The following is a 57,046-nucleotide window of genomic DNA, read 5'->3' as shown; positions in this document are numbered from 1 at the left end:
CACCGCTGTCGTTCAACTGGTGCTCCAATTCACGCGGGGTATACAATGGATTAACGTTAACCACCACCATCCCCGCCCGCAGGATACCGAACAGGGCGATCGGGTATTGCAACAGGTTGGGCATCATCAGCGCCACGCGATCGCCCTTCTTCAGCCCTAATTCATTTTGCAGGTAGGCGGCAAACGCTCGGCTGCGCTCTTCCAGTTTGCGGAAGGTCATCACCTCACCCATGTTGATAAAGGCGGGTTGATCCGCGTAACGGGCGACCGCATTCTCGAACATTTCGATCAGGGATGAGTATTGATCGGCATCGATTTCTGCCGGTACATCCGCCGGGTAACGTTTTAACCAGACCTTATCCAAGCTATTACTCCTGAAATCATTACTAATTATCATCGTAGCCCCCAAAATTGCAGCCAAACTTTAACAATATTTTAACTCAGCGTACCAGTTTGGGTTTTAAACAATATTCAGGTTGCGATGTACGTCACTAATTGCCGACGTAACCGCACAACAAAAAAAGTTAAGGCGGCCATTAAGCCGCCCTACGTTACTCACATTGCCTATTCGCCGCGCCTTACTCCGTGACGAAGGTTTGTACCTGCGCCGGACCTGGATTATACCAGCCATAGCCCCCGCCCCAACCTGGGCCCCACGGGCCATTTCGCCAGCCCCACGGCCCCATCGGCTGCGGTGGCATCACGATCTGCTGGGCAATGCGCCAACGCTTGAAGCCGGTCGCATCCATAGTGACAAAACGGTACGGTGTCATGCCAATCTTGCCATCGCGCAGGCCAGTGATCGGCCCGACCACGGTGACCAGTTGGCCTCTGAAGTCGACCGGATCGAGGAAGCCGTTAACCGAGGCCAGCAAACGGCCTTGCGAAGGTTCCCCCAGGATCGGACGAGCTCCCGAATCCAGCGGCACCGCCGCAATCTCCAGAATGGTACGCCCGCGTTCGTTAGCCACGCCCACCACGGTACCACCGAAGCGCGCTTCCGCACCGGTAAACTGTTTCGGTGCATTTTGCACCTGCGACAGTTGCCCAACCGGCGTGGGACTGGTGCCTTGAATGGCATCCGGAATGGTCACACAGCCAGAGAGCGCCAACACGCTGCCTGCGATTGCCAGCGTTAACAGCTTTTTATTCAAACTACGGGTTAACATCATCGCAATCTCCTGAATTAGCTGTAACTTCGACAACGATCCTCAGCGCAAGTTGCAGACGGCCCGGTTTTCTAATCAGGCGGCAACCTTAAAATAACTATAGGAAACTATTCGCGTCCCGGTAGCTTCTTCCAGGTAACTTCATTACGCAAATAGGTTGGCTCAGCGTTTTCTACGCTCACCGCCAAACCTTGTTGCCAGGCCAGCAGTGCCAGAGGCAGCATATCTTCAGCCTGCGGCAGCAGCATTTGCCCGTCGGTCACGTTAAGCGAGGAGCCGGCAACCAAATCAGGATAGGTTTGCCAACCGGTGCCAACATGCGCCCAGTCGCCCTGCAACTGCTGTGCACGTTCCAGCGCCTGTTGTGGGGACAAGACCGCTTCCCCGGCGCTTTCCAGCCACTGGCCATCTTGCTGACGTTCAAACTGGCCCCAATAGACCTCGCCCATCCGGGCATCGATCGCCGCCAAAACCCGTTGTGCACCGGCCATACGCCAGGCCCCTTGCGCCATGGTTTGCAGCGTGGAAATGCCGAGCATCGGCAGTTCGGCACCGAGCGCCAGCCCTTGGGCAATACCAATGCCGATCCGCACGCCGGTAAAGCTACCGGGGCCACGGCCAAAGGCCAGGGCATCGAGTTGTGAAAGGGATAATCCGGATTCGGCCAGCACCTGCTGTACCAGCGGTAAAATGCGCTGGGTGTGCTCACGTGGGCACAGTTCAAACAGGGCGTGGACTTCGCCTTGATTCCAGATGGCAACGGAACAGGCTTCCGTCGCCGTATCGATCGCTAAAATTCGCGTGGACATGCCAAACCTCAGGCGGGAAATATCAGTGGTTTCATACAGGGTGCGCATTGTAGCACACCCCCGAAGTCGCGCCTATTCGCCCTTAAGGAAGGCAATCGCCTGGGCCAGATCGCGAGTACGCGGCGTTGGCGGCAGGCTGTTGAGGAACACTTCCCCATAAGGGCGCATTACCAGGCGGTTATCACAAATGACCAGCACGCCGCGATCGTCGGTATCGCGGATCAACCGGCCAACGCCCTGTTTGAGGGTGATCACCGCATCAGGAAGTTGTACATCGTTGAACGGGTCACCGCCGCGCAACCGGCAATCTTCAATACGCGCCTTGAGTAAGGGATCGTCAGGCGAGGTAAACGGCAGCTTATCGATAATCACGCACGAGAGCGCATCACCGCGCACATCCACACCTTCCCAGAAGCTGCTGGTGGCGACCAATAGCGCATTGCCTGCCTCGACAAACTGCGCCAATAGCTGGCCCTTACTGGTTTCCCCTTGTAGCAATACCGGTAATGTCAACGTCGCGCGGAACTCTTCGGCCAGTTCACGCATCATCTGATGTGAGGTGCAAAGGAAGAAACAGCGCCCCTGGTTGGCTTCGATCATCGGCCGCAGCATACGGGCCAGTTGGCGTGCACCTCCAGGTTGATTCGGCGAAGGTAGAAAACGCGGAACGCACAGCAGCGCCTGATTGGCATAATCAAACGGGCTGGGTAGCAATAAGGTTTTGGCCTTATTCAGCCCGAGGCGATCGGTAAAGTGGCCCATTTGCTCATTCACCGACAGCGTGGCCGAGGTGAAAATCCAGCTGCCCGGCTTTTCATCGAGCATCTCGCGGAAACGATCTGAGACCGTCAGCGGCGTCAGCGCCAACACAAAATTGCGAGAGTTGCATTCATACCAATAGCTGAAGCCCGGTTCATTGACCTCTTTGAGCCGCTTAAGACGCGCACGGAATTGCGTCGCACGCTCGAAGGCAGCATCGAGCAGCGCCGAACGGCCAAGGGAGAGCTTGACCACGTCGTAGCACAACTCCAACGCATCATCGAGCAGCAGCAAGGCGCGCTGGACGTTAGGTTGGGCAAGCACTTCACGCAGATTGCCGCGAAAACCGGGCTCCCCCAACGCCAGACGAAAATCCTGCGTACTCTGGCTGAGGCGGTCGGCACTTTTTTGCAATTGCGCGCTATCACGCACCTCGGTGCGGTAGGCAATGGTGATGTCTTTGGCCAGATCCATCAGTTGCCGGCTGGTCAACTGCTTGCCGAAGTATTGGCTGGCGATATCCGGGATCTGATGCGCTTCGTCGAAGATCATCACCTCCGCTTCCGGGATCAGTTCGGCAAATCCGCCCTCCTTGACCACCATATCCGCCAGAAACAGATGATGGTTCACCACCACCACGTCGGCATCCATCGCACGGCGGCGGGCCTTGACCACGAAGCACTCTTTATACAGCGGGCAGTCACTGCCCAGGCAGTTATCGTTGGTGCTGGTCACCAGCGGCCAGACGAAGCTGTCTTCCGCCACGTCGCCACAGGCGCTGATGTCCCCTTCTTCCGTCAGGGTCGACCAGGTGCGCAGACGCACCATATCGATCAGCGTCTGACCGGCCAGTTCGCCACCGGCCATGGATTGCTGCTCCAGGCGTTCCAGGCACAGGTAGTTGGAACGCCCTTTCAGCAGCGCCAGCTTGCCTTTATATTTTAATGCCTTGGCCACGGTGGGCAGATCGCGGGCGTAGAGCTGATCCTGCAACGCCTTGGATCCGGTAGAAATAATCACCTTGCGCTTGGAACGCAGCGCCGGTGCCAGATAGGCATAGGTTTTCCCGGTGCCAGTGCCGGCCTCGACGACCAGTTCCTGTTTAAAATTGATGGCTTCGGTCACCGCCTCTGCCATCAATCTTTGCGGTTCACGGGGTTTGAACCCTTTAATTGCCTGCGCCAATGCGCCTTCTGGTGCGAAATCGTCTGCCACGCTATCTCTCTGCCGGTATCATTCAGCGGTGATTATGCCAAGCCTGCCACCTCGCTACCACCGACTTTATCCACGCGCACATCCGTTCTCGGCTGTGATACCCTTATGACGTTGATGATTAGGAGATAAATGAATGAATATCGAACGAATTGATCCGGCACAGCGCTGGTCAGAAGCGGTGATCCACAACGATACCGTGTATTACACCAGCGTACCGGAGAATCTGGATGAGGACGCTACGGCGCAAACCGCCAATACCCTGGCCGCTATCGATGTGCTGCTGGCCCGTGTGGGTTCAGACAAAAGCCGCATTCTGGACGCCACCATTTTTCTGGCCAACGGTGACGACTTTGCCGCCATGAATGCCGCCTGGGATGCCTGGGTCGTTGCAGGCAGTGCGCCGGTACGCTGTACCGTAGAAGCTCGCCTGATGAATCCTAAATTCAAAGTTGAAATCAAGATCATCGCGGCGCTGTAAAACAAAAATCCCCCTCACCCCAGCCCTCTCCCCAAAAAGGAGAGGGAGTTGGCCGGTGTCTGTAGGTTAGGCTGTGCGGCTTCGGAAAATGTAGGAGGTTTCAGCTAGCTCGATCGGTCCCCTCTCCCTGTGGGAGAGGGTGAGGGGCGGCATTAAGCCAGTTTGATAATGACCATCCCCGCCAGTAACAGGGCCAGCCCCATCCAGCCTTTGGCATTAAGCCGTTGACCGAACAGGATCCAACCGGCAGCGATGGTAGCGGCAATACCGAAACCACCCCACAGCGCATAAGCGACCGAAAGATCGATCCCTTTGACCGCTTGCGCCAGCGCACTGAACGCCCCTAATACCGACAGCAGCGACAGCAGCCCCAGCCAAACCTTGCTAAAACCGTCCGACATCTTCAGAAAGATGTTGGCCACAATCTCCAGTACGATGGCCAAGGCCAGAAACCCAATGTGGTACAACTCAAGCTGTTGCATGGTTGTCACCTCGTGGGCTGACCTGTTTTCGTGGCTTGCGGGTACCGGATTTCACCAACAGGATCCCGGCAATCAACGCCGCCAGACCCAGCACTTTCAGCGCGGAGATCGGCTCATCAAACAGCATCACGCTGAACAGGGTAATAAACAGGATACCGATCCCTTCCCATAAGGCGTAGGCGACGCCCAAGGCCACGCGTTTAACCGCTAATGACAGCATGATGTAGGACAGGGTGATCATGACGTACATGACGATGTGTCCGGTCATACCGCCGCTGACACTAGCGTATTTCATGGACAGGGTGCCGATAATTTCGGCGGTGATAGCAAAACCTAAAAAGATCCAATAAATCATAAAATTTCTCCCAAACGGCGAATAACGCACGCTAAGGCGTATTTATCCCAATTTATCTCGTCAAACAGGCGCACAGCGGCGCATAAGACAATGAAATCTCTGGGGATAAACCTACCCAAACGCAGTAAAGATGTTTGCCCGGTTACGCCAAACGACGGGAAGTCAGCCCTGTCATCAGCCCCGGTTAAAGGAGAAAGACGCTATAGCTCGCTACACCAGTGATGCTCACTGGCCAGGATGGCAGAAAGGAAAAGTTGGCAACAAGATGTTCTGAGAGGCATTCCGTTAAGTATCATCATAATATTCTCTATCTTCAGCCGCACACCGTGCGATTTGCCCAATATCCTCATGAATGTAAAATTTTCAGCTGCAATAGTTTTACCATAGCGAAAATCAGAAAGCAAACCGCCGTTTTCACATTTAGTGAAAAAAAACAGGTTATAAATAAGAACGTTAATGTTTTTAAAAATTAAAAAAGGCTCGGATTTTCACCTGAGCCTTGTGAGAATTTCGGCAACCTGAAAGTGCGGCAGATTCAGGCGCCACGCAGCTTAGCGCAAGATCCGTTTGATGCCTTCCAGCAGCAATGCGACCTCTTCGGCTTGGGTCTCTCCGCTGTGTGGTTCGATGATGGAACTGTAAACGTGTGGCATCACCTTCTCCACCCCCGCGTCAAGACAGGTTTCCAGTATCGGCAGGAAGTTTTGCGTATCGATCCCGCCGGTGGGTTCGATCATGGACATGCCATTACGTACGCAACTTTCCGCCAATGCACGCAGTTCTGCCAACGAGGCCAATCCGCCCATTGGAAAGAACTTGGCCGCATGACCGCCCAGATCGAGGATCATCCGCACCGCGCTGTCACAGCTCACCACGGCAGGCTCGCCTTGGCTGCTGTGGACTCCGGTGGAAACAATCACCTTCCCTGGCGTGCCGGTCGGCGAGATCAAAGCGTTAATGCAGGTATTGCTGATGCCCCGCGCCGCCAAGGCCCCAGCGGCAAAACCACAGCCGGTGAAGGTCTGGTTGACGTGTGCAGGCGCGGTGGCCGCAGCAATCATCGCCGCCTTATAAAACTGCGCCGCCGAACCGGCCCCCAAACCCACCGAAATCGCCGGGATATGCTCCATCCAACGCTTCACTTCGGTCACGCCCTGCTCGACGCTGCTAAACTGCGCCGAGATCACCCCGATGGCGGCATACCCTTCGGCGGCATGGTGTACCTGTAGCGCATTAGGGATATCTTTTGCCAGCACGTTGATTGCTACGCGCCCCTGGTAAAAATCAAGCTGTTGCATGCTGCCCCCCGGCCTGTTGCACAATTTCCTGCAGGCGCGCCACGATTAGCTCAAAGTCATCATCGCGCAGCGCCCGTGGGTCGAAGCTGAAAATGCCCTGATTCAACCAATAGTGACGGGTATAAATCGCGATCTCGCCGGTACGCAGTTGTTCTTCCACCTGATAGGCGGTTAGCCCCAACCTTGAGGCGTCCACGCTCACCCGCACCCGATAAATCGCCCGCCCGGCCTCATCCTGTTCGATTTCTGCCTGTAAACCGGTCAAGGCGGAGATCTGCTGTGCCAGTTCACGTAATGCCGGTAATTGGCGGCTCCAGTCAGGTTGATGTTGTTGATAATGGTCCAACGCCATCACCAAGCCCACCATGTTCTCTTTTCCGATCTTCATCGCCCGCGCAATGCCGTTATGCTGTGCCTTGCAGCAGGCGATCCATTTCTGGTCTCCGGTGACAAAACCGGAGGTGGGGGCGTCCAGCGCTTTGGCCCCGCTGTACACCACCATATTGGCCCCGGCCGCCACGTAGGCCCGTAAATCCTCCTCTGCGGCCGCATCCACAATCAGCGGCAACCCGGCATCCCGAGCCACGGCGACAAAGTCGCTCAGCGTAACCATGCCTTTTTGCACACAGTGATGCGACTTGACGTAAAACAACGCCGCCGTCTTCACCGTGATGGCCTTTGCCAATTGCCAGCGAGCTGCCAGATTGCTTTGCCCAACCTCAACCACCTTACCTCCCCCCAGGCGGATGGCGGTGGTGATCGGTGCACCATAGTCAATATTGTGGCCACGCAGCATGACGATCTCATTTGCCAGGCCTTCACTACACGGCATCTGCGCCACCCGCTCAGGCTCTCCTTGGGTGATAGCCGCCGCAACCGCGATAGCCACCCCAGCAGAGGCACAGGAAGTCACATAGCTGTCCTGGGCACCGGTATGCTGTGAGATAAGTTCGCCAACGCGATCCACTAACGCATCAATCTCGACGAAGGCTGACGCCGCCTCGGCCGTGGCCGCCATCACCTCATGCGGCACCGAAGAAACGCCAAGGATGGTCATCTTGCCGCTGGCATTGATCACCCGTTTCAGTCCGAGCCGTTGATAAATATTCATCATTGCTCCGTTACAGAATGCCCAACAGGGAACACACCACGCTCAACACCACCACCGAAAGCAGAATGGTGGTATAACGCGGCCCTTTTTTGACCAGGTAGAAGTAGATTGAGAACACGGCAGCCAGGGGTAACAAACCAGGGGCGATAGAGTCCAGGATTTGCTGAACCACCACCTCGGAGCCTTTCAGCGCACTGATTTTCAGCGGCGAGGTGATCTTGACGTAGCTGGCAGACAGCGCCCCCATCATGATCAGCCCGAGCACGTTGGCCCCGTAGATCAGTTCTTTTATCTTGCCCCCTTGCAGCAGGCCGATGATCGATTCCCTCCCCAGCGTGTAGCCTTTGTGGGCCAAGCCATAGCTGATTGCCATAGTGATGGCGGTATACAACACCACCGGCATAATGCCGCCCATGGCGCTGCCATTGGCCGCGAAAGGAATGAAAATGGCGATCAGCAGCGGCATGATCGCCGCCCAGACCACCGAGTCACCGATGCCGGCCAGCGGCCCCATCAGACCGGTTTTAATACCGGTGATGGATGAATCGGAAATCGGCTCGCCGCGGGTTTTCTGCTCTTCCATGGCGATGGCAACGCCCTGGATCACCGCGCCAAAGGTCTGTTCGCTGTTGAAGAAGTTCAGGTGACGTTTCAGCGCCTCAACCTGTTCTTCCTTCTGGGGATAGAGTTTTTTGATAATCGGCGTCATTGAGGCGCAGAAGATCAGGCTCTGTAAACGCTCGTAAGAGTTGGAAACCTCGGCCCCCAGCCAGTAAATAAACCAGGCTTTGGTGATGTCCCGCTTGGTCAGCACGTTGGTTTGCCGCGCTCTTTCCACCAGTTCGTGTTGCATGATGTCGCTGCTCATGATTAAGCTCCCTCGCCTTTAGCCATGTTTTTAACCAGGAATGCCGCGCAGGTACCGAAGATGGCCATCGCCATGATGTCGACCTTGAGGTACAGCACCGCAAAGAATCCGGCAATGAAGTAAGGCAGCAGGCTTTTCTTGCCGATCACCATGATGGTGATGGCGAAGCCCAGCGCAGGTAAAATCCCACCCATGATTTCAAACGAGTGGGTCAGCCAATGTGGCATCAGCGCCAGGAATTTCTCGACCACGCCCTGGCCGAAATAGTTGGCAGCGAACACCACCGGGAAGCGGATCACCAGGCCAAGCAGCGCCGGGTAAAGGAAGGCGCAGCGCATGATCCCGCTGATGTTGGCTTCTTCCGCGTGTTTATCTGCCATGTGCACCCAGACAGCGTTCACGGTGCGGCGTAATTGGTCGACAAATACGCCGATCACCCCAAACGGGATCGCCAGTGCAATCGCCAGGTTGGGATCCATCCCCGCTTTCACCGCGATAGGCAGTGCGATACAGGCCGCCAGCGCTGGATCTGAAGGGACGTTGCCGCCCGGCGTAGACGTGACGCCCAGATACACCAACTGCATGCCGGCACCGATAATCATCGCCGTTTTCATATCCCCCAACAGGAAGCCGACGAATACTGCAATGGCAATCGGTTGAACCAACATGCCGGAGAGGGTGTAACCCAAACGCAGACGGGCAAACCAGTAATACAGCCCCATACAGATGGCAACGGTCAAGTTATCCATGTTTTGCTCCTCATCGATCAGATGCCGAAAATCAGAACTTCTTCAAAATATCTGCCAGCGCCTGCGGCTTGTCTTCCGGGATGGTCTGGAAGAACACCGTCACACCGCGTTGTTGCAGATCGCGCAGGATCGCCACGTCGGCCTCATCCAGCGTGATGTTCTGGAACACCGCTTTACGGTTCGGCCCACCACCTAACCCACCTACCTGGATATTCTTGACGTCAAATCCGTCAACCACCGCCTGCTGCACCGTAGCCAGATTTGGGAACAGCACCAGGACGTTACCCTCACCCAGTTGGTTCTCCTGCCACGCGGCCGCAAAGCTCTGGTTGCCATAGCAATCCACTTTCACATTCGGCGGCGCTGCCATCAGGTAGATGCTTTTCATAAACGGATCGGCTTCCAGCTCATCGCTGACGACTGCGATACGATTGGCCTGCGATTGCCCTACCCACTTGGTGACCACTTGGCCGTGGATCAAACGGCTGTCAATGCGACATAACACGATTTTAGCCATGATTAATTTTCCCCTGATGTTATTGATTTGATTTGTTTAACGACGTCGAGGCAGCTGTTGCGCCCCAATTCAACCAACTCATCGAGATGGCCGAGAAGATTGCCCTGTTCGCGTAAATCGATAGCGGCCAGCAACAAGGTGGCATTGAGACCGGAAATCACGCCGATGGCGTAGTCACGGCTCAGTCTCGCCGCCACGTTGGAGGTGGTGCCGCCGATAAAATCGGTGAGGATCAACGACCCTTCCGGCATGGTTTTCACCTGTTGTTCCACCCGCTCGTGGAACTCAGACAGCGTATCGACCGGCATCAACGCGATATCAAACACCCCGCTGGTTTCGCCAATCACCATGCGCACGCTTTCACGCAGTTGCTGGCCCCAGCCGCCGTGGGTCAGTAGTAAAATTTGAGGTAATGCCGCCAAAATGGCCTCCTGGCAATCTATTGAAAGTCATTGGAAATTTTCTCTTCAATAGAGATATAGCAATGCCTGTGCCAACTTTGTGGCACGCCGGAGGGAGTTCAGGAGAGAGCGGGCCCTCAAGGCCCGCTATGGCAGGGTTTAGCGGTAAAGGAGCTCGTAGATATAAAAATATTCCGCATCAGACAGGCGGATGGAATAGGCACGTTCAATCGGTGAAAACGCGTCTTTGATGACAGAAAACGCCTGTTGGTCGATATCCTGCTGGGCGTCCAGGGCAATCTGTAACGGTTTGTGGCTTAAAACGATACGCTCCACCATGCAGCAGCAGTGGATCAGGAAGCGAAGTGTCACTTGCCTTGAGGGCTGCAGATCCAGCGTGCGGCAAATCTGGTGTAACACCGCCTCGATCTCTTGCAGGATACGCTGAGGATTGAGCACGGAAATGTGGTTGATGATGCTTTCCAACGTCAGCGCACTGATAAAGCGCATCGAACAACGCTCGACCTGCAACTGGCGTTCGGCGCTGCCCAGATCAGGGTTCAGCAGGCTGAGCACCAGTTCCGGTCCCTGTTCGGAGAACAGCTCTTCCAGGGCGATAAACGGAATATCCGGCAAACCGGGCTGGAAAGTACCGACGATCCCCACCAGGCGCTCGTTACCCCCGATGGCCTGACGTAAGCGCTCCAGGCTACGGACTTCGTTGTAATCCACCAGCACCATGCGGGTATCTTCCGCCATCAGTTCACCGAAGCTCTCCTCCAGCACCTTTTTGATCTTCACCGCCGTGCCCATGCCGGTGATACAGGAGATTGCCAACACCTTGCCGGTCTCATCCTCACGCTGGTCGTAAAGCTGATGAGCAATCCCTTTGCTCGCCATCAGCTCCATCAAAGGGGCGAAATCGCTGGTTTCGTAAGTCAGATCCAGGCCAATCTCCAGCAGCGCTCCCATAGTGATGTTCTGGATCAGCAGCACATCAATGTGGAACAGTTTGCTGACGGTGCTGGCAAAATGCACCAGTGAGCCGATATCGACGATCAGGATCAGGCGCTGATAGCGTTTTTCCCGCAGTGTCGCGATCAGCAATTCCAATGTGTCATGCACCGACTGCTCAAACGGCATATCGATGGCGGTGAACAGCTCACATTCCAGCACCCGATTGACATAGTGCGCCATACTGCTGGCAGTGGTAGCCCCGTGGCCGATCAGCATGGCACCACAATCAGGATTAACCGCTTTGCGCTGGCGGAAACTACGGCACTCTTTCAGGAACAGGCACAGATAAACGATTTCCGTCGACGGGCACTGGATGTGGAAGATTTCGTTGATCTTGCGGCACAGTTGGTTGGCATTGTCGTACTCATCCTTGCAGTAATCGAGGATCAGGCTGGAGGAGTACAGATTGGGGATCAGCCCTTTCTGCACATAGGAAAGCAGTGCCAGCAGGTGTTTACGCAGATGGCCCGCCATATTCTGCGGCAGCAGAAAGCCCAAGACCTGTTCAATGCAGCCAATCAACAAGGTAATACGCTGCTCTACCTGGCCGCCATAATAACGCTCCTCACTCTCCGCGCCGCTGCGACTGTAAAGCCCGTACTCAAAAATAGTCCGCAGCTTGTTCTTCAGGATCGACAGGGTTTCCTGCGGTGGCACGTTACTGTTGCGCAGATTGACGTATTCGCGCGTCAGATAGGTGTAGAACAGATCGCTGTCCTGCTCGTTACTTAAGGCGCTCAGATGTTGCTTGAGCTGCTCCATCGGCTGCGAGGTAATATCCAGATACTCTTGCTGGCCAAATAGCGCATCCACCAGCAGACGGCTGCCTGCACTGGCTGAGTGCGGCACATCCATCAGCCGCTTATCCAGCAGCAATCTTGGGCTACTGTGCCCCATACCGCTGGCCCAGGCCTGCGCACAGAGAAACTGGATATCGCTTTTGAGTTGGCCGATGTTGCCACTCAGCGGTTTCTCCAACAGGTAAAGCAGTAGTCCCTTATCCAGCCGGATGGTGCGCGCAATCTTGCGGCTCTCTTGCTGGAGGAAGCCGGTAATGATTTCCACCTGTTCCTCCAGCGAACGCTCCCGTAGCGCCGGTATGGCAATCGACACCTGAATACGCCGCAGGAAGGTGCGTAACAACGTTGAGTCTGGGCTTTCGGTGGTGGCGCAAATCAGCCGCACGCTGATGGGCCGGGCCTTATCGCTGGAACCCAATGGGCGATACTCGCCTTTATCAAGGATCGAAAACAGCTTCTCCTGCCCTTCATAAGGCAAGCGGTGAACTTCATCGAGCAGCAGAAAGCCCCCGTCCGCCTGTTCGATCAGCCCACGTTTGCTTTCAATCGCGCCGGTAAATGCGCCCTGCTTGTGGCCAAACAGATGGGACGAGAGCAGCTCCGGGTTATGGGCATACTCGGCACAGTTGAAATACACCAGCGGGATCTGGCGTTGAGGCTGCTGCACCACGGCAAACTGGTGCATGACTTCAGCGAAGAAGGTTTTACCCACCCCGGAAGGCCCGGTGAGCAGTACATGCAGTCCACCCGGGTAGAGCACCGCCGCTTTCCCCTTCTCTACCGGCAATCGTAGGCTACGATCATAGCCAATCACCGTATGAAAAGGATCATCACTCTGTGGTTGCGGCAACGCTTTAGCAGGTAACAGTTCCTGCAAATCCTTGGCTTCCAGCCTTTCGTCTGGTAACGATTGCTCAATCAACTGCTCGCATACCGCTCGGTGCAGGAACAGCACCGGACGGGATTTAATCTTGATCACCAACCGCTCGCCGTGCAGCTCGTTGAGATCTTTGCTGACGGAGTTACGCGCCAATCCCAGGTTGAAAGCGATGGTCTCCGCGGCGAAACCGCCTTCACTCTGTTCTAGCGTCTCCCGGGTAAATGTCAGGGTAAGGCGTTCCAGTTCCTGGCGAACCGCATCTTTACGTTTCATTTTAACCTGTTGTTATTATTAGTTATAAATAAGAAAAACCAGGTGAGTGGCAAGCTGGCAGCCAATCTGACCTAAAACCATCCTAATACAGGGTCAGGGTTGGCAACCACCGCAAAATGGGATGTTGTGGAATTTGCAGGCAAAAAAAATGCCAACCCCAGAGGGTTGGCATCAGCAGGAGTGAAAGCAGAGTTAAGCGGTAGCACCCTTGACGGCTTGGCGCGCCAATTCGGTGATACGGGCATAGTCACCGCTTTCCAGCGCATCCGCAGGGACCAACCAGGAACCACCAATGCACAGCACGCTTTTCAGCGCCAGATAGTCACGGTAGTTGTTTGGCGTAATACCCCCGGTTGGGCAGAAGCGCACCTGTGAGAACGGCCCGGCAATGGCTTGCAATGCCTTGACGCCACCGTTGGCTTCCGCAGGGAAGAATTTAAACTCGCGCAAACCATAGTCCATCCCCAACATCAGCTCGGAAACGGTGCTGATACCCGGGATCAACGGAATGCTGCCTGCGGTGGCCGCTTTCAGCAGATCGGCGGTCAGGCCAGGGCTGATGGCAAACTGCGCGCCAGCCTCGGTCACTTCTTGCAACTGTTGTGGATTAATCACCGTACCTGCACCGATGATGGCATCAGGCACTTCTTTGGCGATCGCACGAATGGCGTCCATTGCGCAGGCGGTACGCAGCGTCACTTCCAGCACGCGCACCCCACCAGCAACCAGTGCTTTAGCCAGCGGCACGGCGTGTTCCAGTTTGTTAATCACAATCACCGGAACTACGGGGCCTGCCGTCAGGATCTGTTCTGCACTGGTTTTCCAGTTTTTCATCGTCATTATCTCCATTACTTTCGGTTGGTGTATGGCACGCCCCTGCCACAGGGCTCCGCGTACTTGCGGATTCCGATCGCACCGCGAATCTGTTATCTGTTGAGAAATTCCCCTCACCCCCACCCTCTCCCCAAGGAGAGGGAGCTAGACAGTGCTCGCGATAAGCCCTTGCTGCTTCGAGAAGAAAGCCAAGGCAACAGCGACCTCAATCGGTTCCCTCTCCCGTTGGGAGAGGGTTAGGGTGAGGGGTAAGTTAAAACGACTTACTCGAACTCGTTCCAGGAACGGCCATCACGCGTGATCATCGCGACGGAAGCCACCGGCCCCCAAGTGCCAGACTGGTAAGGCTTAGGCGCTTCGTTGTCCGCTTTCCAGGCATCCATGATGGAGTCAACCCATTTCCAGGCTTCCTCCACTTCGTCGCGGCGCACGAACAGCGCCTGGATGCCGCGCATGGTTTCCAGCAGCAGGCGCTCATAGGCGTCGGCCACGTGCTCCTGATTGAAGGTTTCCGAGAAACTCAGATCCAGCTTGGTGGTTTGCAGACGATGTTTGTGATCCAACCCCGGCACCTTGTTCAGTACCTGGATCTCGATCCCTTCGTCCGGCTGCAGACGGATGGTCAGTTTGTTCTGCGGCAACTGCTGATAAGAATCACGGAACAGGTTCAGCGGTGGGTTTTTGAAGTACACCACCACTTCTGAACATTTGGTCGGCAGACGCTTACCGGTACGCAGATAGAACGGCACCCCGGCCCACTGCCAGTTGTCGATATCGACGCGAATGGAAACAAACGTCTCGGTGTTGCTGCTCTTGTTGGCCCCTTCCTCTTCCAGGTAGCCCGGCACTTTCTTACCCTGCACGAAACCTGCGGTGTACTGGCCGCGCACGGTGGTTTCCCGGACATTGGTCTGATCGATACGGCGCAGCGAGCGCAGCACTTTGACTTTCTCGTCACGAATACGGTCGGTGGTCAGATCCGCAGGGGGTGACATGGCAATCATGGTCAGGATCTGCAACAGGTGGTTCTGGATCATGTCGCGCATCTGCCCGGCCTGATCGAAGTAACCCCAGCGCCCTTCAATCCCCACCTCTTCCGCTACGGTGATCTGCACGTGATCGATGGTGCGGTTATCCCAGTTGGAAGCAAACAGTGAGTTGGCAAAGCGCAGCGCCAACAGGTTCAGCACCGTCTCTTTACCCAGATAGTGGTCAATGCGGTAAACCTGGCATTCGTTAAAATACTCGGCTACCTGATCGTTGATCACCCGTGAGGATGCCAGATCGGTACCGAGCGGTTTTTCCATCACCACGCGCGCCGGATCTTTATTCAGCTTGGCCTCGCCCAGACCCTTGCAGATGGCGCCAAAGGTGCTTGGCGGCATGGCGAAATAGTTGATGGTGGTACGATGTTTCTGGTCCAGCATCTTGCCCAGTTCGACGAAATGCTTGCTGTCGTTGACGTCCAGATTGCAAAAATCCAGGCGCGCGCTCAGCGTGGCCCAGAGCTCATCGTCCAGCTCTTCTTTCATAAAGGTGCCCAGGGCTTCCTTGACCACCTTGGTATAAGCTTCTTTATCCCACTCGGCACGGCCTACCCCGATGATACGGGTATCCGGGTGGATGTGACCGGCTTTCTCTAACTGGTACAGGGAAGGCAGCAGTTTACGACGCGCCAGATCGCCTTTTGCGCCGAAAATAACCAGGTCACAGGCCTGGGCTGTAGAGGTTACCGCCATGTTCATCTCCTCGATGCAGGATATTTGTAATTTTCTTACATTACTAATGTACTCTCTTTCGCTACAGCCAGTAAACCCAGATCAAAAGCAGAAACAAAACCTCAGAAATTACGACGTTATCCCTTAAGCAGCGTCAACGCTGCTGGCAACGGGCAAAACTGTAATTTTCTGTCTTTTTTGACGCTCTTTTACCATTATGAAAGTTAGACACAGGTCATGTTCTGGTGAAAAAAGCCAGCTTATCCCTCGTCGACACTGCCAACGGTTACCAGCACGTAGTATATTTTCACTAAACCGGATTGATTTCTCCTTTGATTGAAATCGTCATACCCGATGGATCGGCCGCGACGGCGGTTGTCCTGCAGGGTGAAACCATGAGTGACTCCCGTTATATGAATACGCTGGAAAAAATCCAGAGCCATCTGGAGCTCCTGAGCAAATCGGAAAGGAAAGTCGCCGAGGTGATCCTGGCCTCCCCGCAAACCGCTATTCACTCCAGCATCGCCCGGCTCGCCAAATTGGCCGATGTCAGTGAGCCTACCGTCAACCGTTTTTGCCGCCGCCTTGAAACCAAAGGATTCCCGGACTTCAAGCTGCATCTGGCACAGAGCCTGGCCAACGGTACGCCCTATGTAAACCGCAATGTCGAAGAAGACGACACCGTGGCCGCCTACACCAGCAAGATTTTCGAGTCGGTGATGGCCAACCTGGATACAGTAAAGGCAAATCTCGACATCGCCGCCATCAATCGTGCGGTTGATCTGCTTACCCAGGCAAAAAAAATCTCGTTCTTCGGCCTCGGAGCCTCCGCCGCCGTGGCGCACGACGCCATGAACAAATTCTTCCGCTTCAATATTCCGGTGGTCTATTTTGACGATATCGTCATGCAGCGCATGAGTTGCATGAACTCCACCGAGGGTGATGTCGTGGTACTGATCTCCCATACCGGGCGAACCAAGAATCTGGTCGAGATGGCACACCTGGCTCGAGAGAATGACGCCACGGTCATTGCCATCACCTCCAAGGATACCCCACTGGCACAGGTTGCAACTCTCCCCCTGCTGTTAGACGTGCCGGAAGATACCGATGTTTACATGCCGATGGTGTCGCGAATTGCACAGTTAACCCTCATTGACGTGCTGGCCACCGGATTTACCTTGCGCCGAGGGGCAAAATTCAGAGATAACTTGAAGCGGGTCAAGGAAGCGCTGAAGGAATCACGCTTTGATAAAGGGATCGTCCCCAATAGTTTCGACTGAAAACGGATTTAAAAACCGCCGGGCAGATCACAAGTTGACCCGCGGATTTATAGTTGTACCCTGATAGCTCGTTCATACAGATAACCCAGATGAATTTTTGGCCGGCTAAAACCGCCGGCCGCGATCGAAGGTTTCGTTATCTGACGTTCAGCAACACCAATACTTGCGTCACAAGTCAACGGAGTAATACATGACCAGACGGCTCAGAAGAACCAAAATCGTTACCACCTTGGGTCCGGCTACCGACCGCGACAATAATCTGGAAAAGATTATTGCTGCCGGTGCGAACGTAGTTCGGCTTAACTTTTCCCACGGCAATGCAGAAGACCATCAGGCACGGGCAGACAAAGTGCGTGAGATTGCGGCCAAGCTGGGGCGTCATGTCGCTATCCTGGGCGATCTTCAAGGGCCAAAAATCCGCGTATCCACCTTTAAGGAAGGCAAGATTTTCCTTAACATCGGCGATAAATTCCTGCTGGATGCCAACCTGACCAAGGGCGAAGGCGATAAAGAAAAAGTCGGTATCGACTATAAAGGCCTGCCTGCGGACGTGGTTCCTGGCGATGTGCTGCTGCTGGATGATGGCCGCGTACAGCTGAAAGTGCTGGAAGTTCAGGGCATGAAAGTGTTCACCGAAGTCACCGTGGGTGGCCCGCTGTCGAACAATAAGGGCATCAATAAACTGGGCGGCGGCCTGTCTGCCGAAGCCCTGACCGAGAAAGACAAGGCCGATATCCTGATCGCCGCCAAAATTGGCGTCGATTACCTGGCCGTCTCCTTCCCTCGCACCGGCGAAGACCTGAACTATGCTCGTCGCCTGGCGCGTGATGCAGGCTGTAACGCTAAAATCGTGTCAAAAGTAGAACGTGCCGAAGCCGTCTGCAGTGACGAAGCGATGGATGACATCATCCTGGCATCCGACGTGGTCATGGTGGCCCGTGGCGATCTGGGCGTCGAGATCGGTGACCCGGAACTGGTTGGGATCCAGAAGAAACTGATCCGTCGCGCCCGTACTCTGAACCGTGCGGTGATTACCGCCACGCAGATGATGGAGTCGATGATCACCAACCCGATGCCAACCCGTGCCGAAGTGATGGACGTGGCAAACGCCGTGCTGGATGGTACCGATGCGGTCATGCTGTCTGCTGAAACTGCTGCCGGCCAGTATCCTGCCGAAACGGTAGCCGCCATGGCGCGTGTCTGCCTGGGCGCAGAGAAGATCCCCAGCATCAACGTCTCCAAGCATCGTCTGGACGTGCAGTTCGACAATATCGAAGAAGCCATCGCCATGTCGACCATGTATGCCGCTAACCACCTTAAAGGGGTTACCGCCATCATCGCCATGACCGAATCTGGCCGCACCGCGCTGATGATGTCGCGTATCAGCTCCGGTTTGCCGATCTTCGCCATGTCGCGCCATGAACACACGCTGAACCTGACTGCGCTGTATCGTGGTGTCACTCCAGTCTACTTTGGCAGCCACAGCGATGGCGTAGCCGCCGCTAACGATGCCATTGCCCGCCTGCGTGATAAAGGCTATCTGGTGTCTGGCGATTTGGTGCTGGTTACCCAAGGTGACGTGATGAGCACCGTGGGCACCACCAATACCAGCCGTATCCTGCGCGTAGACTGATTAGCGCGCAAAACGGTTAAAGCCGGTCGGTTTACGCTGACCGGCTTTTTTTATTGCCATCGAGGGAAACATCACCATGCTGCATCAGCATCAACCATCACATTTGTCACAATCCCAAGAGACGCTGGATCTTGATGGCCGACAATTGGACAATCTGGATGACGAATTCCTTAGCGGCACAAACCTGCAAAAAATCAGCCTGTACAATAATCGCCTGACCACCTTCCCCCGCGAAATCTTTAACCATCGCGGCCTCAAGGTGCTGAATATTTCCTGCAATCAACTTGCCCAACTACCGGCCGAAATCGGTTTGCTCAATCAGTTGGCAATGTTGGATTTTGGCCACAATCAGGCAACCTCAATTCCCACAGAGATTGGGGCATTACGGGAGTTAAGATATCTGTATTTGAGCGATAACGGCTTTAGCCAGCTACCCGATTCATTGCGTCAGTTGCAGGCATTGCGCTATCTGAATCTGACGGATAATCAACTGGCAGCGGTCCCTACCGCACTCTGCTCGCTGGCTGCATTACAGGAACTGCGTCTCTACAACAATGCCATCACCGCGTTGCCTGCCGAGATCGGGCTGCTGGGGCAACTGCGGGAATTGCATCTGATGAAAAACCGGCTCACCACGCTGCCTGACGAGATCGCTCAGCTGTCTGAGTTACAGGTGATAGATTTGGAAAACAACGCCATTACGTACTTACCCGATCATTTTTCCCTGCTACCCAAACTGACTACGCTTAATTTGCGCTTTAATCAGCTGACCCAGTTGCCCGAGAATTTTGGTGCATTGAATTCACTGGTCTCACTGGATTTACGTGCCAATCGGTTAAGCACATTACCGGCAAGCATGAGACAGATGAAAAATCTGCGACGGCTAGATCTGCGTTGGAATGACTTCGGCCATTATCCTCCGGTGCTTGAAGCGCTGATCCAGCAGGGCTGCATGGTACATTGGTGATTTAGGGGGCGCTGCGTAGGCTGTGCCTGTACATTCACCCTCAGCCTTTGGCATTGGTTACCAACGGCTGCACTTACAAACTAAAACGACGGGCTTCAGACCCGTCGTTTTAGTTTGCTGGTAACTCTGTTAACGATATAAATCGTCCCGCGAGTAAGGCTCGATCTCGCCTTCCTTGCGCGTTTTCAGCAGCTTCAAAATCCAGGTGTACTGCTCCGGATTAGGGCCAACCAGGTTTTCCACCTCTTCATTCATGCGGCGGGCAATGCGCAGATCGTCAGCTTCCGCCAGATCGTCCATCGGCTCACGGATATAGATGTCCAGCATGCTGGTTTTACCGTCATACACCGGGAACAGCGGCACGATCGCGGCTTTACACACCTTCATCAGGCGACCGACAGCAGGCAACGTCGCTTTATAGGTCGCAAAGAAATCCACGAACTCACTGTGCTCGGCTCCGTGATCCTGATCGGGCAGATAGTAACCCCAATAACCATGTCGCACTGAACTGATAAAGGGTTTGATGCCATCGTTGCGCGCATGCATACGGCCACCAAACTTGCGACGCACGCTGTTCCACAAATAGTCGACCAGCGGATTGCTCTGGTTATGGAACATCGCCGCCATAGGTTGCCCGCGCGCAGCCATCAGCATTGCAGGCACGTCTACGGCCCAGCCGTGTGGCACCAGAAATATCACGTTGCGGCCTTCTGCCCGGATTTTATCCAGCACCGCTTCACCGTGCCAACGCACACGCTTGAGCACCTTCTCCGGTTTTGTACAGGCCAGTTCCGCCATCAGGATCATCGATTGCGGTGCGGTAGCAAACATCTCATCAATAATATGTTCGCGTTGCTGTTCAGGTAGCTCCGGCATGCAGTAGAGCAGATTGATACGGGCGCGGCGTCGTGCCCCTTTGGCAACCTTACCCGCCAGTTTACCGATGGCACCCAGTAACGGATCGCGCACCCGCGCCGGAACCAGAGAAATGCCAGCCATCAGCCCGGTTCCCAGCCAAACACCCCAGTAACGCGGATGATAGAAGGCTTTATCAAATTGTGGGATGAACTCTACGTTCGATTTTTTCTCGTTTTGCATGACCTGCTCTTCATTCAACGCGTCTGGCCGGAAGATATAAACTATATACCTAGTTGCCGTCAGGCGGGTGGTTCGGGCTAAAGCCGCCACCGTTCACTGACAAAATACCACTAGCTTTCCCGACCAGGCACTCATAAAAACATCGGCCCGAAATCAGGCCGATGGAAAAACATTAGGGATAGCGATGGTTAATCCAGCTGCAACTGCGGCACCACTTCTTTCACCTGTGCCAGGTAATCGCTGCGATCTTTACCCATCAGCCCTTCCGAGCGAGGCAGCTTGGCCGTCAGTGGATTCACCGCTTGCTGGTTAGTCCACATTTCATAGTGCAGATGTGGCCCAGTAGAGCGCCCGGTATTACCGGAAAGCGCAATACGATCACCACGTTTTACCTTCTGCCCCGGCTTGACCAACAGCTTTTTCAGGTGCATGTAACGCGTGGTGTATTGGCGGCCATGACGGATCGCCACGTAGTTGCCTGCCGCGCCGCTGCGCTTGGCAATCACCACTTCACCGTCACCTACCGCCAGTACTGGCGTCCCCACCGGCATGGCGAAGTCGACGCCTTTGTGCGGTGCAACGCGCCCGGTCACCGGATTGACACGGCGTGGATTAAAGTTGGAGGAGATACGGAACTGCTTCATGGTCGGGAAACGCATAAAGCCACGCGCTAACCCAGAACCCTGACGATCGTAGAACTTGCCGTCTTCGGCACGAATGGCGAAATAATCTTTGCCACTGCTACGCATGCGTACGCCCAGCAGTTGGCTCTGTTCGCTTTTGCCGTCAAACTCTTCGCGCGACATCAACACCGCGAACTGATCGCCTTTACGCAGCTTGCGAAAATCGAGTTGCCATTGCAGGGCTTTGATCACCGCATTGATCTCGGCACGGCTCAGCCCCGCCGCCGAAGCGCTGCTGACAAAGCTGCCGTTCAACTTGCCGCTCAGCACGCGGTTGCGCCATTCACCCTTCTGGGTTTCCTTGGTTTCTTTAAAGGCGTTGCCTACGCGATCGTAGGTACGGGTCTCACGACGTGAAACCTCCCAGGTCAGGCGTTTGAGGTCGCCATCTTCGGTCAATGTCCAAGATAACTGTTGCCCGATTTTCAGGTTACGCAAATCGCGGTTCTGCGATGCCAACAGCGATACATCTGACATTTCGATGCCGTACTGGGTCAGAATACTGCCGAGCGTGTCACCGGTTGAAACCACATATTCATGCACACCTTCCTCTCCGGCGACCTTCTGGTCCAGCTCATCCTGTGGGATGTCATCATCGGGGGTAGGTTGGTCGGCATCGATCGGTTCACTGGCCTCGGGCTGCAATGCCCTTAAATGGTTGGCTTCCAACTCGACGCTTTTAACGATAGGGTTATGTTCTGGGTGATGAACGGAAGGCCGCCAAACAGCGACGGCCAACGTGACCATTGTCAACGACCCCAGCATTACGCGATGGGGCCGAGGCAGGTTGTTATACGCCAGAGTGATAGTTCGGACTATCTTCTGCACTCAATAATATCCTCATAATCTTTACTTCAGGCAGCTCACGTACTGGTTGGACAGCGCTGTCAGGAAGTTCCCGTAGCTGTCTTTCCCCAGTGCGATGCCGGTGCCCAGCGGGTCCAGCGTTCCTGAACGCACATCGGTCCCCTTGGCTACGGCATTAATTACGGCCGGTCTGAATTGTGGCTCAGCAAAAACGCAGACTGCTTTCTGCTCAACCAACTGTGTTCGAATTTGGTGTAAACGCTGTGCGCCAGGTTGGATCTCGGGGTTAACGGTAAAATGGCCCAGAGGGCTCAAACCGTAGTGTTTTTCAAAGTAGCCATAAGCGTCATGAAAAACAAAGTATCCCTTACCTTGCACAGGCGTTAGCATCTTAACAAGATTTTTATCAGTTTGCGCTAGCTGATCCTCGAACTGGCGCAGGTTTGCGTCTAATTTGTCCTTATTTTGCGGCATAAGTTCCAATAATCTGTCATGAACCGCGATCGCGGTCACTTTTGCGACCTCTGGCGACAGCCAAACGTGCATATTATAGTCACCGTGATGGTGGTCGTGTCCATCGTCGCCGTCCGCATGACTATGCGCTGCGTCTGCATGATCATGTCCGTGATCGTCATCATCATCGCCTTTCATCAGCAGCGGTTGTACCGCCGGCAGTTCACCTATCGCCAACTGCTTATTGGCCGGCAACTGTGTCAGGGATTTGGTCAGAAAAGCCTCCATGTCTGGCCCTACCCACAACACCAGGTCGGCGCTACGCAGCCGCTGAATGTCCGACGGACGTAAAGCGAAATCATGAGGCGAGGCACCGTCCGGCAGTAAAATCTCGGTAGGTGTCACCCCATCGGCGATAGCGGAGGCGATAAAGCCCAGTGGGCGGATAGAAGTCACCACGGCAGCCGTTGCGTTGCCCGCCATGATGAGCGCCGTTGCCATCAGAGTGCGTTGCAGCCATTTATTTTTCTGTACCATCATCAGTAATCCCGTCGTTTTCAGCAAAGAAGCGTGATATTATAACATTCGGTTAGTTCTGCAAAATGTAATAACACATGTCTACACTGGCAACGCTAAAAAATATCTCTGTGTCATTTGGTACCCGGCGGGTACTGACAAATATTTCTCTCAACCTGCAACCGGGTCGTATTCTGACGCTCCTCGGGCCTAACGGTGCTGGCAAATCAACGCTGGTCCGTGTGGTGCTGGGTCTGATTCCCCCAACGGAAGGCACGCTCGAGCGTCTCCCTGGATTGCGCATCGGCTACGTGCCGCAAAAGCTGCACCTTGATGCCACCCTGCCCTTGACCGTCAACCGCTTTATGCGGCTCAAACCCGGGGTAAAAAAAGCCGATATCCTGCCAGCGCTCAAACGCGTTCAGGCAGCGCATCTGCTTGATCAGCCCATGCAAAAGCTGTCCGGCGGCGAAAACCAGCGGGTGTTGCTGGCCCGAGCACTGCTGAATCAGCCGCAGTTGCTGGTGTTGGATGAACCCACGCAAGGGGTAGACGTTAACGGCCAGTTGGCGTTATACGATCTGATCGACCAATTGCGTAAAGAGCTGGGCTGCGCGGTACTGATGGTTTCCCATGACCTGCATCTGGTGATGGCAAAAACCGACGACGTCCTGTGTCTGAATCAACATATCTGCTGCTCCGGCACGCCGGAAGTGGTGTCCATGCACCCCGAGTTTATCGCCATGTTCGGCAACCGGGGCGCCGAGCAGTTGGCAATCTACCGTCATCACCATAATCACCGTCACGACCTGCAAGGCAGAATTGTGCTGAAGAAAACCGGGGGCCGTGAGGCATGATTGAACTGTTATTGCCCGGCTGGCTGGCCGGTGTGCTCTTGGCGGCAGCGGCTGGCCCGCTAGGGTCCTTTGTGGTCTGGCGCCGCATGTCTTACTTTGGTGATACGCTGGCGCACGCTTCATTGCTTGGTGTGGCCTTCGGTTTATTGCTGGACGTAAATCCCTTTTATGCGGTGATTGCCGTCACGCTGCTGTTGGCCTTGGTGCTGGTTTGGCTGGAACGCCGCCCGCAACTGTCGATTGATACGCTGCTCGGCATTATGGCGCACAGCGCGCTATCGCTGGGTCTGGTGGTGGTGGCACTCATGTCCAACGTACGTGTGGATCTGATGGCGTACCTGTTTGGGGATTTGCTGTCGGTAACGATGAGCGATATCTGGATGATCGGTATCGGCGTGGTGATTGTGCTGTTGGTGTTGTGGTGGCAATGGCGCGATCTGCTGTCGATGACCATCAGCCCGGAAATGGCCCACGTGGATGGCGTTAACCTGCCCCGCGCCCGCACCATTTTGATGCTGGTCACCGCCTTGACCATCGGGTTGGCCATGAAGTTCGTCGGTGCACTGATTATTACATCACTGCTGATTATCCCGGCGGCAACCGCACGGCGATTTGCCCGCACGCCAGAACAAATGGCAGGTTTCGCGGTATTGGTTGGGGTGATTGCGGTAACCGGTGGGCTGACCTTCTCGGCGTTTTACGATACGCCTGCCGGGCCTTCGGTGGTGTTAAGCGCTGCGGTGCTGTTTGTGCTGAGCCTGTCGAAAAAGCAGCAGGCTTGATCTGAATACGCCAGGAGCACCCCTGGCGTAAATCTTCATTTATTACTTCTCTTCCCGCTCGATGCCAAAATGCTTATAGGCATGGTTGGTTGCCATGCGGCCACGCGGGGTACGCTGAATAAAACCCTGCTGGATCAGGAAAGGTTCGATCACGTCTTCGATGGTTTCGCGTTCTTCACCAATCGCCGCCGCCAGGTTATCCAACCCTACCGGGCCACCGGTAAACTTGTCGATAATCGCCAGCAACAGCTTGCGATCCATATAGTCGAAACCTTCCGCATCGACATTCAGCATATCCAACGCCTGCATGGCTACGACGCCATTAATCACGCCATTGGCTCGCACTTCGGCGAAGTCACGCACGCGGCGCAGCAGGCGGTTGGCAATACGTGGCGTACCACGAGCACGGCGTGCAACCTCATGCGCCCCATCGGTAGACAGATCCAGCCCCAGGCAGTTGGCACTGCGGGAAACGATGTGTTCCAGATCGGCCACCTGATAGAATTCCAGACGCTGCACAATGCCGAAACGATCGCGTAACGGGGAGGTCAATGAACCGGCACGGGTAGTTGCCCCAACCAGGGTAAACGGCGGCAGATCGAGCTTGATGGAGCGCGCCGCCGGGCCTTCACCGATCATGATATCCAGCTGATAGTCTTCCATTGCCGGATACAGGATCTCCTCTACCACCGGCGAAAGGCGGTGGATTTCATCGATAAACAGCACGTCATGCGGTTCGAGGTTGGTCAGCATTGCCGCCAGATCCCCTGCCTTTTCCAGCACCGGACCAGAGGTGGTACGCAGATTAACGCCCATCTCATTGGCCACGATGTTGGCCAGCGTGGTTTTACCCAACCCAGGAGGCCCGAAGATCAACAGGTGATCCAGAGCATCGCCACGCTGCTTGGCTGCCTGAATAAAGATTTCCATCTGCTCACGCACATGTGGCTGACCCACGTATTCCGTTAGCAGCTTAGGGCGGATCGCACGATCCAGCACCTCTTCTTCATTGAACGGCTCGGCAGAGATCAGGCGGTCGGCTTCAATCATGTTCTACCCCTTTCCGCCCTACAGCGCGGCACGTAATGCGTCGCGGATTAAGGCCTCGCAATCCGCGCCCGGTTTGGCAACCTTACTCACCATGCGGCTGGCTTCCTGCGGTTTGTAGCCCAAGGCCACCAGCGCAGAGGCCGCTTCGGCTTCAATATCCAACTCCGCCGCTTTAGCCACGTTGGCCGGCAGGGTGATTTCGCTGTTGTTATTGAACAGATCGCCGTTCAAGCCCTTGAAGCGGTCTTTCATTTCAACTACCAGACGCTCGGCGGTTTTCTTGCCTACACCCGGTAATTTGATCAAGGTGGTGATCTCTTCGCGCTCTACCGCACTGACAAACTGCTGGGCAGACATGCCAGAGAGGATCGCCAGCGCCAGTTTTGGCCCCACGCCGTTCACTTTGACCAGTTCACGGAACAGCGCGCGCTCTTGTTTATCATTGAACCCATACAGCAGCTGTGCATCTTCACGCACCACGAATTGGGTAAACACGATAGCCTCTTGCCCCAGCTCCGGCAGCTCGTAAAAGCAGGTCATCGGCATATGCACTTCATATCCGACGCCATTGGTTTCAAGTAACACCAGCGGTGGCTGCTTTTCCAGAATAATTCCTCTGAGACGACCTATCATTACCCCTCCTGAATGGATCCCTGTACGCGGCGCACTGCCACGCAGTATTGATACAGCTTATACCATAAAAAAGGCTGGATGAATATCCAGCCTGGGTGGGCGCAGCAGGTAGCGCTCCCTACGTAACACCACCTAACGCAAACGCCCGCGCGCCAGATTCAACCGCCCTTCACTCATACGCAGTACGTTCTGGCTGAGATGACAGTGGGTAATGGCAATAGCCAGCGCATCTGCGGCATCAGCCTGCGGGTTGGCAGACAGTTTCAGCAGTGAACGCACCATGTGCTGAACCTGACTCTTTTCCGCCGCACCGGTACCCACGACCGTCTGCTTGACCTGGCGCGCCGCGTACTCAAACACTTCCAGGTTCTGATTGACGGCGGCCACAATCGCTACGCCCCTTGCCTGGCCCAGCTTGAGCGCCGAGTCCGGGTTTTTGGCCATAAACACCTGTTCGATGGCGAAAAAGTCCGGTTGAAACTGGGTGATGATTTCGCTCACGCCGGCATAAATCAGCTTCAGGCGCGTCGGCATATCATCCACCACGGTACGAATACAACCGCTGGCAACATAGGTCAGTTGGCGGCCCTGCTGGCGGATCAGGCCATAGCCGGTGACGCGCGAGCCGGGATCGATACCCAGTATGATCGCCATTGCTACCACCACCCTGCATTGATTGTTGCCTGGCGTTGCCGGCTGGCAACGCCATCGTTCACCCGCATTACAGCGTTTCAGCGATCTCGTCGGAGATCTCACCGTTATGGTAAACCTCCTGCACGTCATCACAGTCTTCCAGCATGTCGATCAGACGCAGCAGCTTAGGCGCGGTTTCCGCATCCATATCCGCCTTGGTGGACGGGATCATGGAAACTTCGGCCGAGTCAGCCTCGAAGCCTGCGGCAGTCAGCGCATCTTTCACTTCACCCAGATTTTCCCAGGCGGTGAAGACGTCAATAGCCCCATCGTCATAGGTCTGGATATCTTCGGCACCGGCTTCCAGCGCGGCTTCCATCACCGCGTCTTCATCCAGACCCGGTGCATAGGTGATCACGCCTTTTTTGGTGAACAGATAGGCCACCGAGCCGTCGGTACCCAGGTTGCCACCACACTTGGTGAAGGCATGGCGTACTTCTGCCACGGTACGGTTACGGTTGTCACTCAGGCATTCGATCATCACCGCCGTGCCGCCAGGACCGTAGCCTTCATAGATGATGGTTTCCATGTTGCTATCATCATCGCCGCCTACGCCACGGGCGATAGCACGGTTCAGGGTGTCACGCGTCATGTTGTTGGACAGCGCTTTGTCGATAGCCGCACGCAGACGCGGGTTGGCACCCGGATCGCCGCCGCCCAATTTGGCGGCAGTCACCAGCTCACGGATAATTTTAGTGAAAATCTTACCGCGTTTAGAATCTTGTGCTGCTTTGCGGTGTTTGGTGTTGGCCCATTTACTATGACCTGCCATAAAAAATATCTCCAAAAAGAACTACTGGACAGAATGGATCACAAACTCTTCAATCGCCTGCTGATTACTCCAGGACTTGGTCAATTTGACCGCCTCGGACGCCTCCAGCCATCGGTAAGCATGATGCTCGGTCAAGACCGGATCGCGCTCATCAGGCAACGCCAGACAGAACCAGTGCTCTTTATTACGCGTGGTTCCCGGCGCATAGCGGTGCCGCAAATGGACAAAGAGTTCAAATTCCACACAGCGCTGGCAATCGAATAACGGCAGATCCTCTGCCGCAATGTCGATACCAATCTCTTCCATGACTTCACGCTGGGCGGCATGCGGCGGCGATTCGTTGTCTTCCAGGCTGCCGGTCACCGACTGCCAGAACTCCGTATCGTCGCGCCGCTGTAACATCAGCACCCGGCCACTGGATTTTGCATAAATCACTACCAGAATAGACTCGGGCCGCTTGTAATTCATCACTCGCTCTCTTGTTCGGCTGAGGCTTTCTTCACCACGCTGATCGCCAGTTCCTGCAACGAGGCCGGGTTGGCGAAGCTTGGTGCATCGGTCATCAGGCAGGCAGCCGCGGTGGTTTTCGGGAAGGCGATAACGTCACGGATGTTCTCGGTACCGGTGACCAGCATCACCAGGCGATCCAGGCCGAAGGCCAGACCGGCGTGTGGAGGCGTGCCGTATTTCAGCGCATCCAGCAGGAAGCCGAACTTCTCGCGCTGCTCCTGCTCATTGATACCGAGGATACCGAAGACGGTTTGCTGCATTTCACTGCGGTGAATACGCACGGAACCGCCACCCACTTCATAGCCGTTCAGCACCATATCGTAGGCATTGGCGATGGCCGAGGTCGGATCTTTTTGCAGCTCTTCCGGGCTCATATCGCGCGGTGCGGTGAACGGATGGTGCATCGCCGCCAGGCCACCTTCGCCGTCTTCTTCGAACATTGGGAAATCGACCACCCACAGCGGTGCCCAGCTGTCGAGTTTGGTCAGGCCCAGATCGCGGCCAATTTTCAAGCGCAGTGCGCCCATGGCATCGGTAACGATTTTGAAGCTGTCGGCACCGAAGAACAGGATGTCACCGGTTTGTGCATTGGTGCGCGCCAGGATCGCTTCCAACACTTCGGCACTGAGGAATTTGGCAATCGGGCTTTGCACGCCTTCCATACCCGCAGCACGGTCGTTAACCTTCAGCCAGGCCAAACCTTTGGCACCGTAGATGTTAACGAAAGCACCGTATTCATCGATCTGCTTACGGGTCAGCTGTGCGCCACCCGGGACACAAATCGCGGCCACGCGGCCTTTGGCATCGTTCGCCGGGCCGGAGAACACTTTAAACTCAACGTCTTTAACCAGATCGGCCACGTCAACCAATTCCAGCGGGTTACGCAGGTCTGGCTTGTCGGAACCATAGCGGCGCATCGCTTCGGCAAAGGTCATGATCGGGAATTTGCCCAGATCGACGCCCTTCACGTCCAGCCACAGTTCATGCACCAGTTGCTCCATCACTTCACGCACCTGTTCGGCGCTCATGAAAGAGGTTTCCACGTCGATCTGGGTGAATTCAGGCTGACGATCGGCGCGCAGGTCTTCATCACGGAAGCATTTGACGATCTGGTAGTAACGGTCAAAGCCAGACATCATCAGCAACTGTTTGAACAACTGCGGTGACTGCGGCAGCGCGTAGAATTTCCCTTTGTGTACGCGGCTTGGCACCAGGTAGTCACGGGCACCTTCCGGCGTGGCTTTGGTCAGCATTGGGGTTTCAATATCGAGGAAACCCTGGTTGTCCATAAAGCGGCGCACGAAGCTGGTGATCTTGGCGCGGGTTTTCAGGCGATCGGCCATTTCCGGGCGGCGCAGATCCAGGTAGCGATATTTCAGACGCGCTTCTTCGCTGTTGGTCTGGTTTGAGTCCAGCGGCAGCGGTTCGGAGCGGTTGATGATCTCAAGCTGATGAGCAAACACCTCAACGCCGCCTGTTGCCATGTCCTTGTTGATCTGGCTTTCCGGGCGCGCACGCACGGTACCGACGATCTGAATGCAGAACTCATTACGCAGTTCGAAGGCTTTGTCGAAGGCCGCTTTCTGATCCGGATCGAAGAACACCTGCACGATGCCTTCACGGTCACGCATATCAATAAAGATCAGGCCGCCCAGATCGCGACGACGGTTGACCCAACCACACAAAGTGACTTCCTGGCCGACGTGGGCCAGATTCAACTGCCCGCAATATTCAGTACGCATACGCTATCCTTTTGACTTAAGCCGATTCCGCCGGAGGTTTGCAACAGTTGCTGTTTCCGCACGGCTGTTATCTGACAAATTGTTACTTGCTGCCCGGTTTGAAGTCTGTTGCATACCAGCCGGTGCCCTTTAACTGGAAACCGCTGGCAGAGATCAACTTGGTCAATGCGGGCTGCCCACACGCCGGACATTGGGTCAACGGCGCGTCGGAAAATTTTTGTAGTTTCTCTAATCGATGTTGGCATGAGCCACATGCATATTCATAAATCGGCATAGATCGCTGGACTAAAGATTGGTGAAAAAAGGCGGTCATTATAAAGGAAATTCATGCGCCAGATAAGAGCGAACACCGCATTGTTGCAACGCTAAATGGCATCTATTGCGGGTAAACAACACATCAGTTAACAAAATTCCCATTAACTAGCAGCAGTTTTATCACGTAGCCTCATACCCGTCGTCTTTCAAACTGTAGCGTTGTTACCTGCACTATCTCCTCCCAGTCACTTACAAAAGTAAGCTCCTGGGAGGAGATAGCTTGTCGCCTAGCTACGATTTGAAATCCATAGGGTATGACGAATGCTACTTGGACAGGCGATATTTCACCCACTTTAACCATGAGACGCTCAAATGCTGAAACTTGATGCCCAAACCACCGCCCTGGTCCTGATCGATCTGCAAAACGGTATTTTACCTTACGCCGTTGGCCCGCACAGCGCCAGCCAAGTGGTGACCCATGCTGCCCATCTTGCCGGCCGTTTCCGCGCGCTGAATGCGCCGGTGTTTCTGGTACGGGTTGGTTGGTCTGATTCTTTTGCCGAAGCGCTTAAACAGCCAGTAGATAAGCCTTCTCCTTCACCGGTCGGTGGATTGCCTGCATCCTGGTGGGAATTCCCGCAAGAGTTGGCGGTACAAGACAGTGACATCCTGATCACCAAACGCCAATGGGGGGCATTCTATGGCACCGACCTCGACCTGCAATTGCGCCGCCGTGGCATCAAATCGGTGGTATTGGGTGGCATCGCGACCAATATTGGCGTGGAGTCTACCGCACGCGCGGCTTGGGAACATGGCTATGAACTGGTGATCGCCGAAGATATGTGCAGCACCTACAGCGCCGAGATGCATCAGTTTGCCTTCGACAATATCTTCCCACGTATCGCCCGCGTACGCAGCACCAGCGAAATCCTGGCCGCGCTTTGATTATCCATTCGCTATCTTGGCTTGAAAGGCCATAGCGACAACGGTAAATTTTATACCCTATGGATTTCGAGTTGTAGCTAGGCGACAAGCTATCTCATCCCCAGGAGCTTACTTTTAGTAAGTGATTGGGGTGTGATAGCGCAGGTAACAACGCTACAACTTGAAAGACGACGGGTATAACAGGGAAGATGAGCGTTTGATATATATTGGCCTACCGCAATGGCAGCATCCCGCCTGGAACCGCATTGGCTTACGCGATCTGGCGGACTACAGCCGCTACTTCAACTGCGTGGAGGGTAACACCACCTTCTACGCTCTGCCGAAAGCGGAAATTGTGCATCGCTGGCGCGACATGACCGGCGATGACTTCCGTTTCTGCTTTAAATTCCCCTCACTCATCAGCCACAAAGCGGCACTGCGCAACTGTGAAGCCGATATCAAGGCGTTTTATGATTGCCTGCGCCCTATTGAAGGACGTATCGGACAGCTGTGGTTACAATTGCCAGCAGCCTTTGCGCCCGAGCATCTGGGCATTCTGTGGGCTTTTCTCGATGCCTTACCGGCGGAGTTTACCTATGGGGTTGAAGTTCGGCATCTGGAGTTTTTCGCCAAGGGCGATGCGGAACGCCAACTGAACCAGGGATTACATCAACGCGGCATTAATCGGACCATCCTGGATAGCCGGCCGCTGCACCACGCCAAACCGCATAGCCCGGCGATCCGCGATGCGCAGCAGAAAAAGCCCAAGCTGCCGGTGCACGCGGTGCTGACGGCCAACAATCCGCTGATCCGTTTTATCGGCGGCGACGTACTGGCAGACAATCAGCGCTGGTTTGATTCATGGCAACAGCGGCTGCCCGACTGGGCACAGCAACATCAGCCTTATCTGTTTATTCACACGCCAGACAACAGCGATTCACCGCAGCAGGCGCAAAAAATCTGGCAAGGACTACACGGCATTATTCCGAATTTAGCCGCGCCACCGGACTGGCCAGAGCAGGAAACCTTGTTTTAACCGATTAATCCGCTGGTTCCTATCGGATATTTCCTCGCGACAGTCGCGATGATGGCAGTTATGATGCTCGTTGCCAGATTTGGTGACGAATGGAGTTAAAAATGGTAAGCGCGCTCTATGTGGTGCTTGGCGCATTGTTGTTGATCAAACTCTCTTATGACGTGGTCAGGTTGAGAATGCAGTACCGGGTCGCCTACGGTGACGGCGGGTTCTACGAACTGCAAACCGCAATCCGCGTTCATGGTAACGCCGTGGAGTACATCCCGATTGCCGCCATCCTGCTGGTGATCATGGAGATGAACGGTGCTGAAGTCTGGATGGTGCATCTGTGTGGTTTGCTGCTGATGGCAGGCCGGCTGGTTCACTATTACGGTTTGCGCAACCGTGAGGTTCGTTGGCGCCGTTCGGGTATGGCGGCCACCTATATTTCCTTGATACTGATGGTGATAGCCAATATCGTTTATTTGCCGTGGGACATCATCTTCAGCCTGCACTGATATCCCCTCTGTTCAGGCGGCCACGCCGCCTGCTTCTGCCTGCTGCGCTTTTCTGTTAGTATACGCCCCTTCGAATTCTGACCTGATTTGCCGCTATGCCAAACCGCGATACTCTTTTTTCCGCCCCGATCGCCAAACTGGGCGACTGGACCTTCGACGAGCGCGTTGCTGAAGTCTTCCCAGACATGATCCAGCGTTCCGTTCCAGGCTACTCCAATATCATTTCGATGATTGGCATGCTGGCCGAACGCTTTGTTCAGCCACACAGCCGGGTGTATGACCTTGGGTGTTCCCTGGGCGCGGCCACGCTATCGATGCGCAGGAACATCAGCGTTGCAGGTTGTCAGATTATTGCGGTCGATAATTCCCCCGCGATGGTAGAGCGCTGCCGCCGTCATCTGGATGCGTTTCGTGCCGATACGCCGGTCGACGTCATCGAGGCGGACATTCTGGACATTACCATCGAAAATGCCTCGATGGTGGTGCTGAACTTCACACTGCAATTCCTGGAACCGGCCGACCGTTTACGCCTGCTTGAACAGGTTTATCGCGGGCTGCGTCCGGGCGGTGCCTTGGTGCTGTCAGAGAAATTCAGCTTTGAGGATGCGGATGTCGGTGAGCTGTTGTTCAACATGCACCACGACTTCAAGCGGGCCAACGGCTACAGCGAATTGGAAATCAGCCAGAAGCGCAGCATGCTGGAAAACGTAATGCTGACCGACTCGGTCGAAGCGCACAAAGCACGGCTCCAACAGGCCGGGTTTGAACATGCCGAAGTCTGGTTCCAATGTTTCAATTTCGGCTCGTTGATCGCGCTGAAATCAGGAGAAACCGCATGATCGAGTTTGGTGATTTCTACCAGCGTATTGCTAAAAGCCCACTCAGCCACTGGCTGGACACGCTGCCAGCACAAATCAGCAGTTGGCAGCGTGAATCGCTGCACGGCAAGTTCAAACAATGGTTCAACTCGGTGGAACATCTGCCAGCCCTGACGCCAACCCAGCTGGATTTACTGCATGGCGTACGCGCACAGATGGAGCAGCCGCTCTCACCTGGCCAGCTCGAAGGCATAGAGAAAATGCTGCGCACGCTGATGCCATGGCGCAAAGGGCCATTCTCGCTGTACGGCATTGATATTGATACCGAATGGCATTCCGACTGGAAGTGGGATCGAGTGCTGCCACATATTTCCCCCTTGGCTGGCCGTACTATTCTGGATGTGGGCTGCGGTAGCGGTTACCACCTGTGGCGCATGGTGGGTGCCGGAGCACATCTGGCGGTAGGCATCGATCCGATGCAGCTGTTCCTGTGCCAGTTTGAAGCGGTGCGTAAACTGCTGGGTGGCGATCAACGCGCCCATGTGTTGCCGCTGGGTATCGAACAATTGCCCGAACTGGCCGCTTTCGACACCGTGTTCTCGATGGGCGTGCTTTACCACCGTCGTTCCCCGCTGGATCACCTGTATCAGTTGAAGAACCAACTGGTTTCCGAGGGGGAACTGGTGTTGGAAACACTGGTGGTGCCAGGTGATCGTCATCAGGTTCTGGTACCGGGCGATCGCTACGCGCAGATGCGTAACGTCTACTTTATTCCGTCGGCGGAAGCGCTGAAGGGCTGGCTGGAGAAGTGCGGGTTTGTCGACGTCAGAATCGCGGATGTCTGCCCAACCAGCACCGAAGAGCAACGCCGCACCGACTGGATGACCAGTGAATCATTGGCCGAGTTCCTCGATCCCAACGATCCAGGCAAAACGATCGAAGGTTATCCAGCGCCGATCCGCGCCGTGCTGATTGCCAACAAGCCCTAAACTTACTGTAGGGGCAACTGCGATAAGCCACCGCAGCCGGTTACATTTTATCAAGATTTAAACTTGTGGCAGTGGCTCTGGGTTAACTAGAGTTAACATGTTGGTATCGCGCCAACACCAGTGAAACCGATTGAGTCTTTTGGCCCTGAGCACCTCTACCCTGTTCAGGGCTTTTTTTGCGGCGAGGTAATAAGCCCCGACATGCGGGGCTTCAACGTCACCGTTGAGCGATCAGGCGCTCATTGAAGGGGTCAGCATGACCAACCCGTTCTTCATCGCTTCTACCGTTTCACCATCCACGCAGTAATGGCTAAATTCATCAAACTCACTATCGGCGCACATGGTGACGCCAGCCTTACGGTAACGCATGGTGGAAGGCACCGAATGCCCAGCCGAGCTGTGCAATTCCTCAATACCGATATCCACAAACTTATGCATATTGCTTAACCGCACGCCAGCCCCTGCCATGATCACCGGCCCCTGGCTGGCATGCAGCAGATCGCGTAACAGTGGCAAGCCCAGTTCGGCATTCTGTTGCTGCCCGGAGGTGAGAATACGCGCTACGCCTAGCTGCGTAAGCTGCTCCAGCGCCACCATCGGGTTTTGACACATATCGAACGCACGATGGAAGGTCACCGCCATATCTCCGCTCAACTTCATTACCTCACGCATCCGCGCAAGATCGATATGCCCTTCATCGTCCAACATGCCGATGACCACCCCGGCAAATCCCATCTCGCGGATTTGCGCGACGTCGTTCTTCATAATCTCGAAATCAACGGCGCTGTAACAAAAATCGCCCCCGCGCGGACGTACTATTGGATGAACGGGTATCGTTACCCGCTCCCGCGCCTGGCGTAACGAACCAAAGCTCGGCGTTAATCCGCCCTCACTCTGGCTGGCACACAATTCTATGCGGTCAGCACCCGCAAGTTCTGCTGTCATGGCACAGTCGACGCTATAGCAACAAATTTCCAGCTTCATTCTTGTTACCCCCAGATAACGGTCAAAAATGCTCCAACAGAGGGTTACCCATCGCCCTGTAGGCCGCAGGATAACAACCTGATAGCGGTATTAACGGCACAAGGTGCTAACTATGGCACCCAATTTGGATTAATGGATAGATCGCAGTCACAATGGCGGTGTTAAGTGGAATAAATAACGCCAACGCGTCATTTCCACCGATTATCCCGCCATTGACATAGCCCACGGCTAAGCACGTTCGCTGGCCACGATGTCACGAATATGATGCGGATGGAATTTGATGGTAACAATACCGTCGCTGATCGCCAGAGTCGGATTGGCCAGACGCTCACCTTCGCCTTTTGGTGAACTTTGCTTGAGTTTGATACCCGGCAGCAGCAAGGCTTCATCCGCCAGATGATCCAGAGCGCGTGTATACAAGGTGGCGGGATCGCCGCTTAATACCAGTTCCACATGTTCCCATCCTTCGTGCGGGTAGCGCTTCTCGCCAGGGTACGGCAGCTCAATACAATCGATCTGCCAAGGGCCGACCTTCATTGGTTCGTGGAGATCAAACAGGCAAATCGGCCTGCCATTAATCATCGCTTCCGAAAGCAGCGTTCCGCATTGCAACAACCCCTGCCGCCAGCGATCGGCAGTGCTGTTCTGATGGCAACGCAGTGAGATATGGTCAGCGCTGAAGTTGGCCAGCTCAAGCTGCAACCGTTGCGCAAACTGCTCCAGCGCCAGTTCAAAACGAGGTAAATCCAACGACAGGTCGTTGAGTTCAGCGATCGATGACAAAGTAGTCATAAGTTTCTCAGGCTCTCCAGGATGTTTGGCAGGCCGATAATCTACACGTCGAATGGTCTGGAGGCTATGGTTCAGAGAATAAAAATCTAACTGATAAACATAATGTTGTCTCTTTCACCCCACAGCCTATTTTCATCCGAATGATCCTTTTTTATGCATGATAAATGCAAGAATCTTCTTATTTTATATTTAATCAAATTCAAGAAGCTAAACTTAAGTGAATTTAATGTTTTCTTCATTTTAACCACCTATAACAACCCATCAATCGAGATTAAAAAAGTTCAGAACGAAAAATGTAACCATGTGTTTTTATGACAAAAAAAATGAAATAATGCGAGTAATCCTAAACAGACCCTGGGTAATTGATTAGATGGCGTTATTACGTTAGGTTAGATGAGCATTTGATTTCGGATAAATAAACATGACCCTTTTAGGCATCTCCATTGTGTTAATAGCCATCGCTGGCTACGCGATTTATCGCCATTACAGAACTCGCCAGAATAGTGTATTACGTTCTGGCCGAGGTAATAAAAAGCGTTAACTGTTCCTCTATCCGCTCCCACCAAACCAATGACCGCGGATGGTTTCCTTCACCTGTTTACCTTTTTTGTCTTCAATTTTTCCCTATCTTTCACCCTGCCAGCCCGCGTCAACTACTGACGCGGTGCCGTCAATCGGTTACAATTGCAGGCTGTTTTGTGGTTGAGCGACACCCCCGTTGTGCGGTGTCGACCCCGTTGTCCTGCAAGTTGCGTTGGCAGTCTAACGGTGTAAGCCACCTTTTGATCCGGAGGGCGTACTTCACGGCCCTCGTTTGTCATTTAAGGTAACCCGGTGAATATTCAGGCTCTTCTATCAGATAAAGTCAGCCAGGCGCTGATTGCCGCAGGTGCGCCTGCCGATTGCGAAGCTCAGGTTCGTCAGTCCGCGAAAGCACAGTTTGGTGATTATCAGGCCAACGGCGTCATGTCCGTTGCCAAACATCTTGGTATGCCGCCACGACAACTGGCAGAGAAAGTCGTGCAACTGCTGGAGCTGGGTGAGATCAGCAGCAAAGTAGAAATTGCCGGTCCGGGCTTTATCAATATCTTCCTGAACAGTGAATGGGTTGCCCGCCAGGCCGACGCCACGCTGGCCGCGCCCAAGCTGGGGATTGCCCCGGTTAAACAGCAAACCATCGTCATCGACTATTCCGCGCCCAACGTGGCAAAAGAGATGCACGTGGGCCATTTACGTTCCACCATTATTGGTGATGCCGCCGCCCGTACTCAGGAATTCCTGGGTCACAAAGTAGTGCGAGCCAACCATGTGGGCGACTGGGGTACCCAGTTCGGCATGCTGATCGCCTATCTGGAAAAAATGCAAAACGAACACGCCAGCGATATGGGGCTGTCGGATCTGGAGCACTTTTACCGCGAAGCCAAGAAAAACTACGACGAAGACGAAGACTTCGCCCTGCGTGCCCGTGGTTACGTGGTGAAACTGCAAGGCGGTGACGAATACTGTCTGAAGATGTGGCGCAAGCTGGTCAACATCACCATGGCGCAGAACCAGCTGACCTATAACCGTCTGAACGTCACCCTGACCGAAGATGACGTGATGGGTGAAAGCCTGTACAACGCCATGCTGCCGGGCATAGTAGCCGATCTGAAGGCCAAGGGGCTGGCGGTAGAAAGCGAAGGCGCTACCGTAGTTTTCCTGGATGAGTACAAAAATAAAGACGGCGATCCGATGGGCGTCATCATCCAGAAGAAAGATGGCGGCTATCTGTATACCACTACCGACATCGCCTGCGCCAAATACCGCTACGAGACGTTGGGTGCCGATCGCGTACTTTACTATATCGATTCGCGTCAGCATCAGCACCTGATGCAAGCCTGGACGATTGTGCGCAAAGCGGGCTACGTGCCAGACTCGGTTTCTCTGGAACACCACATGTTCGGCATGATGCTGGGTAAAGACGGCAAGCCGTTCAAAACCCGTTCTGGTGGTACTATCAAACTGACGGACCTGTTAGATGAAGCGGTTGAACGCGCCAGCAAGCTGATTGCCGAGAAGAACCCGGATATGCCTGCCGATGAAATACAGCAACTTGCTAACGCGGTAGGCATTGGCGCAGTGAAATATGCCGACCTGTCGAAAAGCCGTACCACGGACTACATCTTCGATTGGGACAACATGCTGACCTTCGAGGGTAACACCGCGCCGTATATGCAGTATGCCTATACCCGCGTTGCTTCGGTGTTCAAGCGCGCCGGCGTGGATGAAAGCAACCTGACGCTGCCATTGGTGATGACCGAAGAGCGTGAAGTTGCACTGGCAACTCGCCTGCTGCAGTTCGAAGAAACCCTTACCGTGGTTGCCCGTGAAGGTACTCCGCACGTGATGTGTACCTATCTGTACGACCTGGCGGGGCTGTTCTCCGGCTTCTATGAGCATTGCCAGATCCTCAATGCCGATAGCGAAGAAGCTCGTCAGAGCCGCCTGAAGTTGGCCCTGTTGACCGCCAAGACGTTGAAAACCGGTCTGGAAACGCTCGGGATCGAAACCGTCGAACGTATGTAATATGTAGGGGCACTGCATGTGCTCCCATCCAGCCTTTGTCATCGATCTGAAAAAGGTCGCGTTAGCGACTTCAGGTTGCTGACAAAGTTCTAACCTGACGGTCGGAACTTGATTCTAATAAAGCCAGTGCAAATAATGGACTGGCTTCCATATTTAACAAACTCTCACTCATCAGTACCAATTTGAACTCATGCTCCTTGATGTTAATGATACCCCCAAGGACTTCTGATATGTACCATTGATACTATCATTAACCTTGCTTCTCCGCGCTGTTGGCTCGTGCCTCAATAGCCAGGTTGTTGGTTAGCCCGGAGAAATACCGGGCTAGAATACAAAAAGTAGAATTTATTTAAAATGGCATTCCGTTATTCTGTTAACCATTCTTTAATATTTCTATCAGTTTACGTTTGATTAGACTCTTCTCAATTTCCCCATATGGGGTCAGACGATCCCATGTTACCTCCTACACAAGTCCCGGAACCTGTTGCTACAGAAATACCTGGGCCATAAAAACCACCAGGTAATGAACAACTATAACCTAACCCATCCATAACTCCGGCCCAAACCCCTGCAGCACCAGTTTCCCATTGCCCACTACCACCACCACTGCCACCAACGGACATCAATTCAATTTCATCTGTTATTTCTCTTAACACTAAATCATGATATTTATTCATTACTTATTTCCCTTATTCGTTTAACAACAAGGTTAATGTTATTGCTCACATATTCAATTGTACTAAGATAAATAATGTTTTTTTTCTCAAAACCATTACGATAGAACTGGAAGCGTATTCCGGGTGCGCAAACCAGCAATTGAGCATCTTGCTCTATAAGTTTCTCTATATCTGATTCAGTATCATCCCGTATAACGATCCAGTTGAGATTTTTTTTATTTAAATAATCCTGCAGAACTGAAATGTATTTATCTTCTTTGTAGAAACCGAACAAACCGCCACCTGCACCTTGGATAGGAGACCGACCAAATGTCGGGCTGGGTCTGTAAATAAAGTAAATTTTTTTACTTACCATTGTCATCCTTATAATTTAACGTATTTATACTGTTCAAGTATTGATTAACAATTTCCGTGGAGAATCCATTATCCCTAACACTAAGCAATAGCTTTCTTGCCTGTTTCACCATTCCGATCTCATTAAGATAAAATGAAAGTGCAGCATCAATATGTAAACCCTCTGAATGAACCATTCCCTCATGGACTTTTTTGTTTTATAGTCTATAATTTCTTTGATTGACATTCTACATTTGCATTTCCATTTGAATAACTCATAAATAAGTTTATAGTAAAAACCATTGCTATTATCAGGAATGATAGTATCCATGAGATCAATCACCTCATAAAACTCGTTATCATTATCCATCATACTTAGTTTTGCTTTCGCCATCAGATCAAGGATGGAAAAGGTATAGGCTTCCATCTTTATATTGTTCATGTTTAACGTTTCTAACTCATTGCATTTTATCGCTTTCTCTAAATTTTTATAAATCTCATCGGGTGGAGTCCCCTCGAAGCAGTCTCGGTAGTAAAAAAATTTCCAACGAAGATATAAAGGCTCTTTAGATAAATTTTTTATATTAAGCCGTTTATTTCTATTATATTTTCACTTGGATTTTACAACATCATAAGTATATCCATCGTGATTAATAACAATATCAACACTAATGTCAGTTACCCTATTTTTGTCTTTTCGCCTTAACTCTTCATGGACATATCCAAAATAGTAAAACCCTCCATTATTAGCAAATCCTCTTCGTATGGTTTTTGATATGTCACCATCGTGATTTTTAATTTTTGGGCAAATAGCAATAAAGTTTCTATTGCTATTTTCATTTATTTTTGTAAATACTTTTGAAACTTCATGCTTTGAAGAAACAACATATTCATCTGCGTCAACAAAAAAAATATAATTGGAGAGTGACTTGCTTATGGCTAAATTTCTTGGCTTTGAAAAACTATCTCTCCATGCTGTATGAAATATTTTAACTCCATCCGTTAAATAGCCATTTAATATTTCAAGCGTATTATCCGTTGAACCTGTATCAACAACGATGATTTCTTGAAAAAGTGGAAGTAAGCTGTCGATACAGCGAGCAATACAGCGTTCTTCATTTTTGACAATAATCGCCGCTGCCACTGTCACGTTGCTTTCAAGGTCATTCATTCAAGCCTCCCTTTACCGATTCCTATCGTCTTTCCGTAGATGATATCTATTATCATTATCAGTAACACTGTAAGAAATACACGTGGAATTGCATTTTAAAGTAAAAAAATGTGATGCACTTCATGTTTTTACGTTTTTTTCTAACAGAAAGCACATCAGCAACAGCTATTCTGACTTATAAAACCACTATCCTGCTAACGTCGAACTTGCCCTCCTTGATAAACACACACCCAAATTAATATTGGTTAAAATACACTATTTTAAGCAAAGCGATTTAGATCCTAGCGAGAGTCACATTCGCAATTATTAGCTTATTTAACTCCCTGTCCTCCATCAAAAAATTAAGCTTTCGAAGTTTTTGATTCTACATGTTCAATATGGTGTATGTGAAAAGATAATCCGTATGTATTAACTAGATATAATAGAGTTACCGCCAACATCTTTTACAGCAATGGCAAGTGACATTAGTTATGATTTACATAAGCCTCAGGCCGCGTTAGCGGCCTCATATTGTAGGCAAAGTGGCAATGTTGCTAATTGATGGGGATCGAACATGTTCGACCATCGGGGGAATATTTACAGTCTAAGGTCGCGTTAGCGACCTTTATGTTATCTGGGGATTGGTGGTGTGAAGTTAGTCCACCCGCCGAGCAAAGTCACGAGGGCGGAACCCAAGTAGCCCCAACACCGCAAAGTAGGTCACAATTCCCGCCGCGACCACCACCGACAAACGCAGCAAACGAGCCAGCATATTGCCCTGATCCCATTCAGGCATCAGCCACATCACGCCAAGCAATACCGCTGCCATCACCAGGACGGCGACCACCAGCTTGAACAGGAACATCGCCCAGCCGGGTTGCGGTTGGAATATATCCTGCTTGCGCAGTTGCCAATACAGCAAGGAAGCGTTCAGACAAGCCCCCAGACCAATCGACAGCGAAAGCCCGGCATGCTTGAGCGGGCCAATAAATATCAGATTCATCACCTGAGTCAGGATCAGCGTAATTATGGCGATCTTGACCGGCGTTTTGATGTCCTGACGCGAGTAGAAACCCGGTGCCAACACTTTCACCACGATCAGCCCCATCAGGCCGACCGAATAGGCTACCAGCGCGCGTTGGGTCATTGCCGCATCAAAGGCGCTGAACTTGCCGTATTGGAACAGCGACACGGTGAGCGGCTTGGCCAGAATGCCCAGAGCGATGGCGCTCGGTAACGCCAACACAAAGCACAGACGCAGGCCCCAATCCATCAGACGGTTATATTGTTCGTGGTTACCGCTGGAGAAGCTTTTCGCCAGGGACGGTAACAGGATGGTTCCCAATGCTACACCCAGCACCCCAGACGGAAACTCCATCAGGCGGTCGGCATAATACATCCACGAAACCGAGCCGGAGACCAGGAACGACGCGAAAATGGTGTTGATGATCAGCGAGATCTGGCTGACAGAAACCCCCAGAATGGCGGGCCCCATTTGGCGCATCACACGCCATACGCCAGCGTCATTCAGCTTCAGGCGCGGCAAGACCAGCATGCCGATTTTCTTGAGGTGCGGTAATTGATAGCCCAATTGCAGCACGCCCCCCACCACCACCGCCCAGGCCAAAGCCAGCACCGGCGGATTGAAATACGGCGCGGCAAACAGCGCAAAGCCGATCATGCTGACGTTCAACAGCGTCGGCGCAAAGGCCGGGATGGAGAATCGGTTCCAGGTATTGAGGATCGCCCCCACCAACGAGGCCAGTGAAATCAGCAGGATATACGGGAAGGTGATACGCAACAGCGACGAGGTCAGGGCAAACTTATCCGGCGTATCGACAAACCCCGGGGCCGTAATGAAGATCACCCAGGGTGCAGCCAACATGCCGATCACGGTCACGACCGCCAACACCAGTGTCAACAGCCCGGAAACATAGGCGACAAAGGTGCGGGTCGCCTCTTCCCCCTGCTGGCTTTTGTATTCCGCCAGGATTGGCACAAACGCCTGGGAGAAAGCTCCCTCCGCGAAGATGCGTCGTAACAGGTTGGGCAGCTTGAACGCCACAAAGAAGGCATCCGTCGCCATCCCTGCCCCAAACACGCGTGCCACGATGGCATCACGCGCAAAGCCCAGCACCCGCGAAAACATGGTCATCGAGCTAACGGCTGCCAGTGATTTAAGTAGATTCATGTGGTTTTTCTGATGTGTACGACTGGTAAATATCAACGCCTGCATTGGCAGGCGTCAGTGGAGTGGCGTTAGTCTACGGATCCACGCCGGTAATAGCTACCGTCATATGTTACATGGGGTTAACTGGCATCCCGCAGCATTTTCTCGATCAGTCGCTGGGCGTAAATGGCCTGTTCCCCAGAGATTTCCGGTACGGTCTGGTTGCTGACGGCCTGAATAAAATGATGCACTGCACCGGCAAAACCGCGTTGCTCCAGCGTGGTTTGCCAACCAGGGGCCGGTTTCTCGACGATACCTTGCTGGTCTTCCCGCAGCCATTGGCGCATATCGTTCAGTTGGTAGACTGCACCAGAGGTGACAGCCTGCACGCTCTCCCGTTGACTACCGGCGCGGCGGTGCATGCTGGTGGTAACGAGGGTGTCGCCACAGGCAAAATGGTGTTCCGCGTAAAGCATCTCGCCCACTTCGTTAGCGCGCAGTTGCCCACTCTGCAAGCTGGCGTTACCGTCCGCCAGCCAGAGTGCCGTATCCACTACGTGCAGATAGTCATCCAGCAGGGTAAACCGCAGATCCTTTGGCCCCACGCTATCGGCACGATGTTTATCCATACGGATCGAGGCTGGTAACTGCATCTGCTGTTTCAACTGACGATACAGCGGCGCAAAACGGCGGTTGAAACCTACCATCAGCGCCAAGCCTTGTTTTTCAGCCTGTGCGATTAACTGCTCGCTTTGCTCCAGGGTTTCCGCCAGCGGTTTATCAACATAGACATGTACGCCCTGCGCCAGCAGTTCACCGACCACCTGAAAATGACTGGCGGTACTGCTGTGCACGAACACTGCATCACACTGTTGCGCCAGACTATCGAGGCGAGAAAAACAGGGCATGCGATAGCTGTCGCAGACTGGCTGAGCCTTGTGCTGATTCGGTGAGAAGCCGCCGACAAGCTGCCAGTCTGCCGCTTGCGCGAGGATTGGCAGGTAGGCTTTTTGCGCAATGCCGCCTAAACCGACCACCCCAATACGTAACTTACTCATGCTGACCCCGCGCCAAAAGTTGCTGAAACTGTTGCTTTAATTCGGCGACTTCGGCTTCCAAGCGTGCAACCCGCTCCGCCAGTTCGCCATTATTGGCTTCTTCTGCCTCGGCTGGTGCTGCCTCAATCTGGCCGCTGAACAGGTGCATAAACCGGCTTTCACGCTTGCCAGGTTCACGCGGCAGGCGCACCACGAAGGGGCCGTCCTCACGGGTCGTCAGCTGTTGCAGAACTTCTTCCACTTCGCTGACATCGCTGAACTCATGCATCCGATTGGTGCGGGTGCGCAATTCGCCCGGCGTCTGTGCACCGCGCAATAACAGGGTCGCAATCACCGCCAGTTCCGCTGGTGACAGTTTCAGCTGACCAAACTCGGAGTTGCAAAAACGCTGCTCATACTTCACGACGCGGTTGCCAAAGCCACTTAAGGTGCGCAGGAAGTGTCTTCTCAGCAGCAAATCAAGCTGCTGCTGCACTTCGCTTTCCGACAGCTCCATCACCGGTTCGCGGTTGGTTTTTTGATTGCAGGCAAGCGTAATGGCGTTCAGCGAAAGAGGATATTGGTCAGGTGTCGTCACCTGTTTTTCCATCATGCAGCCGATCACTCGGGCTTCTTTGGCGTTTAATTCATATTTCATGGTTACGGCCTCAGCGTGGTGGTAGCCACTCTTTATTGGTCAATGCGGTCAGCACATGATCCTGCCACTGTCCGTCGATCAGCAGGTAATCCTTGGCATAGCCTTCACGTTCAAAACCCAGCCGGGTCAGTAAGCCACCGCTGCGGTGGTTGTGCGGCATATAGTTGGCCATAATGCGATGCATCCGCTGTTGGCGCTGCATATACCGGATAGACGTTTGCAACGCCTCGTACATCAGCCCCTGCCCCTGCCACTTTTCACCCAGGGAATACCCCAGGAAGCAGGCATGGAACGAACCGCGCAGCACATTACTGAAATTGGCCACGCCACACACTTGATGTTCTTCCGGATCGAGCAGGATAAAATAGTAGGCACTGCCCTGCTTTTGCATTTCCGTGATCATACCCAGGCGAGCTTGCCAGCCAGAGGGGTAACAGTGACTATCATCGCGTACCGGCTCCCAGGGCTTGAGGAACGCCCGGTTTTCGGCATAGTATTCGGCCAACCGGTAGGCATCGCGTTCGTGAACTAAACGGACGACCAGCCGGTCGGTGGTAAGGCGTACTTTCGGTGATGCAGAGCGATAGCCAAACATCATTTCCCCCGCGGTCAGAACGGTTCGATAAGAAGTATTGATTGGGGCAACGTCTGAACGGCCAGGCGTTAGCTCGTAGGGCTCATGGCAGACTATTGGCGCAGAGCCGCGTATTCCCCCGGTAATATAACCGTAGCCTGCCCGGCAGGTAAGCCCCCAGGCGTTCAGTAAATAGCCAGTTAGTCGTTTTACTCATTTTTAAGTGTAGTTTTGCCACTCAGGTAACGTATTGACGATTAAAAAATATTATCTATTGCCCCCCTATCAGCCGCCGCATATTGGGTAGAGAATAACCGGGTATACCCGTCGTCTTTCAAGCTGCAGCGTTGTTACCTGCACTATCTCACCTTAGTCACTTACTAAAAGTAAGCTCCTGGGGATGGGATAGTTTGTCGCCTAGCTGCAGCTTGAAACCCATAGGGTAGCGTCTTTCTCTCCTCTTGATTGCTCATGGTGAAGCATGTCTCTGGTATCACAAGCTCGGAGCTTGGGTAAGTATTTTTTATTGTTTGATAACCTGCTGGTGGTTTTAGGCTTTTTTGTCGTCTTCCCACTTATTTCTATTCGCTTTGTCGATCAACTTGGTTGGGCGGCAGTGGTTGTGGGGCTGGCATTGGGGTTGCGTCAGCTTATTCAGCAGGGATTGGGGATCTTTGGCGGGGCGATTGCCGACCGTTTTGGCGCCAAACCGATGATCGTCACCGGCATGCTGCTGCGCGCGGCAGGTTTTGCCACCATGGCCATGGCCGATCAACCCTGGATACTGTGGTTTTCCTGCGCCCTGTCCGCCATTGGCGGCACCCTGTTCGATCCGCCCCGCACCGCGTTGGTAATCAAGCTGACTCGCCCGCACGAGCGCAGCCGTTTCTACTCCCTGCTGATGATGCAAGACAGCGCAGGCGCGGTGATCGGTGCGTTAATCGGCAGTTGGCTGCTGCAATACGATTTCCATTTTGTCTGCTGGGTCGGGGCCGGTATTTTCGTGCTGGCTGCGGGCTGGAACGCCTGGCTGTTGCCTAATTACCGCATCTCCACCATACGTGCACCGATGAAGGAAGGCATGATGCGCGTACTGCGCGATCGCCGCTTCCTGACCTACGTATTGACGTTGACCGGCTATTACATGCTCTCCGTGCAGGTGATGCTGATGCTGCCGATCGTGGTTAACGAGATCGCCGGTTCGCCGTCGGCGGTCAAATGGATGTACGCCATCGAAGCCGTGCTGTCGCTCTCGTTGTTGTACCCGCTGGCCCGCTGGAGCGAAAAGCACTTCCGGCTGGAACAACGCCTGATGGCTGGCTTACTGCTGATGACCCTCAGCCTGCTGCCGGTCGGCTTTGCCACCAGCCTGCAGGCGGTGTTTACCCTGATCTGCTGCTTCTACCTGGGGTCGATCATCGCTGAACCGGCCCGCGAAACCCTGAGCGCTTCACTGGCCGACTCACGGGCGCGCGGCAGCTATATGGGCTTTAGCCGCCTGGGGTTGGCGCTCGGTGGCGCATTGGGTTATACCGGTGGTGGCTGGATGTATGACACCGGGAATGCGATGGGTAGACCGGAATTGCCTTGGTTCCTGCTGGGGCTGGTGGGCTTTATTACGCTGTTCGCTCTATACTGGCAATTTAATCCACGTACTGCGGCCCCCGCGGTCCTCCGTGGTGGCTGATTTTTGCCCGGACGCATCCTTTATGCCCTGTCTCTGGCGACCAAGCATCTCAAAATTGCTATTCTGAGAGTACAAAAAACCGCGCAGAAAGGCTTATGATGGCGCATCATCCCACAACAACGGCTGTTGGCTAAACCCGACAACAGGAGCATGCATGAAACTGTTTATTTACGATCACTGCCCATTCTGTGTAAGAGCCCGCATGATTTTCGGTCTCAAGAATTTGCCCGTTCGTCTGGTGACCCTGTTAAGCGATGACGAAATCACTCCCACCAGCATGATTGGCAAGAAAATGGCGCCGATCCTGCAAAAAGACGACGGCAGCTATCTGCCCGAAAGCATGGATATCGTGCATTACGTCGATACGCTGGACGGTAAACCGCTGCTGACAGGGAAAACCAATCCGGCGATCGCCGCGTGGCTGCAACACACCGCGACCTACGTCAACAAACTGCTGTTACCGCGCTTTGCCAATGCCGATTTCGAAGAGTTCGCCACTGACAACGCACGCCGCTATTTCAGCGACAAAAAACAGGCGGCCAGCGGTGACTTTGCCGTGTTACTGGCCGACAGTGCCGATCTGATCGCCCAGTTGGAAGAGGATCTGGCCACGCTATCTCCGTTGATCAAGTCAGTGGAAGCGGTCAATGGTACCCTCAGTGAAGATGATATCCTTCTGTTCCCGGTTTTACGTTCACTGTCTATCGTGGCCGGTGTAGCCCTGCCGGACAATGTGGAAGCCTACCGTAACCGTATGGCGCAGCGCGTTGATGTTCCGTTACTGTTCGATATGGAGCAGTGATCGCTACGGCGATAAGGGAGTAGCGCGCAGATGTTAAAAATGGTTTTTGTCACCGCTCGTGACCGTGCCCGGCTGCAAGAGATCTCGTCCGTGTTAATCCGCTACGGCTTGCAGGACGTGATCAGGCTGCTCGGGTTAGGCAAGTTGCTCGGTGGTCTGAGCAGCGGTGGTGCTGAGGGCGATTTTCAGACATTGCCAGAACGCCTGCGCGCGGCCCTGGAAGCCCTGGGGCCAACCTTTGTTAAATTCGGCCAGATCCTGGCCACCCGCACCGATTTGCTGGAACAGCGTTGGACCGACGAGTTGGAGCGCCTGCATAGCCAGGCTACTACGCTCCCCTGGGAAAAGCTGTCCGCGCAGATCACTGCCGATCTGGGGGGCGACCCTCAGCAAGTGTTTGCTCAGTTCGACCCGATCCCGCTAGCCGCCGCTTCCATGGCGCAAATCTACCGCGCCCGCTTACAGAGTGGCGAGTCCGTAGTGGTCAAAGTATTGCGCCCGGGCTTGGCCAAAACCATTCATGCCGACCTGCGTCTGCTGGCCTACCTGGCAGAAACCGTCGAGCAGCAAAGCCCGGCGTTGGCACGTTATCGCCCACACCAGATGGTGCAAACGCTGGCCACTGCGCTTAATCACGAGCTTGACCTGACGCATGAAGGTCACAATTGCGATCGGGTAGCGGAACACTTCGCCAAGCAGCCTGAAGTGGTGATCCCGAAAATTTATTGGCAGCACTCGTCAAAACGCCTGTTGGTGCAGCAATTCCTGCCCGGCATCGCGCCCGAAAATCCGCAGCAATTAGCCGCCGCCGGTTTCGACGGCCCGTTGTTGGCACAGCGGGGTGCGCAGGCCTTTATGACCATGGTGCTGGAACATCGGCTTTATCACGCCGATCCTCATCCCGGTAACGTGATGGCCTTGGGTGACAACCACGTGGGGTTTATCGATTTTGGCATGGTTGGCCAACTGTCGGAACGGCGGCGTAATCAGCTACTGCTGTTGCTGCAAGCCATTGCGGAGCGGCAAAGCGACGGTATCGTCAATACGCTGATCGCCTGGTCCGATAATCAGGAGTTGGATTTGATCGACCTGGAGCAGGCCGCGCAAAACTTTCTCGATAAGCAGGCGTCGACTACCCTGACGCTAGGCAAGGCTCTCACCGACCTGTTGGTGATGGCCCGCGAACACCAACTGCCGTTGCCCCCCGATCTGGTGCTGTTATTCAAGGCGCTGATCACGGCGGATGGCGTGTTACACCGTTTGGATCCCGCCTTCGATATCGTCGCTACCCTGAAACCCATGTTGCATCAGGTGATGCTCCAGCGTTACACCCCGGAAGCGCTGCGCCGCCGTGCGTTATTACTGGGTGGTGAGGCGCTGGATGCCGGAGAGGAACTGCCACAAGCCATTCGTTTGCTGATGCGCCGGCTAAAGCAGGGCAAGATCGATGCCGAAATCAACGTCAAGAACCTCAGCCAACTCAGCAAGGCACTGGAACGCTCGGCGGTAACGCTGGCTATTGCGATCGTGACGGCAGCCTTCGCCCTGGGGCTTGCCCCCTATCTTATGCGCTCCACTAGCGAGCTATGGGGCATTCCACTGTTCCCGGCGCTAGGCGGGCTAACCTGCCTGGGGGGCGTGGTGCTGTTGGTATGGCGGCTGCGGCGATAGGCAATTTCAGCCTTATCCGACACGGTAAAAAGCCCTTTGCGCCACGTCATCTGTTATCCTGCACCCCAGAAATTTTTCTTTGCTGGCAGTTAGGTTGCAAGATTTAAATTGCCGCATTTCCGTTGTCCGTTTTACGAGGTTTGAATGAAGAAGATCCTGATGGGCGTAGCCGCCCTGGTATTTGCCGGTACGCTTATCGGCTGTAACCAGCTTACCCAATACAGCGTCAGCGAGCAGGAAGTGAACAATTACCTGCAAAAACACAATGACTACCAAAAGCAGATCGGCGTTCCGGGGTTGGTTGATGCCAATATCGTATTGACCCAGTTGCAGAGCCAGATTGGCCGTACTGAACCTAATAAGGTGACACTGTCTGGCAATGCCAAGGTCAATATCACCTCGATCCTCGGCCCACAGGCCGCAGATTTACAGCTGACGTTGAAGGCACAACCGGTCTACGACCCGGAAAAGGGCGCGATTTTCCTCAAAGATATGGAGTTGGTTGATTACCAGGTGCAACCGGAGAAGATGGATACGGTGATGAAGGCGCTGTCGCCTTATCTCAATCAGTCGCTGAAATCCTATTTCGATCAGAAACCGGTCTATGTGCTGAACCCGGATAACAGCAAAACGGAAGCGCTGGCGCGCAAACTGGCTAAAGGGCTGGAAGTGAAGCCGGGTCAGTTGGTGATCCCGTTTACCGACTAATCGTTACGGGCGCAGTGCATGCTTGCTGCGCCCTCAATCATTTACTGTTCTTCGTCCTGCCCTTCTTCGCCTTGCTCATACTCTGCTAGCTCATCACACATGGCCGCAATGGCATGACGCGCAAGCTCTGCCAGCGTACGGTAAAAACCGCTGGTGGCATGTGCCTCGACCTTACCCAGGAAACGGCCACACCAAGGCAGCAAGAACTCATTAAACAGCGTGATTTGCGCCTGAATTTCGTCTTCCTGCGACTGATCTTCCAACCATGAAGCGGCCAGCAATAGCGAACCGAAATGATCGGCTGGCGCATCGCCTAATGGCATTCCACGCTGCTGGAGGAATACGCGGACGTCCGCTTCGCTGGCACCTTCCACATAGGCTGAGCGCAGCGGTGAGACGCTGCATTCGCTGCCAACAAACAGCGCGTTAAAATCGCTGGCTAACTGCGGATCGGTACAGTGCTGCTGCAGACGGGCCAGCAGTTCGTCCTGCTCGAGTGGCCAATGCTGTTGCAGTTTGCCCTCTTTAATCAGGGTAAACAGCGGCTCCAACAGCGGATCTTGCGGCTGGCGGTAAAACAGCGTGCCCAACACCCGGCAGACAACGGAAAACTCATTCATGATCAAACCCTATACAAACAGATAATTTGCCGTGACGATGTCACAGATCGGCTAATTCCGCAATTGCTGGTCTGCCGCGCTGCTCAAGAAAATTCAGGATCCGGCGCGGTGATACATTCAAAATGCGTTCCTGCGGGAAATTCACTTCCTCAATGATTCGCTCGCAATGTTCAAAAATACCGAGCGCAAAAGCAACGTGCGAGTCAGAGCCTAATGCCAGCCAGCCACCAGCATCACGCACTGCCGCAGCGATCGCACGGCAGTTCGATTCACTGCCCTTGCGGGAATGCATAAACGAGGAGTTGTTGAGTTCCAGCGCCACCTGATACTTCGCCGCCGCTGCGGCGACTGCCGGGATATCGACCGGATATTTGGGGTTGCCCGGATGGCTGATGATATGCACATCGCCCTGTGCCATGGCGGCAATCATCGCCTCGGTATTGGCGGCCCGGTCCTGCGGTGCAAACACCGGCTCATGGAATCCGGCAATAATCAGATCGATTTCGTTCAGCATGGGTCCGGTGCAGTCGATATCACCGGCCAGATTTTTGATATTGGCTTCAATGCCGCGCAGAATGCCAACGCCATCCACCAGACGTGGCCACACACGCATGTTCATAAAGTGCCAGTAGTGTGGCGCATCGGCCATATCCGGCCCGTGGTCGGTGATGGCGAACAGTTTGATGCCCTTGTGCTTCGCTTCGGCGATATAGTCGTGCAGGGTGCTATAGGCATGGGTGCTGGCAACGGTGTGCATATGTAAATCAACGGGGTACATTCTTTCTCCTTCTTAGGCGCTCGCCGGGGTGGGTCAGCAGATGGCGGGTCGGTCCTTGCTCATCATAGCAGTTAACGCCGCTATCAACATGTTGGCGGGTTTAGATAGCATCAATAGCCACGCTGAATATCGACGACGCCAGCAGGCTGCTCACCCGCCTCAAGCCGCAGGATATTGGCGCAAACCTGATCCATAGCCTGCTCCGGCAAGGTGATAGCAGCAATATGCGGGGTAATGGTGACACGCGGATGACGCCAGAAGGCATGGGCGTGGGGTAAAGGTTCGTTGACGAAGACATCGAGCATCGCAGCCGCCATTTGTCCTTGCTCCAACAACTCCAGCAGATCGTCTTCCACCAGATGAGCACCGCGGGCAATGTTGATCAGATAAGCCCCAGGTACCAAACGACTTAATAGCTGGCGGTTGAGAATACCCGCCGTTTCTGGCGTATTAGGCAGCAGGTTGATCAGCAATCGGGTACCATCAAGAAACGCCGCCAGTTGAGGCTGCCCGGCAAAACTTTGTACGCCATCGATCTGCTTGCGGCTACGGCTCCAGCAACGAACATTGAAACCCAACGCCGCCAGCTTTTGCGCCACGCTTTTGCCCAACACCCCTGCCCCCAGAATGCCGATGGTAAAATCATTCTGTTGATGAGGTTCGAGTGGCGCCCAGTTTTGCTGCTGTTGCTGCAACTGATACTCATCAAAACGGCGGAAATAGCGCAATACGCCAGCCAGCGCATATTCATCCATTTGCTGCGCCATGCCGGTATCTTCCAGCCGGATCAGCGGCACAGCTTCCGGTAGGCTGCCGGGATGCTGGCGTTCCTGTTCGAGAATGGCATCCACGCCTGCCCCCAGGGCAAAGATCCCTTTCAAATCGCGGCGGTTGGCCAGCATTTCATAAGGTGGCCGCCAAACCAGCGCGTAATCCGCCGGGCGATTGTCCCCTGGCTGCCAAGCCCGGATATTTGCCTGTGGCAAGCGTTTTGCCATTCCTGCCAGCCAATCTTGCGCATCAAAAAACGAGTGATAGAAAATGATATTCACTGCCGGTTCCCTTACTGGGTGGATTTTTCCCTATCCTTCCGTGCTTCGCCGATTGATGCAAGCATAAAGTCACGGCGGGTTGGCGCTGACAGAGCAAATTATCGTGCGACAAATCAGCAGATTGCTGGAAGTTTGGCTAAACGCACGCGGTTATGGCACAAGGCTATTGACGCTGGCATAGGATTCTCCTACATTAGCGCCCGTTGACAGCGTAAAACGTTGCCAACGACAAAACGGTGAGGTGTCTGAGTGGCTGAAGGAGCACGCCTGGAAAGTGTGTATACGCGTAAGTGTATCGAGGGTTCGAACCCCTCCCTCACCGCCATATTACAAGAGAAAGTCTGAACTCACGTTCAGACTTTTTTTTGCATATTCCCCACACTGGGAGGGGTGAGAAGCCTCGACAGGGTTCGACAAAATGGCTCGCAAAGCAGAGGCATTTTGGACGGCCGACCGGCCGCCCGCAGGGTGAGCTTGCGAATCAAGCCCGACCTCACCGCCATCTTAAAATAAGAAAGCCTGAATTCACGTTCAGGCTTTTTTGCAGGTTCCCCTCACCCCAGCCCTCTCCCAAAATACAGATCGAGTGTCATATTTACACCGCACAAGGGAGAGAGAGCTGGTACTGAGCTGCGGTCGGATACGGGAGAAAGTTGTAGCACGTTCAGTCCCCTCTCCCTTTGGGAGAGGGTTAGGGTGAGGGGCATCACGGCACGTACTTTTTCTTCACTGGCAAACATTAGAACTAATGTTGAGACTTTTTTGCATACACAGCCATGATAAAACGACTTCACGGCTGACGACTAAATCAGCTTAGCCTCCCTAAGCTCACTCTTCAGATAGGCATAATAGATAGGTGCAGCTACCACCCCTGCCAAACCAAACGCCGCCTCAAACACCAGCATCGCCAGCAAGATCTCCCAAGAGTTGGCTTGGATTTTAGTGCCGACGATACGTGCATTGAGGAAGTACTCAAACTTGTGGATCACAATCAGGTACAGCAGCGCAATCAATGCCACCCCGAGTGACACCGACAGCCCAGAGATGAACACAATGGTATTGGAGATCAGATTACCGATCACCGGCAGCAGACCAAAGATAAAGGTAAACACCACCAGCGTTTTCGCCAGCGGGATATGGATCCCGCACAGCGGCATTACACCAAGGATAAAGATGGCCGAGAAGAAGGTATTGATGGCCGAAATTTTAACCTGAGCAAACACAATGTTGCGGAACGCCTGCGATAGCAGCGAAACCCTTCTCATCAGCTCACTTTTCAGTAATGGCCGATCCTCGCTTTTATCAACGTTATACAGTGAGATAATGGCACCGAGCACCATGCCGATCAGCATGGTCACCAGGCCATGCAGTACACTCTTGCCCATGGTCTGCAACAGCGCGATATGCTGTTGTAGCCGGCTCAGCATTTCGTTTTTCAGCTCTTCCACGCTCAATGGCAGATAGCCCGGCATATACTTCACCACCTCCTGCTGGACATCCTGCAAGATGACCGCAATACGGGTGTTAATACCGGTAAGATTACGCATATCCTGCATCAGATAGCCGACGATACTCCCCACAATGGCGGTCAACAGGCCGACCACCAGCGTGCTGATCACCGCGACAACCAACCATCTGGCCCGATGGCCGCCAATCACCTTCTGAAAGTGCGGCGTCAGGATATTGACGATCTCATAAACCAAAAAACCTGCCATAAAGCAGGTAAGAAGATGCAACGGCAACAGCAACAGGATCCCCCCCATCACAAAGATGAAGCTGATTATCCTGGCCTGTTTTAAATTCATTAACTGCATTGTTACTCGCTTATCCCTGAGGGGATAGAAATTTTAAGTTCCTGTGCCAGCCCGGCAACAAGTGCCTTACGTTGCTTTTCGTCCCTAAGTTGCTGGCCTCCCTTGTCAGGAGAAACATATCAAAAATAGGCAATTACACAATTTAAATTACAGTCTGTTTTTTGTCGTTCCCAAGCCTGCTTGCACAGCATCCGCCGGTTACAGGCGTTCAAATGAGAAAGCCTGAATTTTCACTCAGGCTTTTCCTCTAATACCCCTCAGGTTCCGCAGGGTGGCTATCCCCCAAAATATGCGGCGATTTCACAAACACCCCTTTCCAGGGAACCGACCCCCTGTTCACCAGAAAATGCGCCTCGCCAGGATCACACTGCAACACATCCCCCTCGCCCAACAGTTGCATCTCCCCTTCCAGATACAGGCACACTTCACCGCTCAACGTATAGAACACCTCGCAAACCTCGTTGTGGCGGTGATTTCTGAATGACTGCCCAGGTTGTAACACCACGACGCCCATATCGCACATCGGGCCACGGATCAGGTATTTCGGGCCATTGTCGCCAAAGCGATAGTCGTGAGCCATTTCATTGGTTTTGATCATGAGTACCCTCCTTAAAGGCCAGGAGCCTTCCACATTGAGGTCGTCAGGCCGTGATCAACCAAGCCACGTTGATCCAGATACACCGCCAACCATTTTTGCCGTGCCTGTTGATAAACCTCGCTGTTTTCCGGGTTCGGAATATGCTCTCTGTCCCAACGCACCAGGCTTTCCCCAGCATCCGCCAACGACGAATAAATTCCTACCCCAACACCGGCCGCGATTGCGCATCCTAGCGCGGTCGCTTCCTTCACTACCGGAACCCGTACGGTCAGGCCGGTAACATCGGCCAGGATCTGGCTCCATAGCGTGCCCTTTGAACCCCCGCCGGCAAACACCAGCGAGTCAGCCTTGATACCGGAAAACTCGGCGATTTGTTGCAGGTTACAGGCCGACACGATAGCCGCATTCTCTTCCAGAGCGCGAAACAGCGTAGCTTTGTTGCATTTTTCAGCGTCAATCGACAGGTTGATAAATGAGGGGGCGGCGTGATACCAGTTCTTAAAGCGCATAACGTCGGAGAAAATGGGCATGACACCATGGGCCCCCGGCGGTACACGCCTGGCCATATCCTCCAGCAAGGCATAGGTATCCACGCCCAGGCGTTCGCCGATCAATTTTTCTTCGGCGCAGAACGCATCGCGGAACCAGCGCATGGTCAGCCCGGTAAAAAAGCTGATGGATTCGCTTTGCACCATTCCCGGGATCACATGCGGGTTGATGCGCACATTCATATTGGGATCGGTAACGGGGGCGGGAAGATTCACGACCTGCTGCCAGAACGTCCCGCCCAAGACGGCAGTTTGCCCTGCCCTGACAATACCAAGGCCCACACAACCCAGTTGCACATCACCGCCACCGACAATCACCGGAGTGCCAGCCCGCAGGCCAGACAGTGCGGCAGCGTTAGCCGTCACCGCCCCCAACGGCGTTCCCGTTTCTTTGACCGGCGAAAGAATGTCAGAACGCAGGCCCGCCATGTCCAGCAGGCCTTTTCTCCAGTCGCGCGTCACCAGGTCAATCAAACCGGTAGTCCCGGCATTTGACGGATCGACCGCCAGTTCACCGCTTAGCATATACGCCAGCCAGTCACTGATCATGGTCACCGTCGCGGCCTGGCGATAAATATCAGGGCGATAGTGCGCCAACCACAGCAGGCGGGGCATGGCGCTGAGTGCCAGAGTCTGCCCCGAGCAGTGGTAAACCTCATCCTCAAAAGTATGATTATGAAGTTCCTTTAACTCACTGACCTCGCGCGTTGCTCGCGCATCCACATTGGCGCAGGCCCAGATCGGCTGCCCCTCGGCATCATAGAGCACGATGCCTTCACGCATTGAACACGCAGCCACGGACGCTATCGCCTCCGGCGCTATTGCCGCCATCGTTAACGCCTGATGGATACACTGACAGGTAAGCTGCCAGTTTTTGCGCAGATCGAATTCCATGGAGCCCGGTACATCAGGGACAGCCAAATGATGCCATTCGGCTTGCCCTACTGAGACTTGATTGCCTTCCAGATCAAAAATAACGGCTCTGACGCTGCCTGTGCCAGCGTCCAGAGCCATCAGGTACTGGCCTGATGTGATAGGTGTACAGAGTCGAGCCATGTGTTTATCCTCGGCTGGTGTTGCTTCAATGTGTGTTACATCGC

General features: G+C 53.9%; 56 protein-coding genes and 1 tRNA gene (1 of these 57 cut by a window edge). 17 read left to right on the top strand and 40 right to left on the bottom strand.

The genetic code is table 11. The features are described 5' to 3' along the window. The 4 genes from fadD to ACRDCA_RS18275 all read right to left on the bottom strand — a co-directional run. Positions 1-364, bottom strand: partial view of a long-chain-fatty-acid--CoA ligase FadD gene (gene fadD, locus ACRDCA_RS18290; protein WP_438690805.1) — the start only. 1,325 nt of this gene lie to the left of the window's left edge; 364 of the gene's 1,689 nt are visible here — the first part of the coding sequence; it begins with the start codon at positions 362-364; the stop codon falls past the left edge of the window. A gap of 214 nt (positions 365-578) precedes the next feature. Next, entirely contained in the window at positions 579-1,169 is a 591-nt protein-coding gene (locus tag ACRDCA_RS18285) for a Slp family lipoprotein (RefSeq protein ID WP_438691009.1), read from the bottom strand. Positions 1,170-1,276: 107 nt separating this feature from the next. Then, positions 1,277-1,978 carry a tRNA (adenosine(37)-N6)-threonylcarbamoyltransferase complex dimerization subunit type 1 TsaB gene (gene tsaB, locus ACRDCA_RS18280; RefSeq protein WP_438690804.1) on the bottom strand — a complete coding sequence of 234 codons (702 nt, stop codon included), beginning with the start codon at positions 1,976-1,978 and terminating at the stop codon, positions 1,277-1,279. Positions 1,979-2,050: 72 nt separating this feature from the next. Further along, positions 2,051-3,952 (bottom strand): ATP-dependent DNA helicase, encoded by a 1,902-nt coding sequence (locus ACRDCA_RS18275; protein ID WP_438690803.1) that lies wholly within the window; start codon positions 3,950-3,952, stop codon positions 2,051-2,053. A gap of 133 nt (positions 3,953-4,085) precedes the next feature. On the opposite strand from ACRDCA_RS18275, the gene ACRDCA_RS18270 reads away from it, so the two are divergent. Then, a complete protein-coding gene (locus ACRDCA_RS18270) occupies positions 4,086-4,430 on the top strand; it encodes a RidA family protein (protein ID WP_438690802.1) in 345 nt (114 codons plus the stop codon). Between the two features lie 152 nt (positions 4,431-4,582). Here ACRDCA_RS18270 and mdtI read toward each other — a convergent pair whose 3' ends face one another. From mdtI to zwf, 11 genes are all read right to left on the bottom strand, one after another. Next, entirely contained in the window at positions 4,583-4,912 is a 330-nt protein-coding gene (gene mdtI / locus ACRDCA_RS18265) for a multidrug/spermidine efflux SMR transporter subunit MdtI (RefSeq protein ID WP_438690801.1), read from the bottom strand. Then, the gene (gene mdtJ / locus ACRDCA_RS18260) at positions 4,899-5,267 is read right to left on the bottom strand and encodes a multidrug/spermidine efflux SMR transporter subunit MdtJ (protein ID WP_025121054.1); all 369 of its coding nucleotides are present in this window, start codon (positions 5,265-5,267) and stop codon (positions 4,899-4,901) included. The genes mdtI and mdtJ overlap by 14 nt, the downstream gene beginning before the upstream one ends. Positions 5,268-5,818: 551 nt before the next feature. After that, positions 5,819-6,565, bottom strand: a complete 747-nt coding sequence (gene dagF, locus ACRDCA_RS18255; protein ID WP_438690800.1) for a 2-dehydro-3-deoxy-phosphogluconate aldolase — start codon at positions 6,563-6,565, stop codon at positions 5,819-5,821. After that, positions 6,552-7,679 carry a D-glucosaminate-6-phosphate ammonia lyase gene (gene dgaE, locus ACRDCA_RS18250; RefSeq protein ID WP_438690799.1) on the bottom strand — a complete coding sequence of 376 codons (1,128 nt, stop codon included), beginning with the start codon at positions 7,677-7,679 and terminating at the stop codon, positions 6,552-6,554. The genes dagF and dgaE overlap by 14 nt, the downstream gene beginning before the upstream one ends. A gap of 7 nt (positions 7,680-7,686) precedes the next feature. Then, complete coding sequence (locus ACRDCA_RS18245) at positions 7,687-8,547, bottom strand: PTS system mannose/fructose/sorbose family transporter subunit IID (RefSeq protein WP_438691008.1); 861 nt, start codon at positions 8,545-8,547, stop codon at positions 7,687-7,689. Continuing rightward, positions 8,547-9,293, bottom strand: a complete 747-nt coding sequence (locus ACRDCA_RS18240; protein ID WP_021806649.1) for a PTS mannose/fructose/sorbose/N-acetylgalactosamine transporter subunit IIC — start codon at positions 9,291-9,293, stop codon at positions 8,547-8,549. Before ACRDCA_RS18240 ends, ACRDCA_RS18245 begins: the two co-directional genes overlap by 1 nt. A gap of 31 nt (positions 9,294-9,324) precedes the next feature. Continuing rightward, a complete protein-coding gene (locus ACRDCA_RS18235; RefSeq protein WP_438690798.1) occupies positions 9,325-9,810 on the bottom strand; it encodes a PTS system mannose/fructose/N-acetylgalactosamine-transporter subunit IIB in 486 nt (161 codons plus the stop codon). 2 nt (positions 9,811-9,812) lie between these two features. After that, positions 9,813-10,235, bottom strand: a complete 423-nt coding sequence (locus tag ACRDCA_RS18230; protein ID WP_029987612.1) for a PTS sugar transporter subunit IIA — start codon at positions 10,233-10,235, stop codon at positions 9,813-9,815. Between the two features lie 135 nt (positions 10,236-10,370). Further along, entirely contained in the window at positions 10,371-13,181 is a 2,811-nt protein-coding gene (gene dagR, locus ACRDCA_RS18225) for a transcriptional regulator DagR (RefSeq protein WP_438690797.1), read from the bottom strand. Between the two features lie 192 nt (positions 13,182-13,373). Further along, a complete protein-coding gene (locus tag ACRDCA_RS18220) occupies positions 13,374-14,015 on the bottom strand; it encodes a bifunctional 4-hydroxy-2-oxoglutarate aldolase/2-dehydro-3-deoxy-phosphogluconate aldolase (protein WP_438690796.1) in 642 nt (213 codons plus the stop codon). 263 nt (positions 14,016-14,278) lie between these two features. Continuing rightward, the gene (gene zwf / locus ACRDCA_RS18215) at positions 14,279-15,754 is read right to left on the bottom strand and encodes a glucose-6-phosphate dehydrogenase (protein WP_025121063.1); all 1,476 of its coding nucleotides are present in this window, start codon (positions 15,752-15,754) and stop codon (positions 14,279-14,281) included. Positions 15,755-16,146: 392 nt separating this feature from the next. On the opposite strand from zwf, the gene ACRDCA_RS18210 reads away from it, so the two are divergent. The 3 genes from ACRDCA_RS18210 to ACRDCA_RS18200 all read left to right on the top strand — a co-directional run bounded on the left by ACRDCA_RS18210 (position 16,147) and on the right by ACRDCA_RS18200 (position 19,613). After that, the gene (locus ACRDCA_RS18210; protein WP_438691007.1) at positions 16,147-17,013 is read left to right on the top strand and encodes a MurR/RpiR family transcriptional regulator; all 867 of its coding nucleotides are present in this window, start codon (positions 16,147-16,149) and stop codon (positions 17,011-17,013) included. A gap of 190 nt (positions 17,014-17,203) precedes the next feature. Then, the gene (gene pyk / locus ACRDCA_RS18205) at positions 17,204-18,646 is read left to right on the top strand and encodes a pyruvate kinase (RefSeq protein ID WP_021181157.1); all 1,443 of its coding nucleotides are present in this window, start codon (positions 17,204-17,206) and stop codon (positions 18,644-18,646) included. Between the two features lie 76 nt (positions 18,647-18,722). Further along, positions 18,723-19,613: a leucine-rich repeat domain-containing protein gene (locus ACRDCA_RS18200; RefSeq protein ID WP_438690795.1), complete on the top strand. Its 891-nt coding sequence runs from the start codon at positions 18,723-18,725 to the stop codon at positions 19,611-19,613. A 129-nt stretch (positions 19,614-19,742) separates the two neighbouring features. Here the strand turns inward: ACRDCA_RS18200 and lpxM are convergent, their stop codons facing one another. The 3 genes from lpxM to znuA form a co-directional block, all read right to left on the bottom strand. Continuing rightward, the gene (gene lpxM, locus ACRDCA_RS18195; RefSeq protein WP_438690794.1) at positions 19,743-20,711 is read right to left on the bottom strand and encodes a lauroyl-Kdo(2)-lipid IV(A) myristoyltransferase; all 969 of its coding nucleotides are present in this window, start codon (positions 20,709-20,711) and stop codon (positions 19,743-19,745) included. Positions 20,712-20,899: 188 nt separating this feature from the next. Beyond that, entirely contained in the window at positions 20,900-22,222 is a 1,323-nt protein-coding gene (gene mepM, locus ACRDCA_RS18190) for a murein DD-endopeptidase MepM (protein ID WP_438690793.1), read from the bottom strand. A 21-nt stretch (positions 22,223-22,243) separates the two neighbouring features. Next, on the bottom strand, positions 22,244-23,191 hold the full coding sequence (gene znuA / locus ACRDCA_RS18185; RefSeq protein ID WP_438691006.1) for a zinc ABC transporter substrate-binding protein ZnuA: 948 nt from the start codon (positions 23,189-23,191) through the stop codon (positions 22,244-22,246). Positions 23,192-23,268: 77 nt separating this feature from the next. Between znuA and znuC the strand changes: the two genes are divergently transcribed. Both znuC and znuB read left to right on the top strand, forming a co-directional pair. After that, complete coding sequence (znuC, locus tag ACRDCA_RS18180) at positions 23,269-24,027, top strand: zinc ABC transporter ATP-binding protein ZnuC (protein WP_438690792.1); 759 nt, start codon at positions 23,269-23,271, stop codon at positions 24,025-24,027. Next, positions 24,024-24,809 (top strand): zinc ABC transporter permease subunit ZnuB, encoded by a 786-nt coding sequence (znuB, locus tag ACRDCA_RS18175; RefSeq protein ID WP_438690791.1) that lies wholly within the window; start codon positions 24,024-24,026, stop codon positions 24,807-24,809. Before znuC ends, znuB begins: the two co-directional genes overlap by 4 nt. 42 nt (positions 24,810-24,851) lie before the next feature. On the opposite strand, the gene ruvB is transcribed toward znuB, so the two are convergent. The 7 genes from ruvB to ACRDCA_RS18140 form a co-directional block, all read right to left on the bottom strand. Further along, on the bottom strand, positions 24,852-25,859 hold the full coding sequence (ruvB, locus tag ACRDCA_RS18170) for a Holliday junction branch migration DNA helicase RuvB (RefSeq protein WP_438690790.1): 1,008 nt from the start codon (positions 25,857-25,859) through the stop codon (positions 24,852-24,854). An 18-nt stretch (positions 25,860-25,877) separates the two neighbouring features. After that, complete coding sequence (ruvA, locus tag ACRDCA_RS18165; RefSeq protein ID WP_438690789.1) at positions 25,878-26,492, bottom strand: Holliday junction branch migration protein RuvA; 615 nt, start codon at positions 26,490-26,492, stop codon at positions 25,878-25,880. Between the two features lie 132 nt (positions 26,493-26,624). Next, entirely contained in the window at positions 26,625-27,146 is a 522-nt protein-coding gene (gene ruvC, locus ACRDCA_RS18160; protein WP_021181146.1) for a crossover junction endodeoxyribonuclease RuvC, read from the bottom strand. Between the two features lie 67 nt (positions 27,147-27,213). After that, positions 27,214-27,957 carry a YebC/PmpR family DNA-binding transcriptional regulator gene (locus ACRDCA_RS18155; RefSeq protein WP_438690788.1) on the bottom strand — a complete coding sequence of 248 codons (744 nt, stop codon included), beginning with the start codon at positions 27,955-27,957 and terminating at the stop codon, positions 27,214-27,216. A 21-nt stretch (positions 27,958-27,978) separates the two neighbouring features. Beyond that, positions 27,979-28,425: a dihydroneopterin triphosphate diphosphatase gene (gene nudB, locus ACRDCA_RS18150; protein WP_438690787.1), complete on the bottom strand. Its 447-nt coding sequence runs from the start codon at positions 28,423-28,425 to the stop codon at positions 27,979-27,981. Continuing rightward, entirely contained in the window at positions 28,425-30,209 is a 1,785-nt protein-coding gene (gene aspS / locus ACRDCA_RS18145) for an aspartate--tRNA ligase (protein ID WP_438690786.1), read from the bottom strand. Before aspS ends, nudB begins: the two co-directional genes overlap by 1 nt. Positions 30,210-30,291: 82 nt before the next feature. Further along, the gene (locus ACRDCA_RS18140) at positions 30,292-30,483 is read right to left on the bottom strand and encodes an FmdB family zinc ribbon protein (protein ID WP_071998207.1); all 192 of its coding nucleotides are present in this window, start codon (positions 30,481-30,483) and stop codon (positions 30,292-30,294) included. A 353-nt stretch (positions 30,484-30,836) separates the two neighbouring features. Between ACRDCA_RS18140 and ACRDCA_RS18135 the strand changes: the two genes are divergently transcribed. From ACRDCA_RS18135 to cmoB, 5 genes are all read left to right on the top strand, one after another. Further along, positions 30,837-31,409 (top strand): hydrolase, encoded by a 573-nt coding sequence (locus tag ACRDCA_RS18135; RefSeq protein WP_438690785.1) that lies wholly within the window; start codon positions 30,837-30,839, stop codon positions 31,407-31,409. 199 nt (positions 31,410-31,608) lie between these two features. Continuing rightward, complete coding sequence (locus ACRDCA_RS18130) at positions 31,609-32,424, top strand: DUF72 domain-containing protein (protein WP_438691005.1); 816 nt, start codon at positions 31,609-31,611, stop codon at positions 32,422-32,424. A gap of 101 nt (positions 32,425-32,525) precedes the next feature. Continuing rightward, positions 32,526-32,921: an MAPEG family protein gene (locus ACRDCA_RS18125; protein WP_024528726.1), complete on the top strand. Its 396-nt coding sequence runs from the start codon at positions 32,526-32,528 to the stop codon at positions 32,919-32,921. A gap of 95 nt (positions 32,922-33,016) precedes the next feature. Next, positions 33,017-33,760, top strand: coding sequence for a carboxy-S-adenosyl-L-methionine synthase CmoA (cmoA, locus tag ACRDCA_RS18120; RefSeq protein WP_438690784.1), 744 nt, complete (start codon positions 33,017-33,019; stop codon positions 33,758-33,760). Beyond that, a complete protein-coding gene (cmoB, locus tag ACRDCA_RS18115) occupies positions 33,757-34,728 on the top strand; it encodes a tRNA 5-methoxyuridine(34)/uridine 5-oxyacetic acid(34) synthase CmoB (protein ID WP_438690783.1) in 972 nt (323 codons plus the stop codon). The genes cmoA and cmoB overlap by 4 nt, the downstream gene beginning before the upstream one ends. A 231-nt stretch (positions 34,729-34,959) precedes the next feature. Here cmoB and cutC read toward each other — a convergent pair whose 3' ends face one another. Both cutC and ACRDCA_RS18105 read right to left on the bottom strand, forming a co-directional pair. Then, on the bottom strand, positions 34,960-35,712 hold the full coding sequence (gene cutC, locus ACRDCA_RS18110; protein WP_438690782.1) for a copper homeostasis protein CutC: 753 nt from the start codon (positions 35,710-35,712) through the stop codon (positions 34,960-34,962). 228 nt (positions 35,713-35,940) lie between these two features. Continuing rightward, positions 35,941-36,504, bottom strand: a complete 564-nt coding sequence (locus ACRDCA_RS18105; RefSeq protein WP_438690781.1) for a VOC family protein — start codon at positions 36,502-36,504, stop codon at positions 35,941-35,943. Between the two features lie 834 nt (positions 36,505-37,338). Between ACRDCA_RS18105 and argS the strand changes: the two genes are divergently transcribed. Then, on the top strand, positions 37,339-39,069 hold the full coding sequence (gene argS / locus ACRDCA_RS18100; RefSeq protein ID WP_438690780.1) for an arginine--tRNA ligase: 1,731 nt from the start codon (positions 37,339-37,341) through the stop codon (positions 39,067-39,069). 422 nt (positions 39,070-39,491) lie between these two features. On the opposite strand, the gene ACRDCA_RS18095 is transcribed toward argS, so the two are convergent. The 7 genes from ACRDCA_RS18095 to rimJ all read right to left on the bottom strand — a co-directional run bounded on the left by ACRDCA_RS18095 (position 39,492) and on the right by rimJ (position 45,689). After that, complete coding sequence (locus ACRDCA_RS18095; protein WP_438690779.1) at positions 39,492-39,746, bottom strand: hypothetical protein; 255 nt, start codon at positions 39,744-39,746, stop codon at positions 39,492-39,494. After that, positions 39,739-40,101, bottom strand: coding sequence for a nitrogen fixation protein NifS (locus ACRDCA_RS18090; protein WP_438690778.1), 363 nt, complete (start codon positions 40,099-40,101; stop codon positions 39,739-39,741). The genes ACRDCA_RS18095 and ACRDCA_RS18090 overlap by 8 nt, the downstream gene beginning before the upstream one ends. Before the next feature lie 588 nt (positions 40,102-40,689). After that, positions 40,690-41,250, bottom strand: coding sequence for a glycosyltransferase family 2 protein (locus tag ACRDCA_RS18085; RefSeq protein WP_438690777.1), 561 nt, complete (start codon positions 41,248-41,250; stop codon positions 40,690-40,692). A 634-nt stretch (positions 41,251-41,884) separates the two neighbouring features. Beyond that, positions 41,885-43,420 carry a murein biosynthesis integral membrane protein MurJ gene (gene murJ, locus ACRDCA_RS18080; protein ID WP_438690776.1) on the bottom strand — a complete coding sequence of 512 codons (1,536 nt, stop codon included), beginning with the start codon at positions 43,418-43,420 and terminating at the stop codon, positions 41,885-41,887. A gap of 119 nt (positions 43,421-43,539) precedes the next feature. Continuing rightward, positions 43,540-44,457 carry a Gfo/Idh/MocA family protein gene (locus ACRDCA_RS18075; protein WP_438690775.1) on the bottom strand — a complete coding sequence of 306 codons (918 nt, stop codon included), beginning with the start codon at positions 44,455-44,457 and terminating at the stop codon, positions 43,540-43,542. Then, positions 44,450-45,094 (bottom strand): YceH family protein, encoded by a 645-nt coding sequence (locus ACRDCA_RS18070; RefSeq protein WP_438690774.1) that lies wholly within the window; start codon positions 45,092-45,094, stop codon positions 44,450-44,452. The genes ACRDCA_RS18075 and ACRDCA_RS18070 overlap by 8 nt, the downstream gene beginning before the upstream one ends. Positions 45,095-45,104: 10 nt before the next feature. After that, positions 45,105-45,689, bottom strand: a complete 585-nt coding sequence (rimJ, locus tag ACRDCA_RS18065) for a ribosomal protein S5-alanine N-acetyltransferase (RefSeq protein WP_025121089.1) — start codon at positions 45,687-45,689, stop codon at positions 45,105-45,107. A gap of 460 nt (positions 45,690-46,149) precedes the next feature. Between rimJ and mdtH the strand changes: the two genes are divergently transcribed. From mdtH to ACRDCA_RS18045, 4 genes are all read left to right on the top strand, one after another. After that, positions 46,150-47,355: a multidrug efflux MFS transporter MdtH gene (gene mdtH / locus ACRDCA_RS18060; protein ID WP_438690773.1), complete on the top strand. Its 1,206-nt coding sequence runs from the start codon at positions 46,150-46,152 to the stop codon at positions 47,353-47,355. Positions 47,356-47,509: 154 nt separating this feature from the next. Beyond that, a complete protein-coding gene (gene grxB, locus ACRDCA_RS18055) occupies positions 47,510-48,157 on the top strand; it encodes a glutaredoxin 2 (RefSeq protein ID WP_438690772.1) in 648 nt (215 codons plus the stop codon). A 30-nt stretch (positions 48,158-48,187) separates the two neighbouring features. Continuing rightward, on the top strand, positions 48,188-49,828 hold the full coding sequence (locus ACRDCA_RS18050) for an ABC1 kinase family protein (protein WP_438690771.1): 1,641 nt from the start codon (positions 48,188-48,190) through the stop codon (positions 49,826-49,828). Between the two features lie 144 nt (positions 49,829-49,972). After that, positions 49,973-50,536 carry a lipoprotein gene (locus tag ACRDCA_RS18045; RefSeq protein ID WP_438690770.1) on the top strand — a complete coding sequence of 188 codons (564 nt, stop codon included), beginning with the start codon at positions 49,973-49,975 and terminating at the stop codon, positions 50,534-50,536. Between the two features lie 41 nt (positions 50,537-50,577). Here ACRDCA_RS18045 and ACRDCA_RS18040 read toward each other — a convergent pair whose 3' ends face one another. The 3 genes from ACRDCA_RS18040 to ghrA all read right to left on the bottom strand — a co-directional run bounded on the left by ACRDCA_RS18040 (position 50,578) and on the right by ghrA (position 52,986). Then, positions 50,578-51,156, bottom strand: a complete 579-nt coding sequence (locus tag ACRDCA_RS18040; protein ID WP_438690769.1) for a TorD/DmsD family molecular chaperone — start codon at positions 51,154-51,156, stop codon at positions 50,578-50,580. A 40-nt stretch (positions 51,157-51,196) separates the two neighbouring features. Beyond that, on the bottom strand, positions 51,197-51,934 hold the full coding sequence (locus ACRDCA_RS18035) for a phosphatase (RefSeq protein WP_438690768.1): 738 nt from the start codon (positions 51,932-51,934) through the stop codon (positions 51,197-51,199). Positions 51,935-52,044: 110 nt separating this feature from the next. Continuing rightward, positions 52,045-52,986, bottom strand: coding sequence for a glyoxylate/hydroxypyruvate reductase GhrA (ghrA, locus tag ACRDCA_RS18030; RefSeq protein WP_438690767.1), 942 nt, complete (start codon positions 52,984-52,986; stop codon positions 52,045-52,047). Positions 52,987-53,221: 235 nt separating this feature from the next. Between ghrA and ACRDCA_RS18025 the strand changes: the two genes are divergently transcribed. Further along, positions 53,222-53,311 (top strand) — tRNA-Ser (locus ACRDCA_RS18025). A gap of 478 nt (positions 53,312-53,789) precedes the next feature. Here ACRDCA_RS18025 and ACRDCA_RS18020 read toward each other — a convergent pair. The 3 genes from ACRDCA_RS18020 to lsrK all read right to left on the bottom strand — a co-directional run bounded on the left by ACRDCA_RS18020 (position 53,790) and on the right by lsrK (position 57,002). After that, the gene (locus ACRDCA_RS18020; RefSeq protein ID WP_438690766.1) at positions 53,790-54,800 is read right to left on the bottom strand and encodes an AI-2E family transporter; all 1,011 of its coding nucleotides are present in this window, start codon (positions 54,798-54,800) and stop codon (positions 53,790-53,792) included. A 247-nt stretch (positions 54,801-55,047) separates the two neighbouring features. Then, a complete protein-coding gene (locus ACRDCA_RS18015; protein WP_438690765.1) occupies positions 55,048-55,398 on the bottom strand; it encodes a cupin domain-containing protein in 351 nt (116 codons plus the stop codon). An 11-nt stretch (positions 55,399-55,409) separates the two neighbouring features. Continuing rightward, positions 55,410-57,002, bottom strand: coding sequence for an autoinducer-2 kinase (gene lsrK, locus ACRDCA_RS18010; protein WP_438690764.1), 1,593 nt, complete (start codon positions 57,000-57,002; stop codon positions 55,410-55,412). Positions 57,003-57,046: the final 44 nt, after the last annotated feature.

It is taken from the genome of Serratia sp. (in: enterobacteria) (genome assembly GCF_051654945.1).
Lineage (GTDB): Bacteria > Pseudomonadota > Gammaproteobacteria > Enterobacterales > Enterobacteriaceae > Chania.
The sequence above is the reverse complement of the archived record's forward strand: the minus strand, read 5'-3'. Positions and strand labels throughout refer to the sequence as shown.

Bases quoted from the DNA above. Each gene is read 5' to 3' on its own strand.
- znuC (WP_438690792.1), top strand. From the start codon at position 23,269: ATGTCTACACTGGCAACGCTAAAAAATATCTCTGTGTCATTTGGTACC.
- ACRDCA_RS18285 (WP_438691009.1), bottom strand. From the start codon at position 1,169: ATGTTAACCCGTAGTTTGAATAAAAAGCTGTTAACGCTGGCAATCGCA.
- znuB (WP_438690791.1), top strand. From the start codon at position 24,024: ATGATTGAACTGTTATTGCCCGGCTGGCTGGCCGGTGTGCTCTTGGCG.
- ACRDCA_RS18140 (WP_071998207.1), bottom strand. From the start codon at position 30,483: ATGCCGATTTATGAATATGCATGTGGCTCATGCCAACATCGATTAGAG.
- ACRDCA_RS18035 (WP_438690768.1), bottom strand. From the start codon at position 51,934: ATGTACCCCGTTGATTTACATATGCACACCGTTGCCAGCACCCATGCC.
- rimJ (WP_025121089.1), bottom strand. From the start codon at position 45,689: ATGTTTGGCTATCGCTCTGCATCACCGAAAGTACGCCTTACCACCGAC.
- ACRDCA_RS18125 (WP_024528726.1), top strand. From the start codon at position 32,526: ATGGTAAGCGCGCTCTATGTGGTGCTTGGCGCATTGTTGTTGATCAAA.
- ruvB (WP_438690790.1), bottom strand. From the start codon at position 25,859: ATGATTGAAGCCGACCGCCTGATCTCTGCCGAGCCGTTCAATGAAGAA.
- cmoB (WP_438690783.1), top strand. From the start codon at position 33,757: ATGATCGAGTTTGGTGATTTCTACCAGCGTATTGCTAAAAGCCCACTC.
- ACRDCA_RS18240 (WP_021806649.1), bottom strand. From the start codon at position 9,293: ATGGATAACTTGACCGTTGCCATCTGTATGGGGCTGTATTACTGGTTT.
- lsrK (WP_438690764.1), bottom strand. From the start codon at position 57,002: ATGGCTCGACTCTGTACACCTATCACATCAGGCCAGTACCTGATGGCT.
- ACRDCA_RS18095 (WP_438690779.1), bottom strand. From the start codon at position 39,746: ATGAATAAATATCATGATTTAGTGTTAAGAGAAATAACAGATGAAATT.
- ACRDCA_RS18220 (WP_438690796.1), bottom strand. From the start codon at position 14,015: ATGAAAAACTGGAAAACCAGTGCAGAACAGATCCTGACGGCAGGCCCC.
- lpxM (WP_438690794.1), bottom strand. From the start codon at position 20,711: ATGCAAAACGAGAAAAAATCGAACGTAGAGTTCATCCCACAATTTGAT.
- ruvA (WP_438690789.1), bottom strand. From the start codon at position 26,492: ATGATAGGTCGTCTCAGAGGAATTATTCTGGAAAAGCAGCCACCGCTG.
- ACRDCA_RS18045 (WP_438690770.1), top strand. From the start codon at position 49,973: ATGAAGAAGATCCTGATGGGCGTAGCCGCCCTGGTATTTGCCGGTACG.
- ACRDCA_RS18040 (WP_438690769.1), bottom strand. From the start codon at position 51,156: ATGAATGAGTTTTCCGTTGTCTGCCGGGTGTTGGGCACGCTGTTTTAC.
- ACRDCA_RS18270 (WP_438690802.1), top strand. From the start codon at position 4,086: ATGAATATCGAACGAATTGATCCGGCACAGCGCTGGTCAGAAGCGGTG.
- ACRDCA_RS18155 (WP_438690788.1), bottom strand. From the start codon at position 27,957: ATGGCAGGTCATAGTAAATGGGCCAACACCAAACACCGCAAAGCAGCA.
- grxB (WP_438690772.1), top strand. From the start codon at position 47,510: ATGAAACTGTTTATTTACGATCACTGCCCATTCTGTGTAAGAGCCCGC.
- cmoA (WP_438690784.1), top strand. From the start codon at position 33,017: ATGCCAAACCGCGATACTCTTTTTTCCGCCCCGATCGCCAAACTGGGC.
- zwf (WP_025121063.1), bottom strand. From the start codon at position 15,754: ATGGCGGTAACCTCTACAGCCCAGGCCTGTGACCTGGTTATTTTCGGC.
- nudB (WP_438690787.1), bottom strand. From the start codon at position 28,425: ATGAATTACAAGCGGCCCGAGTCTATTCTGGTAGTGATTTATGCAAAA.
- ACRDCA_RS18200 (WP_438690795.1), top strand. From the start codon at position 18,723: ATGCTGCATCAGCATCAACCATCACATTTGTCACAATCCCAAGAGACG.
- ACRDCA_RS18085 (WP_438690777.1), bottom strand. From the start codon at position 41,250: ATGAATGACCTTGAAAGCAACGTGACAGTGGCAGCGGCGATTATTGTC.
- mdtJ (WP_025121054.1), bottom strand. From the start codon at position 5,267: ATGATTTATTGGATCTTTTTAGGTTTTGCTATCACCGCCGAAATTATC.
- dagR (WP_438690797.1), bottom strand. From the start codon at position 13,181: ATGAAACGTAAAGATGCGGTTCGCCAGGAACTGGAACGCCTTACCCTG.
- ACRDCA_RS18050 (WP_438690771.1), top strand. From the start codon at position 48,188: ATGTTAAAAATGGTTTTTGTCACCGCTCGTGACCGTGCCCGGCTGCAA.
- murJ (WP_438690776.1), bottom strand. From the start codon at position 43,420: ATGAATCTACTTAAATCACTGGCAGCCGTTAGCTCGATGACCATGTTT.
- tsaB (WP_438690804.1), bottom strand. From the start codon at position 1,978: ATGTCCACGCGAATTTTAGCGATCGATACGGCGACGGAAGCCTGTTCC.
- cutC (WP_438690782.1), bottom strand. From the start codon at position 35,712: ATGAAGCTGGAAATTTGTTGCTATAGCGTCGACTGTGCCATGACAGCA.
- ACRDCA_RS18070 (WP_438690774.1), bottom strand. From the start codon at position 45,094: ATGAAATATGAATTAAACGCCAAAGAAGCCCGAGTGATCGGCTGCATG.
- ACRDCA_RS18210 (WP_438691007.1), top strand. From the start codon at position 16,147: ATGAATACGCTGGAAAAAATCCAGAGCCATCTGGAGCTCCTGAGCAAA.
- pyk (WP_021181157.1), top strand. From the start codon at position 17,204: ATGACCAGACGGCTCAGAAGAACCAAAATCGTTACCACCTTGGGTCCG.
- dagF (WP_438690800.1), bottom strand. From the start codon at position 6,565: ATGCAACAGCTTGATTTTTACCAGGGGCGCGTAGCAATCAACGTGCTG.
- znuA (WP_438691006.1), bottom strand. From the start codon at position 23,191: ATGGTACAGAAAAATAAATGGCTGCAACGCACTCTGATGGCAACGGCG.
- ACRDCA_RS18235 (WP_438690798.1), bottom strand. From the start codon at position 9,810: ATGGCTAAAATCGTGTTATGTCGCATTGACAGCCGTTTGATCCACGGC.
- ACRDCA_RS18015 (WP_438690765.1), bottom strand. From the start codon at position 55,398: ATGATCAAAACCAATGAAATGGCTCACGACTATCGCTTTGGCGACAAT.
- dgaE (WP_438690799.1), bottom strand. From the start codon at position 7,679: ATGATGAATATTTATCAACGGCTCGGACTGAAACGGGTGATCAATGCC.
- ACRDCA_RS18020 (WP_438690766.1), bottom strand. From the start codon at position 54,800: ATGCAGTTAATGAATTTAAAACAGGCCAGGATAATCAGCTTCATCTTT.
- mdtI (WP_438690801.1), bottom strand. From the start codon at position 4,912: ATGCAACAGCTTGAGTTGTACCACATTGGGTTTCTGGCCTTGGCCATC.
- ACRDCA_RS18075 (WP_438690775.1), bottom strand. From the start codon at position 44,457: ATGAGTAAGTTACGTATTGGGGTGGTCGGTTTAGGCGGCATTGCGCAA.
- ACRDCA_RS18135 (WP_438690785.1), top strand. From the start codon at position 30,837: ATGCTGAAACTTGATGCCCAAACCACCGCCCTGGTCCTGATCGATCTG.
- mdtH (WP_438690773.1), top strand. From the start codon at position 46,150: ATGTCTCTGGTATCACAAGCTCGGAGCTTGGGTAAGTATTTTTTATTG.
- aspS (WP_438690786.1), bottom strand. From the start codon at position 30,209: ATGCGTACTGAATATTGCGGGCAGTTGAATCTGGCCCACGTCGGCCAG.
- ACRDCA_RS18105 (WP_438690781.1), bottom strand. From the start codon at position 36,504: ATGACTACTTTGTCATCGATCGCTGAACTCAACGACCTGTCGTTGGAT.
- ACRDCA_RS18090 (WP_438690778.1), bottom strand. From the start codon at position 40,101: ATGGTAAGTAAAAAAATTTACTTTATTTACAGACCCAGCCCGACATTT.
- ruvC (WP_021181146.1), bottom strand. From the start codon at position 27,146: ATGGCGATCATACTGGGTATCGATCCCGGCTCGCGCGTCACCGGCTAT.